Consider the following 57,671-nt stretch of genomic DNA (forward strand, 5'->3'; position numbering starts at 1 on the left):
TGAGGACGGCAGTAATAGACATAAAAAAATCCGGCTCCATAAGGGGAAACCGGATTGTCCTATGTTCAGAAGATCGGTCAACCGATCCTTAACTGATCAGCATTGCGGCAATAGCCGGGCTTTTTTGTGCTTTGATAGCGCAGGATGCGCTCCATTTTGATTGCCGCTAACGGTACATCGGCATTGCGGAGCCTAAAACTTTACATTTATTTACATCAGATTCCGGTACCTTGACTAAGAACTTTACAAAACCATCGATTACAATCTTTTTCTTTCACATCTTAGTTTAGGTACTTGCAACGCAGCTATGTGGTTTCAAATTGCTAAACAGGCATGTTTGATTGTTGGGTTGATTTGTTTAATTGGCTGCTCATCATCGACTCCCTCAACTGAACAACTGATTGCGCAATCATCATTGCTTGCTCCGACACAATGGCAAGAATTGGATGACATGAGCCAGTCTCCGATTGATTTTGATTCACGTTGGGGGATCAGGTTGCCAGAACAGAGTGCAGAGTTTTTACAACAGGCGCTGCGAGATAATCAATCGATCAATATTGCTATTGCAAGGCTGCGCCAAGCCAATGCCGATGTGCAAACGCGGCGGGCGGCATTGTTGCCTGACTTTGATATTCGCGCCAGTCACTCACATCGACAGATTGACGACGACGGCAACAAAAAAACTCGCGATACGTCGAGTCTTGCAGTGACCGCAAGTTGGGAACTGGATTTGTGGCAACGGCTCGATGATTTAAGCAACTCAGCCGAGTTAAATGCCAAGATCAGCGAGCTTGATTGGCGGGCTCTGCAGCTATCGATACAAGGCCAAGTACTGTCGGCTTGGCTAGATGTCATTGAAACTACCCAACGACAAGCGCTTATCGAGCGCAATATCGTTGTACAGCAACGGCGTTTGGCGCTGTCTGAGCGTCGCCTTGATCTAGGCTTAGTGACCTCGGTCGATGTTCGCAACGGTCGTAATACCTTGGCTGGTTTACGGGCCAATTTATCGAGCTCAAGAATTGCTTTAAAGGCAGACAAACGTCGATTGCAGCTGCTGCTGGCCCAATACCCAAGTGGCATCATCACGTTGAACACCGAGTTGCCAGAATTACTGCCACTTCCCGTGCTCAACACGCCACAATCGATTTTACTCAACCGGCCCGATATCCAGGCTGCATTGTTAGGGGTGCAGGCTGCTGGCTATGAAGTTGATGCGGCTGAGAAGGCCAAGTTACCGAGAATTACATTCAATGGTAGCTATGGCACCAATCAGCAAGACTTTGCCGACTTGTTCGACTTGGACCGCTGGCTGGGCTCGGTTACTGGTGCTTTGGTTCAACCAATTTTCTACCGCGGCGAGTTAGAGGCCCAAGTAGAGAGGAAAAAGGCCGCAGCTGACATTGCCAAGTTGGGATTGGAACAAAGTTTACTCAAGGCATGGCTGGAAGTTGAAAACAACCTCACCGAGGAACAATTGCTGGCGGAGCGACAGGCGCATTTGGCCGAAGCTTTGGTTCAGGCAAAGGCCGCGGAGGTGAAGACTGAGCAAGACTATGAGCTTGGCTTGGCAACCAGTTTTGAATTGCTAGCGACCCAACGCAGTAGCATCAACAATGAAAATGCGTTGATCGTTGCCAACATTGCCCGTCTGAAAAACCGTATCTCGCTGATGCTGGCCATTGGCATCGTCAATCAACAAGAGCAGCTATCGCAAGCTGATGAGCAACTATTAACAGCCCCCGCATCTTCCCAGCAGGGAAGTGCGGCGAGCACAGAGGAACATGTTGGTGCTTAAATTTATAAAACAATCAGTAGTTGCCAAACGCGCTGTTTCAGTCGCTGTTCTTGGCCTGATCATTTATGGAATTTTAGTTGTTCTCGATGCCAACAAGCCGGTTCCAGAAGAACGCAAAACCAAACCCAAACGGACGCAGGTGTTTGTTCAAAAAGTCGCAGTTGGTGAGCAAGTGATGCAGGTGATTGCCCAAGGTGTCGCCACTCCGAAGAGCTCTGTGCAATTAAAAGCCAGAGTGGAAGGGCAAATAGTCGCCGTGCACCCCAACTTCGTCAATGGTGGTCAAGTTCGTCAGGGCGACGTGCTGGTGCAATTGGAAACCGAGGACTATGAGCTGAGTGTCATTCAAGCCAAAGCCAAAGTTGCCCAAGCCGCAGAGAAATTCACCAAGTCCAGTGCGCAAGCTCACAGTGCTCAGCGCGAATTGATGGAACTAGGGCGCCACGACGCCTCTGAACTAGCTCGAGGAATCCCGCAACTTAACTATGCCAAGGCTGAACTTGAGTCAGCAAAAGCGGCCCTGGCTCAAGCCGAACTAGCGCTGAGTCGAACCCAAATTATTGCGCCATTTAACGGCATCATAGAGTCTGAATCAGTCAGCGTTGGGCAGCTGGTAAATCGCAATAGCAGCTTGGGTAAAATGTTTGCCAACGATCTGATGGAAGTCGCATTGTCATTGAGCCTAGCGAACATGCAGTTGTTGGGAATGCCGCTGAACTATGGCAGCAGTTATGCACAGTCGCGCTATCCGGTTGAGCTATACAGCCAAATGGGTCCTCAACAAGCAACTTGGCAGGGCAAGATTGTCCGCAGTTCAGGCCTGATCGACAGTCAAACACGCACGGTTCAGATTGTTGTCGAAGTGCCAGACCCCTATGGCTTGCAGAACCCGGGAAGTGACCAACCTCCGTTGCTTGCCGGACTGTTTGTCAATGCTCAAATTGCTGGCCGTTCGGTGCCGGACTTAGCGGTCATTCCACGAAAGGCTCTGCGAAACAAAAACAAAATCTGGCTTGTTGATGATGACAACCGCTTGACTGTTACCGACGTGACCATCGTTAGCAAAGATCAGGGCCGGGCATGGGTGAGCGGGTTAACGGCCGGCAGCCGGGTGATTACCTCAAGTTTACCTATTGCCACGGTTGGTATGAGTTTGCGGCCCACCAACGAAAAATCTGTATCGCCAATCGATAGTCAGTTGGCCAATGAGCAGGGGCAGATTGTTCCGAAGAAACGCCAACAAAAATCAAAAGATGATGGTGGTGTTGGCACTGCCAAACTAGAAAGAAGCCTGCGCAAGGGCAAGTTAGCTGGGGATATCTAACAATGACCGGAGTATTGCGTTGGTGGGTTAAAAATCCGATAGCGGCAAACTTATCCATGGTGGCTCTGGTTGTCGCAGGCTTGCTGAGTTATTTCTTTGCGGTAGAAAAAGAACCATTTCCAATGGTCAAACAGCCGATTATGGATATTCGGATGTCTTGGCCTGGCGCCGGTCCTAAAGACATCGAAGAGCAGATACTGATTCGTTTCGAACAGGCGTTAAAAAGCGTCGAGGACGTCAAAAGCATTACCTCAATTGCTCGGGAAGGCTATGCCTCGGTGAAGGTTGAAGGCAAGGAGAGTGTCGATAAACGCCAGTTTGCAGATAGCGTCCGTGAGAAAATCAATGCCGTCAATTCATTGCCCGGAGACGCCGATCGGCCGAGGGTTAGTGAGCGAGTCAATCGCCGAGAAATGATTCGCATCGCGTTGCATGGTGATGCCGACCGACAAACACTCAATCATCTTGCTGTTCAGATCCGCAATGAAATTTCGGCGTTACCATTGATTTCAACTGTTCGACTTGAGGGGGCGAATAGAGAGGAGGTTTCCATCGAAATCTCTGAGCAAAAAATGCGCCTCTATAACTTGAGCTTCGATAAAGTTGCTACCGCAATCCGTAATAGCTCTCTCAACTCATCGTCTGGAATGATTCGCGATGATGCCGGTAGTTTGCAATTAACCATTCGTAGCAGGGCAGAGCAGCAGCAACAGTTTGAAGACATCGTTTTGCGCCGCTCTGCAAATGGCGCGACCTTATACCTCGGCGATGTTGCTGATGTGAAGTACGATGTCCAGGAAGCGCGCTACCGTTCAGTGTTCGATGGCGAGCAAGCGGTATTAGTCGAAGTCATGAATGCCGACTACATGAATATCGTCAAAATGAGTGACAGCGTGAAGGCCTATCTTGAGTCCAAGCGCCAACAATTGCCGCCATCACTAAAACTCACCCTGTGGGAAAACTGGAATGATTCCTATCAGTCACGTTTATCTACCATTCTCAATAGTGCAACGTCAGGCTTAATACTGGTCTTTATTTTACTGATGTTGTTCTTGCAACGGACCGTTGCGCTATGGGTTAGCGCTGGCATCGGTGTGGCCTTTGCTGCGTCGTTTGCTCTATTGCCGTCGGTTGATGTGTCGCTAAACATGCTCTCGTTGTTCGCTTTTCTAATGGTCATCGGCATCGTTGTTGATGATGCGATAGTCATCGGAGAAAGCATTCACCTTGCCAATGAATCCGGTTTAGAGGGGGATGAAGCGGCGATCAAAGGAGTCAGTGACGTTGCCAAACCTGTGTTGTTTGGGGTGCTAACCACCATGGTTGTGTTTGCTCCAATGGCCTTTCTTCCGGGCAGTACCGCAGAATACACTCGTTCGATCTCTCTGGTTGTGGTGTTAGCTCTGGCATTTTCTTTGTTCGAAGCGCTGCTGATTTTGCCATCCCACTTACGACATTTGAAAAACAAGCCACAACAGCAGTCTCGCTCTTGGTTTAGTCGCCTGCAACTGCGCATTGCCAACGGTATGCAGTACTTGGCTAACTTTGTCTACGGCCGCTTTATTGTTTGGTTGCTCAAACACAAATACGGCGTCATCACAGTGTTTGTCGGTATGTTGCTGATCAGTATCAACCTGCTTAACAACAACTATGTCCAACAGTCTTTCATGCCGCAAATTAGCGGTGACAAGATCAAGTTGATGGTGACTTTACCGGACAACTCAAGCTATGAACGCACAGAGCAGGTACTGCAGCAAATTAATCAAGGCAGTGAACAGCTCATCGAATCAGTAGAGTTGAGCGGCGGCCAGCTGGTTGAACATGTATACAACCAAGTTTGGGGCACTCGGGTGATGAGTGAACTCAAGTTGGTTGATGCTGAGCTGAGAGCGATGACTATTGAACAGGCCTCTGACAAGCTTCAGGAATTAATCGGCGATATTCCTGATGCCGAAGAAATCGAGTTTCGCTCCAGCATGAACACTAGCTCACCAAAAATCAGCTTTCGGATTCGCTCCAACGATACCGACGCGTTAAAGCTAGCACTCAATGACTTGAAGAATCACCTGAGCAAGTATCAGGGCATCAACTTGATTCGAGATTCAATGGATAAAGGTAGCACCGAGATGGTGTTTGCTTTGAAACCAGGCGCGGAGCAATTGGGTATCTCGCTACGTGATGTGTCTAAGCAAGTCAAACAAGCTTATTTTGGCCAGGAGGTCGATCGATTGGCGACTTGGACAGGCGATGTTCGCGTCAAAGTTCGCTACTCAAAGCAGGAACGTGATTCGATTGATACTTTGCAGCATATGAGGATTCGGACTAAAGATGGTCGTGAAATCCCTCTAATGAGTGTTGTAGATGTCACTGAGCGGCCTGGAGTGCAGCGTATCTACCGGCGCGATGGCGAAAAAGTTGCGTCGTTGCGTGCCGAATATGGCGGAACCGATCAATACAGCGTTAATCGCGATATTCGTGACAACTTTATTCCACAGTGGCAAAAGCGTCACCCAGAAGTGAAGTTTGGCTCAGGAGACAGAGGCCAAGAGCGAGACGACTTCATTACCACGGTGATGCGACTCGAAGGGTTAGCTTTGCTAGTGTCCTACATGTTAATGGCGATTGCATTTCGCTCTTACATGCAGCCCTTATTGATTTTATCAGCGGTGCCGTTCGCCTTTATGGGCGCCATTGCCGGCCATTTGCTTCATGGTACGGTTTACTCCATGTTTTCTATGCTAGGCATCCTTGCCGCAGCCGGCGTTGTGATCAACGACAATTTGGTTTTGGTAGATGCCATTAATCGCCTCAGAGAGAAAGGCCATAATGCCGTCGAGGCGGTGATAGCGGCGGGTAAGTTGCGTTTTCGACCAATCGTACTGACGTCGATGACAACCTTTATTGGTTTGTTACCGATGATGTGGGCCAATAGCGTTCAAGCCAAGTTTTTGGTGCCCATGGTGGTATCCTTGGCCTACGGGGTGCTGCTCGCAACTATTATTACCTTAATCTTCGTGCCTTGCTTATATGTCGCTAGCATAGAAGTGCGCGATTTATGGCGCCAGTTTCAGGCAAGCGATTACTATCCCTTGGGTAACAAAAGCAATGATCTGTAACGCCAACAATTGCTTGCTAGGGAAGGTCTAAGTTGCATGAAGAGCGCTGGATTGGTCGGAGTTTGAGCAAATTCGCGAAACATTTCAGCATTATTAAAATTAGTGTTGACACTAAAAGGCTGGCTGCTTAGAATGCGCCTCGCTCTTGAGGGCTAGGGGTCATATCCTCTCTCAAGTCAGCATTTTGGGGCTATAGCTCAGCTGGGAGAGCGCTTGCATGGCATGCAAGAGGTCGGCAGTTCGATCCTGCCTAGCTCCACCAAATTTCGTTTGTATTGGATTCGTTCGATACAGGCCATCAACGAGGAATTAGGCGCCTCTCTCGCTACGAGAAACAGTTGATGTAAAACGACACAGTTTTGTGTGTCCCGTTCGTCTAGAGGCCTAGGACTCCGCCCTTTCACGGCGGCAACAGGGGTTCGAATCCCCTACGGGATACCACTTTTTCCAGTAGGAAAGCTCTTCGTATCTGAGCTAAATCGATGCGTTTAGGCCAGCGTTTGCTCTGGCAGACGTAAAAAGGTCGCACTATTGTGTGTCCCGTTCGTCTAGAGGCCTAGGACTCCGCCCTTTCACGGCGGCAACAGGGGTTCGAATCCCCTACGGGATACCATTTCCTTTTAGGAAAGTTCTTCGTATCTGAACTAAATCGATACGTTTAGGCCAGCGTTTGCTCTGGCAGACGTAAAAAGGTCGCACTATTGTGTGTCCCGTTCGTCTAGAGGCCTAGGACTCCGCCCTTTCACGGCGGCAACAGGGGTTCGAATCCCCTACGGGATACCATTTCTTTCCGGGGCTATAGCTCAGCTGGGAGAGCGCTTGCATGGCATGCAAGAGGTCCGCGGTTCGATCCCGCGTAGCTCCACCAAACTCTTTCAGCATTCTCTCTTTATCTATTTGAAACATCCGTGCGGACTGGTTCCGTGAGCGGATTATCAATTATTTCCATATTCTCTTTCTTAGCTCTTTGAATTCACTAACTCACAACACTTAACTAACTTTTAACGGGTCGTTAGCACGCGGTCAAATACTGGCTGATTGGTGTTTGGTGCTTCTTTCATTGATAAAGGCTGCGCCGGTCGCAGAGCCTAGGTTGAGAGTATGGCTTACCAAAATTTTACGACTTTTAAGGTTGAAATCGATGCCGGGATAGCTTGGGTTACATTCGATTACCCTCCGGTTAATGTTCAAGGGCAAGAGATGTTAGCTGATCTGAATAGTTTGGCTTTTCGGCTTGAGCGTGATCGCAGCATTAAGGTTGTCGTTTTTCAGTCGGCTCACCCAGAAATCTGGGTATGTCACTATGACACCGATTTACTCAAAGAAATGAGTCGCGATGCTATTTCGCGAGATGAGGCTAAGGTACTCGACCTACAAGCGGTTTGTGAGCGAGTTAGTAAATTGCCACAAGCTACCATCGCCAAGCTGGAAGGTTTTGCTCGTCGCATCGCCCAGTGGCCAGCCGACTCTATCAATGCCTGTAAGCAGGCGGTTTACGAATCGATTGACTTGCTAATTGAACAAGCACTTAAAGCGGAGGCCTACTGGCTGTATCAGGCCACTAGCAAAACATCAGCGGTTACCCGCTTTCAATGGGCCAACGATCAAGGTGCTCAATTTGATATCGACAATCAACGAAACTGGGAGCAATTAGTTGTCAATGTTCAAGACGTCAACGATTGATACCATCGCAGGTTTGAAGGCCGTTAAACTATTTAGATTGCTATAAGGCAACAAAAAACCAGAACTGTCGTTCTGGTTTTTTTATCGCATCATGGTGCTAGGCTTGGGGAACGGTTACCGCCAGTTTTTGAGCAATGTCGTGCACTTCAACATAACCTTCTTGCTTGCTACGAATATAGTTGGCAGTCCGGTCTGCGCCAGCTTCAGCGGCAAAGCTGCCAATATCTTCACCATTACAAACAACATTGTTGGCTACTAATTGCATATCAATGCGATAACTAGCCACGGTGGTTTTGAAAGTGTGGACTCGATTACTTTGGCTGCTCAGGCAAATATCTACCAGGGCGTTTTCCACATAAGGGTCCATCGCTGCAGTTGATGTTGCAACAGATGCCATACCCATAGTCGCTGCTGCGACTGTCAAACATACCTTGTTCATTGTGTGTCTCCAGCTTATTGGTTGGTTGCTGAAAGCCTTAGTAAAGCTTAAACAAAGGGTTCTGGGTGTTGCCACATGTAACATAAAACCATGTCATTTTTGGGTATATTGCATGCAACTTTGTTAAATGCCTCTATACTCAGCAAGCTAGGACCACATTGGTGTTATTGATAAGCATTCTCGCATTTACAATTGGTTACTTGGTTAAAGAATTGGTTACATTTTGACCGGATTAAATCCGGTTATTCTTGCCTTTCATCATTGAAATCGTCTTGACTTCCTTCGCCTGACTTCCTGATTTGAACATCACTACACGCGCAAGCACTTGCTCTTCTGTCGTTATTGCTCGCCTGGCGAGCAACAAAAACGGCTGTTGCAGAGATGTTAACTACACCACGGTTTTTAAATTTAATGTTTGTTGTTAACAATAAACTTTGCACGGAGTCTCGGATTTGGTACTTGTTAGTGTGGTTTTATTTCCTTCGAAGTACCAAGGCTAGAGAGATATCGAGTGACTATATGCGACATTTTCGATCGTTAAGAATACAAACAAGAATTATCCTATTGATTTTATTGCCACTACTGGCAATCGCAGGGCTGTCGTTACAGTCAGTGTTCGAATCAAGGGAGCAGATTAGTAAATTACAGCAGCTGAATACAGCGTTGGATTACGCTGACGTGGCGTATCCATTTATAACGGCATCTTTACAAGAATCCTATTACACCCGGATTTATCTTGATAGCCGTGGTAATGATATCAATATGGCTAAACAGCAAATGTTGTCAAAGCGCCGGCAAACAGAGCAGCACCAGCGCGCGTTTTTGCAGTTTATCAATAACCATCTTGAAACGCTGCGCAGTTACCAAGCGCTGATGAATGATATTGAGATCTTTCTACCACTGGTCGATAGGATGCAATATGTCAGACAAGCGGCCGATCAAAAACTACATAAAAGCAGCGCATACAAGGATAAGGTGGGTGGTGATATTCACACCATGTACTTTTTCAATGAAATGGTCCGCAAAGTAGCCGACTCAATGAATCAAGTTGCAGTGATTGCCACTCAGCAGGAGCAGGTTTCGCGAATAGCAAATGCGTACACTAATTTGATTGCAATGAATGTTGAAGCCACATTCCACAACAGCATGATTGGGCTTGCCAGAGATAATGCCATGGACATCTATATCTTTGGTGAAATCATGAGTGGCTATCAAAAATACAACAAGGCATACGTGCGATTTTTTAACTTTGCGACCGCTAAGTCGGCAGGTGTTCTGACGGCCATGATGAATAGTGCGAATCAAAAGCGTTGGGATGATGTCGCACTGAAAGCACGTTCAAATGTTTACCAAACCCAAAATAAGCCGTTGATTATTGATGCAGACGTTGATTTAGAGCGACTTAGCCAAACTCAATTTGACGCCTTTGATGACGCCATTAGCCAAGTCGTCTCTGAGTTGATTGAAACTAAAGACCGGCTTATCGATGATGCAGAGTCGACTGCTATTCAAGCGATACTATTGGGGCTTGGCATCTTGGTATTGGTGATCTTCCTCTCTACCGTGATTGCAAAAAGCATTACCCAACCGCTCTCTGGTTTGGTGAAGGTGTTTCGCCAAGTCGCGCAAGACAAGAACATGACGGTGGCGCTAGATACCAGTGGTAAAGATGAGTTGAGCGAACTGAGTCAGGTGTTTGCCGATTTATTGGGACGTTTGCGGCAAGCGTTGATGAATGTCCAAGAGGAAGCCAACAGCATTCATGACACCAGTGACTCAATGGCAGTGCTGATGGATGAATCCGTTGGTCTTTCAGAGCACCAGTTCAAAGCCACAGAGAGTATCTCAGTGGCAATTAATGAAATGTCGAGCACCATTACCGAGGTTGCCACCATGGCATCGCATTCATCTGAAGCGGTTGAGCGTGCTCATCAGTCATCGGTGACCAGCTTTGAGAATGCCCAAGCTAGCAGAGAAATCATGGATAGCTTGACGGTCGAACTTGGCAACACTCAAGAAGTGATGATGCGGTTGGTGAAAGAAACGGAAGCGATCACCGATGTTGCTACCATGATTCAAGGGATTGCGGAGCAGACCAATTTACTCGCCTTGAATGCTGCCATTGAAGCTGCGCGAGCAGGAGAGCAAGGGCGTGGTTTTGCCGTGGTGGCAGATGAAGTCAGAAGTCTCGCTTATCGGACTCAGGAGTCGACCGAAACCATTCGTAGCCAGATCGAAAAGTTGCAGGCCGAATCAAAGTCAGTGACTGCCAATATGAGCGCGCTGCAGGAGGAGAATACTCGAGCAGTTACCATTGTCGAATCCAATTCGACGGCGTTAGAGTCAATGAAAGCTGAACTCGACCAAATTATGGCGCAGTCGATTCAGATTGCGACCGCAACAGAGGAGCAAACTTCCGTCGCTGAAGAGATCAATGAGAGGGTAACCTCGCTATCGGATGATAGTCGCGGTATTCAGGGCAAAACTGAAGGAACAACTCGGTCAACTCAGCGCCTGCAGCAAACAGCTTCAATGCTGCACCAGCACATTTCAGAATTCCAATTGCAATAATCAAAAAGGCTCACTGCGATGGCGCAGTGAGCCTTAATATTTGATTCAGCCTACAATCGCGCGGCGTAATTAATTCATTACCAACAGCTCGCCATGCTCAAGGCGTTGATTGAGGTACTGAGCAATATTGTGCGAGTTATGCTCAGCGGCAAATTCGGCGATTGGCATGCCGTTACAAACTACTTTATTGGCCACATCTTCGACATCCAAGCGATACTCTTGAATGGTATCTCGAAGTGATGCTACCCGATTACTAATTGCCGACTGACAGACATCTTGTAATGCCTTCTCGACATATGGGTCCATCGCGGCTTGCGCTTGTGATGCAATAAGAACGGTTGTTGTGAGTGCTGTAGCAGCGAGCTTCTTCATCATGACAATTCTCTCCATAGCTTTTGTTTGTTAGCGGCCGCATTGATTTGACAGATCAGGTAAATGGCCGAGGGATTGTTTTAACCCTTGGCGCAGAGTCTAGAGCCGAGAATGTGAGATTGGATGTCGACTAAATGAGCGAATATGTCATTGAAATATGTGTATGTTGTATGCAATCACCGAAATGCATAGCTAACCCTTGCCAGAGCTGGGTTTAAAGTAATTACTCAAGTCTGGCAAATGTGTTTTGTAATGCCTCTCATTTATAACTAGTTACATTTGAGCGCCATTTTTATCGTTGATCGACTTGATATGACGTCGTAACAAAGGTTCTATGATGTCAGCAATAAGCGGTTGAGCCTTGGCATTTGGGTGTAGTCCGTCGGCTTGCATCAAGTCGTCTTTGATTGCAATTGTCTGAAGAAAAAACGGCAATAATTCAATTTGTTGTTGCTTAGCTACGTCGCTGAACATAGCAGTGAAAGCTTGACTATAGCGTGGGCCATAGTTGGGCGGGATCATGATTTCAGCCAAGATAACCTCACCACCTTGCTCCTCAATGAGGTCGATCATGCGGTTGAGGTTGGTTTTACTGTCGGTTAAACGGTAGCCACGAAGGCCGTCATTCGCACCAAGTTGAAGAAACACTAGGGCTGGTTGGTGTGCTTTGAGCGTTGTTGGTAGCCGAGCCAGGCCGCCCTGGGTTGTTTCGCCGCTGACACTGGCATTGACCACTTGCCACGGTTCACCCTGCCAACGTTCGGCGATCAGAGCAGGCCAAGATTGCTCGGGCTCTAAGCCATAGCCAGCACTTAAACTGTCACCGTAAATGAGCACAGTGGCGGCAAATGACGTTGAAGAAAAAAATAACAAACTTACGAGAAGACTTTTCCACATGACGTACCAAACTCCGGAATTCGTATTGCATGCTGAAGGGATCAGCAAACAAGTTGCTACTGAGGCGCATAATCTCACCATACTTCAACCCACAGAATTGAAAGTCAAGTCAGGGACTACTGCCAGTGTGGTGGGAGCGTCAGGCTCTGGTAAGTCGACGTTACTGAGTTTGCTGGCGGGATTGGATCGGCCTTCGAGTGGTCAAATGACCTTGTTGGGGCAGCGTATTGACAACCTTGACGAAGATGGTCGAGCGGCTGTCCGAGCCGGTCAAGTTGGTTTTGTGTTTCAATCGTTTATGTTATTGCCTGCGTTGACTGCCGTGGAAAATGTGATGTTACCGGCAGAACTCAATGGGATGGCCGATGCCCGAGACAGGGCAATGGCGTGGCTTGATAAAGTAGGGTTGGCTAGCCGAGCTAGCCATAAACCATCGGAGTTATCTGGTGGTGAGCAACAACGGGTGGCAATTGCTCGCGCGTTTGTCACTGATCCTAAGCTGGTGTTTGCCGATGAGCCTACCGGTAACCTCGATAGTCAAACCGGTCTTGCAGTCAATGAACTGCTGTTTAAGACCCATGCCGAGCAGCAAACAACCTTAATACTAGTCACCCATGACAATGGCTTGGCGCAACAGTGTCAATTCCAGTACCGCATGCAAGCAGGGGTATTGACGGAGACCACGCCATGAATGCATTGAAAGCAATCTGGCAGCATTGGCGGCAAACAGAAACCTGGTTGTTGTTTGTCTCGGTAGCTCTGGCGATCTTTGCTTGCTATAGCCTCACTTCTGTTGGCGTGTTGATGCAGCAGTCGTTGATCAAGACCAGTGCTGAGCTCATGGGCGCTGACCGGATCCTCAGCGGTACGCGCCCGTCCAAGCCTGAGTGGTTAGCACACGCAGAGCAGCAAAACTTGCGTATCAGTGAACAGTGGTTGTTCAACTCCATGGTGTTTGCTGGCCAATCCATGGATGCGCCGATGCAGTTGGTGTCAACCAAAGCGGTTGATGATAACTACCCTGCCAAAGGCGAGCTTCGAGTGCAAACAGCTAACGGTATCACTGCCGAACTACCTGAGTCTGGAGTGGTTTATGCCGATCAACGTTTGCGCGAACTACTGGCCGTTGAGTTAGGCGATCAAATTGAGCTAGGGCAGGCGACGTTTACCCTTCAGGGCTGGATTATTCGTGAGCCAGACAGTGGCTTGAGCGTATTTGGTAATTTGCCTTCGTTGTTGATGCGGTTAGCTGATGTTGACGCTACTGGTATTGTGCAACCGGGGAGCCGTTTGGCGTATCGCTATCTGCTCACTGGTGATGATGAGCCGCTGTCGGCTTTCGATCAGTGGTTAAAGCCACAGTTACCAGAAATCTATCGCTATCGTGGTGTTAGTGATGATGATTTTGCTTTTTCCCGAGCGCTGAAGCGCTCAGACACCTTTCTTCGTTTGGCTGGATTGCTGACTGTGTTGTTGACATTGGCGGCCATGGCCGTCATTTGTCAGCGCTTCACTGAGCGCCAACGGCGGGAAGTGGCCTTGCTCAAAGCCTTCGGCCAAGCTCGTCAGGATTTGATCCTGCGTTATAGCCTGCTGATGTTAAGCGTTTTCGTCAGTGCCATTATTGTTGGTATTGGCGCTTCGCACAGTTTGCTGCTCATACTTGCCGAACAAATTGCCGAGATAATGCCCAATCTCAGCGTCCAGTTGGTTGGATCAGCGGCGCTGTTGAGCATCATCGCCGCTTGTGGTGGTTGCGTGCTGTTTTGTTGGCTGCCATTCAAGCAACTGCTGGCAACCCCTTCAAGTGCTTTGATCCAAGGGCATGGCGCGGTCACCATTCAACCCAGTTGGGGTTGGCGCTTGTTACAGTTGGCGGCAGTTTTCGGCCTGCTAATGAGTTTTGCCAAAAGCTGGTTGCTGGCGCTACTGCTATTGCTTGCTGGTGCGTTGAGTATCGTCTTGGTGGCACTTGCCAGCCTTGGCCTTATCGCAGGTTTGAGCCGTTTATCTCAAGGTCAAAAACTGAGTTGGCGATTAGCGGTACGAAATGTTCAACGACGAATGACAGAAAATCGCTTGTTACTTGCCGGGTTTACCTTAGCGAGCTTGATGGTGATGAGCATTTACTACGTCCGCGGCGATTTGATTGACCAATGGCGTAGCCAAATGCCAGAGGGAGCAGCGAATCGTTTTGCGCTCAATATTCAGCAGCATCAGGTTGATGGCTTTGACAGCTGGTTGCAGCAACAAAACATAGGGACGAGCTATATGTACCCTGTAGTGCGAGGCCGCCTTGATGCCATCAATGCCGAGCCGATTCGCCAATTAGTCAGTAAAGATGACGAAATAGCCCGTCGCAGCATTCGTCGTGAGCTGAGTTTAACCATGCGTTCGCAATTGCCCGAAGGGAATGAGATAGAGCAGGGCGAATTCTTAACCGGTAGCGGTCAGGTATCAGTTGAAAGCCAACTTGCCGAGCGACTGAATATCAAATTGGGTGATGTGCTTACTTTTGATATTGCCGGTGTGCCAGCCTCTGCCACTGTGACTAGTTTACGGAAAGTCGATTGGAACAGTATGCGGCCGAATTTCTACATGATTTTGTCTGATGATGTATTGGCTCCTTTTGCTGCCAGCTACCTTGCCAGCTTTCATCTGACCGAGTCACAAAAAACGTTGGCCGCTGATTTGATTAGGGCATTTCCCAATGTCACCTTGATTGATGTGGACGAGGCGATTGCCCGGGTTGAATCAATTTTGAAGCAATCGACAATGGCGATGACTGTGGTGTTGGTGCTGGTCACTGCCGCTGCTGGTTTGCTGCTAATCGCTCAAGTACGAGCTGGTATGGATGCCCGCCAACAAGAGCTGATCACGATGCAAACGCTCGGGGCTGGGCGCGCGGTACTAATTCGCAGTACCTTGTTTGAATTTTTGGTGCTTGGTTTTATTGCCGGTGGGGTGGCCGTGATCGCCAGCGAAATGCTATTGGCTGGTGTATTTGTACTGCTGTTTAAGCTATCCGCCCAACCTCACTTTAGCCTCTGGCTGTTGGGGCCTGGATTTGCCGCCGGGATCATCACTAGCATTGGTTGGCTTCAGTGTCGACGAATGTTGCGCGAAGGAGCACTGACCCGTTTGCGTCAGCAAATCAGTGGTGGTTAGACCGCTTAGCGGTGTTGGCATTCGTTGCCGCAGCTGAACCAGCTGCGGCTTCTTCAAATTTGATCACATTATTCTGCTTTCAGTTGCTCTAAACTCTCGCTCAAACACTCAAGAAAGCGCTTACATGAAAAGATTACTTGTTACTTTGGCTTTAGCCACTTCCATGATTGTTAGCGGTTGCGGTGCCGCTAATGATGCTCACCAAAACCAAAGCTCCGACAATGGCAAAGTCATTCAACCAGAGCAGGTGTTTAACCCAACCATTGATGGAAAATGGATTGGCTTAGGCATCTCGTATGGTTCCTATCGCGATGGCGAGAGCCCTCACAAAGCAAGTGTCAGTAGTGAAGCGGACATTCTCGAAGATTTGACTATTTTGACCCAAAAGGGCAGCAAGTCTTGGCATTTGATCCGGATGTATGGTGCCGATCCGGCAAGTGAGCAAGTACTACGGGTCATTCGAAAACACCAGTTGCCTGTCCGAGTAATGCAAGGCGCCTGGTTATCGGGCCATCAAACCGCGCAGGAAAATGAACAGCAAATCAGCGAAGTTATTCGGCTTGCTAATGAATACCCTGATGTTGTTGTGGCAGTGAATGCTGGCAATGAAATCTTCGTCGATTGGTCATGGCACAAGTTTGGTCAGCAAGACTATGACATGTATATCGGTTGGATTGACCGAATCAAACAAGCGGTTGATGTGCCGGTGACACTGGCAGATGATTACAATTTTTGGAACAAGCCTTGGAGTCAAGCCATTGCCGCAGAGTTAGACTTTATCGTACTCCACGCATATGCGATGTGGAATTCGCAAACCTTGGAAAACGCCGTCAACTGGACCGCGACTATCTACGATGATATTCAGGCCAGATACCCAAATAAGCAAATCGTGTTAGGTGAATCGGGTTGGGCGACCAGCTCCATTTCGACCAATGGCGATGAGCGTCTTATCATTGGTGAGGCCAGTGAACAAGCACAAGCTGTTTTTCTCAAAGAATACAATGCGTGGCTAGAACAACGCCACATCGCTTCATTCTTGTTCGAGGCCTTCGATGAAAAGTGGAAGGGTGGAGAAGATAAGCCCGATGGCATTGCCGAAAAAAATTGGGGTATTTTCCGCTCCGACCGCACTCCGAAACAGGCTGTGGCTTCTTACTTCCCAGACTTAGTCGCGCAGTAAGTTAGTTAGCGCCCCTTGAAGCTCTGGATATTGAAATTCAAAACCAGCTTCGAGTAATCGGGTTGGTTTCACCTGCTGACCGGTCAACAGCAAGTTGGCCATTTCGCCAAACGCTAGCTTGAGGACAAAAGCTGGTGTAGTGAAAACGTGGGGTCGTTTTAAGGTTGCCGCCAGTTGCCTGCTGAACACTCTGTTGGTCACCGGACTTGGCGCCGTGGCATTATAGATGCCACTGGCCTTTGGATTGTTTAACAAAAACAATAGCAGCGCCACCATATCGTCAATATGAATCCAACTCATGAATTGTTGCCCAGTTCCCATTGGCCCTCCGAGCCCCAAACGGTAGGGTGGCAGCATTTTCTTCATAGCGCCAAAGCCGGGGGATAAGACGATACCGGTTCGGACGATACAAACTCGGGTTTGCTGAGCAACACGCGCCGCGCGTTTTTCCCATTCGGCACACACTCGATGAGCGAAGTCATCAGCTAGTAACTGTTGGTCTGGTTGGGTTGCCTCATCAACCACTCGTTGTTGCTGATCACCATAATAACCAATGGCTGAGCCACTGATGAACACAGGTGGCGAGGCGCAAGCTTGTATAGCATCAGCAATTTTCTCAGTTAAAGTCCACCGGCTGTCACATATTCTACGCTTCTGCTGCTGGCTCCAGCGTTTGTCTGCAATGGGCTCGCCAGCGAGGTTGATGACCGCGTCGTATTGCTCAAATTCATCAACACTAGGCAATGAACCAATGGCGACGACACGTTCTTGCCACAATTGTTTGGCAACCTCTGGGCGTCGCGTAAGCACAGTGACATGGCAGTCTTGAGGTAATTGGGCAATCAAATGTTGGCCGATAAAGCCGGTACCGCCTGTCACGAGAATACGCATGATTTGATGCCCTCACTGATGGCTAGTTATTTGGGTTTAGTGTAACTCAAGCTCATTGAGACCGAGTCGGCAAACCGCAACGCATGTGGTTTGTCGATTTCAACTGACGCGCTTTCCACCCAAGGATGCTCGGTCGCAATCGCTAGTACATCTGCGGTCAACTTTTCCAATAGCGAGAATCGGTTTGACTCAATCAACGCAATTATTTTTTTGGTGATGGTGCGATAGTTGAGTGCATCGTCCATGTTGTCCGACTCGGTCGCGTTATCAGCGGGGTAATTGATGATGACGTTGACGACTACGTCTTGCTTGTTTTCGATTTCTTCTTGCTTAATACCGATATAGGTGCGAAGTCTAAGGTTTTTAACCCGAATAGTGGCGATGGCGCCCTGCATAATGATTCCTTATTGTTTAATGCATTAATGAGTTGCCTTAAGCGGTGCTATTGGTCCAGCTTGTTGATCGTTTTGCGCAACTCATATCCTTCATCCGTTACGATTTTTTCCAGCACTTGGATCCGTTGTTGCAAACTAGCAATCGTGGTTTGCTCGAGTTGAGCGAGTTTAGCCTCAAGCTCTTTTGCCTTAGGAGCATCTTTAAATTTCATTTGTTTTTCGATTAGACGCAAAATTCCGCCGCCAAAAACAACGGTGACAACGATTAAAAACGCAAGGGTAGTACCAGACATCATTTCTTCCTTGAGCAATTGGTGGTGGTTATAAGCTATCAAATGACGATGGTGGATGCACAGTTTGTTTGTTGCTGTTGGGTCGAGTTTCATCCATAGGTATACTGAACGACAACACATCATCACCCATCTCTTCAATTCGTTAAGTCAGGATGTCTTATGTCTCCATTAACCGCCTTGAAATTGGCTTGGCGTCATGCCACTAAATTGCTGATTGCGATGGCAACTCTTACGTTAGTTGCCTGCTCAGAGCCAGAAACCTTGACCAATTTATCCGTTGAGTTTCCTCAGTCTGAACTCATGGTGATTGATGTCGTGTCGTCGAAACAGAAATATCAATTTGAATTGCCGGTTACTGAGTTGAGTGACCGTGATGCGCTGGCCAAGTCCCTTGCCGACTTGCCTCGTGAACTGCGTTTAGAAGTGATTGAAATGCTCGAAAGCATTGAACCGCCGGCACCAGAGCCTATTTCACCAAGCTTAAGTCGCAGTGTTGAAGCTTTGGATCATCTCCTTAAATCGTTAGGGGACGACTTGTCTGACCTACAGCAAGAGCTGCAGCAACACGGGGATGAATACCAACGCGAGCTTGAACAAAACATGGGGGAACTTTCTGAGGGCGCAGCTGAAATGGCGGCAGAAGCTGAACAACAAGCCAAAGGGTTCTTGGACAAAATGCAACAGCAGTATGTTGAGCACATTGCCCGCTTGATTGAATCTGGAGAGCTATCTGAAGAAGAGATTACTCGTCTCGAACAAGCGATCATTGCTCATCACAAGAAAGCGAAACAGTAAGATAGCGATTGATATTGATGAATAACCCGTTTTCTCAACGCCCAGTCTTGAAGCGATTCAATGCTTTTGTTCAAGCTCTGTTTGCGCTAATGCTGTTGGTGGCTTCGACTGCTTACGCCGACACTGTCCTTGACCCGGAAGTAACCACTGCAGTTACTCAACATCAGGCGGTTTATGCTGATCAAGCCATGGTGGTGACGGCAAATCCTCATGCCTCTGAAGCCGCTCTTGCAATGCTAACCGCGGGCGGCTCTGCTGTAGATGCAGCGATTGCCGCGCAGTTTGTGCTGACGTTAGTCGAACCGCAATCAAGTGGTATTGGCGGCGGCGCATTTATGCTGTTATACGATCAAGAACAACAGCAGCTACTTACCTTTGATGGCCGAGAAACGGCGCCAGCAGCGGCCAAGGCCGATCGGTTTTTGAATGATGAAGGGAAACCGAAGCGCTGGATTGATGCCTTGGTTGGGGGGCAGTCAGTTGGCGTCCCTGGTGTTGTTGCCATGATGGCGCAAGCCCATGAGCGTGACGGCAAACTGCCGTGGGCTAAGCTCATTGAGCCTGCTATCAAGCTGGCCGAAAACGGCTTTGAAGTATCGCCACGGTTGGCCGGTTTGTTGGCCAAACGTTACAATCCTGGGTTGGTTAAGCTGGAGCCCGCAGCCAGTTATTTTTACCCCGATGGGGAGCCTCTTCAAGCCGGCCAGTTACTGAAAAATCCTCAGTTAGCGGCAACGATGCGAATCATTGCCAAGCACGGCAGCGAGGCGTTCTACCAAGGCAAACTGGCCGAACAGTTAGTTTCAGCCGTGCAACAGGCGGCAATTAACCCGGGCGACCTGACGATAACTGATTTGGCCGGCTATCAACCCAAACGTCGAGCGCCTTTGTGTGCCGGTTATCATCAGTATCAGGTTTGTTCGATGGCACCGCCGAGCTCCGGCGGTATTGCCGTGGCTCAACTAATGAAGTTGCTTGAAGCGCGCGACATGAGCGACTTGGCTACTGGCAGTGTTGGCGCGGTGCATCAGTTTGCTCAAGCGTCAAGGCTGGCATTCGCCGATCGTAACCGCTACATCGGCGATCCCGATTTTGTCAAAGTGCCGGTCAACGAACTATTGGCCGACAGTTACATCGCTGAACGCCGTCAGCTGATTAAGGCCAATAAAGATATGGGCAAAGCCCAAGCTGGTCATGTCATGAGTGCGCCTCGGGCTGCAGGCGTGTCTCCGGAACTACCCAGCACCTCGCACTTGAGCATTGTTGATGGTGAAGGCAACGCGGTGTCAATGACCACAAGTATCGAAATGGCATTTGGCTCTGGCTTGATGGTTAATGGTTTCTTGCTCAACAACCAATTAACCGATTTTTCGTTCTCGCCATCGCGTGATGGCACATTAGTGCCAAATGCCGTTGCCGCAGGCAAACGACCTCGCAGTTCAATGGCGCCTGTGATGGTATTCGACCAAGCCGGCGAACTGGAACTGGTGGTTGGTTCTCCCGGAGGCAGCCGAATTATCAACTATGTTGCGCAAACCTTGATTGCCGTGCTCGATGGCAAACTCGACATTCAGCAGGCGATTAATATGGCCAAGGTGACTCACCGCAATGATTACTTGGCATTGGAAAAGGGCGGCTGGCCGCAACAAACGGTAGAGCAGTTAGAATCAATGGGCTATGAGTTGCAACAACGTGATTTGAATTCTGGCTTACACGGTATTCAGAAAGTAAAACAAGGTTGGCTTGGCGGCGCTGATCCGCGCCGCGAAGGAGTCGCTTTGGGACTGTCGAAGTGACCGAGCTACCGGCGGCCAATGCTAGCCGTTGGTAGCAAACGGATCGGCATCTATTTTGTGAACCACCCAAGTGTTGGCAAATTGCTGTGATAAATGGACAACGCGAACGTCCATGATGGTGCTGCGTCCGACTTTTGAGGTGAAGTGAAGCTCAACCCAAACATCTTGGTCGAGGCGGCGAAAAAAGTCGGCACTACTGTTTTTCACTTCGATTTCGGGATTAACCATTTCCATGCCGACGACATGGCGCTTAATCGCTTCCATATTGCGATAATGCTCAAGTAGTTCTGCCAATTTTGGTCCAGACAAGCGCTTTGCTTTTTCCAAGTCTTCTTCAACATAAATGGCACTGAAAAACGCTACCGCGACATCTTCCGGATCTTGCTGCGGTTTGTTGTCTTGACAGCCAATTAGGGTCAAAACGGCCAACATTAAAGTGACGATTCGAAGCCACATGGAATTATTCTCATTAGGGTTAGATGGCAAAACCATACCCACCAGTTTGGAGTATTTCAATAGTAGTTTATTTGTCAGCTGACAAATGGCTGGCAACACAAATACTGGCGTTGGCTTGGCATCATCCCTAGCTCTGTTTTGCATCCGTAATTGTCGTTGCAGGTGATAATAAGTACTACCCTTATACAGTATTTATACAGTACTCTTGCAACTGCGCTAAATAGAATGAGGCATCATGGAAACGTCTGAGTTAGTTTTCGTCGATTTGGAAACCACAGGTGGAGTGGCACAACGAGATCGGATCACAGAAATTGCCGTGATCCGAACATCCCAAGGGCAGGAAGTGAGTCGTTGGTCATCGCTGGTCAATCCGCAACAGCCGTTGACGCCCTTTATTCAGCGCTTAACTGGACTGACTGATGAAATGCTTGCCAACGCCCCAACGTTCGACGAAATTGCCGATGAAGTCGAGCGGCAACTCGCCGATGCCGTGTTTGTTGCTCACAATGCGCGATTTGATTATGGTTTTCTGAAGAATGAGTTCCGTCGCATTGAGCGCTCATGGCACGCTCGTAACTTGTGTACCGTTAAGTTATCTCGGGCCATGTATCCTGAGCATCGAAAGCATGGATTAGATCAGTTGATTACTCGTCATGACCTGTCCTGTTCAGCACGTCACCGAGCAATGGGTGATGCTGCTGCCACCCTGATGTTTTATCAACACTTACTGAACGAGTTTGGCACTGAACGGGTCACTGAGCAGATTGCGAAGCTCATCCTGCGACCAACGATTCCTCCGAACCTGCCGAGCGATGTGCTCGATAGCTTACCGACGAGTCCTGGTGTCTATCGATTTTGGGGTGAGCAAGGCGCGCTGTTGTACGTTGGTAAAAGCATCAATATTTATCAGCGAGTGACGAGTCATTTTCAAGATGACCACCGGCTGCACAAATCGCAACAGCTGTCGCTGCAAGTATTTGATATTGACTACAGCCAAACGGCTGGCGACTTGGGAGCGCAGTTATTAGAGCTGCAGCAAATAAAAACACTGAAGCCGATCCACAATCGCCGCAGCCGCGCTGCGAAGGAATTGAAGACCATTCGGCTCAAGCAAAATGAACACGGATACCTATGCGCATCGATTGAACATCATATTGATATGGCTGATTTGGCTGCCCACTATGGTTTGTTCAAAACTAAGAAAGAAGCAGAGAAAGCCCTCAATGGCTTGATTAAGAGTTATCAATTGTGTCCGTCATTATGTGGCTTAGAGCAGACTCAAGGTGCGTGTTTCAAAGCGCAGTTGGGGCAATGTAAAGGTGCCTGTGAGCAAAAAGAGCAAGCACTGGCATACAACACACGAGTTACCTTGGCGATGCAAGGGTTGAAACTCAAGAGCTGGCCTTGGGAAGGACCAATTGGTATTCGTGAGCACGATAGCTTTAGCGATATTCGTCAGTTTCATGTGATCTGGCAATGGTGTCACCTGATTACCTTAAATGATGAGCAGGAATTTTATGATTGGTTGCCAGAGCAGGCACCCGAGCCTTCGTTTGACCGTGATTGCTACCAGTTGCTGCAACGCTATTTGTTCGGCGGCAAATCTAAACCTGATGTGGTGGTGCTGCCTAATTGGTCGGTGACATAGCTGCTTACTTATTGGTGTGTTGAAGTCACCGTTAAATCCAAGCGTCTGATCAAGGCGTTTTGATTCTGTTTAGCTATATTGATGCTAAATCAACTATCTGGGTATCAGCAATTTGATGCTGTCGGTCAGCGCAAGTATCAGCCGATTTGAAAAGCTGGTGGTCTTTTTGGCCTTAGCCTCTATTGCTGCGCTTGCAATTTACCCATTGTTGCCGAACCAACGCTTTTCCATTGATCTTCATAATACCCAACGAATTGCTATCGAAGGTGATGGAGTCAGCGGTGGCTCTTCGGTTGCCAGCGTAATTGAGTCGTCGAATTCAAAACCGCTTAGTTGGCGTTGTGAACTCAAAAGCGGTTATCAGTTCCCCTATTGCTCCACCAAAATTCATTTGTTTGATGAAGCTTCCATGCAGGGGGTTGATCTGAGCAGTTATAAAGAGTTGTTATTGCGCTACAGCTATCGGCCACCAACAACATCAAGTCAAACCGAAACCATCCGACTTTACGTCAGAAACCACAACCCAGCCTATTCCAACCTAGACGATTTCAGCTCCATGAAGTACAACGAGCTGGAATTCCAACCGAGCACTTTGGGCGATGAAATCAATCTGCCGCTCGACGTCTTTAAAGTCTCTCATTGGTGGTTGTTGGAGCGTAATTTGCCGATTGAGTTATCGCGTATCGAGTTCAATCAAGTCATGGTAGTAGAGTTGGTCACCGGTACCTATGCGAGCTTCGGCGAGCACTTTTTTCAGCTCAAAGAGTTGACCTTCACTAAACCACTGGTGTCGGCGTCAAACTACTATTTGGCAATCGTTATCGTGTGGGTCGCCTTGTCGCTATCATTTGTGTTTTGGAAAGCACTGACGCTCAAGCGCGACAATCGCAAGTATCATCATTTGGCAATTCAGGATCCGCTGACAGAGTTGCTCAATCGTCATGGTATTCAAGAAAAACTGAAACAGCATCAACGGGCCGCTGCTAGTGTTTTGTTGTTCGACCTCGACCATTTCAAGAAAGTTAATGATGTTTATGGTCATGGCGTCGGTGATGAAGTACTGAAGGCGTTTGCCAACTTACTCCGTCTAACCTGCCGTCAAAACGATATTGCTGCCCGTTGGGGAGGGGAAGAATTCGTAGTGATTTGCTTTGATACCGACGCGCAACAAGCAAAAATCGTCGCCGCTAAAGTACGCCAGGCAATGACAGGTTTAGTCTGGCCACAGCAGTTAAATGTAACCACTAGTATCGGTGTCGCCGAAGCTGGTGCAGATGACTCTTTTGAAGTTGCTCTCAACTGGGCTGATATTGCTCTTTATCAAGCAAAGGAACAAGGGAGGGACCAAGTCATCGTCTACCAGCACGCGACTAATCAATAAAAAACGAGTAGTACAAGTCGGCTGAACGCTCAATACCGGAGACTGTTTCTAGCCACAATTGATTCAGCAAGTAAAACCGCACAGTCACCTCGTTAATGGGCTCAAACACGCCCATGCCGTACTTTAAGTACAGTCGCTCGCCAACGTAGCCACTGATAGTGACTTGTGTTTCATCACCTTCGCCTTCGGTATCTAGCGATACTTGCTGGATTCCGGTGACTTGCTCCATTGAGTTGGTCAATCCCATTGATGATGCGGCAGTGACACCCAGTGCAGTGGCGGCCGCCATCGTGCTATTACTGTCATCTGAGTCGAGACCGCGACCGCGAACAATGTACGACAGCACTTCCTGCTGTTGCATGGCCGGATCCGAATAGAACTCAATAATCGGTTGTTCTACCGTGCCGGTAGCATGAATACCAGCGATGACATCAGCCGACTTAATTTCACGAGCCGCTCTAATATTCAAAGCGGCCAGCTCTGGCGGGCCATTAAAGTGGACCGCTGAATCCGGTTGCACTTCCAAACGTTGGCCATAAGCGCGGTAGCGGCCAGTGGTCAATTCAATTGGGCCATAAAGTTGGACCGGTACGTTAGGCTGTTTAATGACTTCAAGTTGGCCGCCAATACGGCCAATGAAGCCGAGTGCATTGACGCGAATATCATCGCCCAAGGTCACTGCTATCTTGGCATTGAGATTGGCATCAGCGCGGCTTTGTTGATCGATTTGATCAATGAATACTTGGTCATCACTGACCGCTATCCCGCTGTCGGGCAAGCGCCGAAAGATGATTTCAGCTTTGGGGATGTCAATAGTCCCGGTTAATGATGGCGTTGCATCGCGGTAGTCAAAACGAAGGTCAGGACTGACCACCAAGCTCGACTCTGGCGGCAGTAACACATCCAATTTATGACCATCGAATCGCGATGCCAGGGTAAATTCGTCGCGCCAATCAGCCGTAGCCGTCAATGTCGCTGAATTTTTACCAAGGTGGAAGTGACTGGTTAGATCAGCACGTTGTTGGCTAAAAGTGAGTGATAGATTGAGCTGATCGATTGGTGTTGGGTTGGACAGCAGCACAATTTCGCCGTCGTTTAAGTTAAATTCACCATTGATTAGAGGGCTCCCTAACGTACCAGTCACCTCCGCTTGACCGTTAAGATAACCTTTGACTCGCTCGATATCTGGCAGTAGTGATTTGAAGTGACCCAATTCAAGAGCTGATACGGCTAACTGGCCGCCAATCGCTGCATCGTCATTCTGGACATTGCCATCGAACAACAGGTGAGCACCATGGTCCGTTTGCAGCTCCAGCTTCAGTATTGATTGCTGCTCATCGATTGCCCCAGATATCGTTAGCTGACCAATATCGACTTGCTGCTGATCGCTATCGACGCGGCTGTGGAATGCCATGGTTAAGTCTTTAGAGTTGAGTTGGAACGTCGCATTAGCAGGCTGATTGGGCTGCCAATGCGCATCTAGCTCACCGATCAGGTGACCTGACACCTGGTAATCTTGATGAAGCAATTGCCGCGTTAAGTCATGGCCTGATATATCAACCGATAGCTCGGCATTGCCAGATTTGCCTAGGGTCGCAGGCTGACGCAGACAAACTTTGCTATCTCGGGCTTGCCAGCAGTGTTGACTGATATCCATTTGCTGACGCTCGACGCCGTAGTTTAGCTCAACGGCTTGATTGAGCTGCCAATGCCCTGCGGTGGTTGCAAAATCGGCTCGCTCTAGCACCCCTGTCCATGACTGTTCAGTGTCAAACCAATGACCTTGCAATTGAACCTGAGGGATGAAGTCGCCAGCGCCGCTCACGGTAAGTTGATGATTGCCGAGGTCCCCCGAACTGGTGAGCGAGAGTCGTTCGCTTTCGAGGTGGGCCAAATCGGTATCAAGCAACTCGAGTTCAAATTGATGTTGGTGGTTGGCCAGCGGGCTATAGCTGGCGTGAAAAGACCCAGAGTCTGCTTGGATCGACTGTTGGAAACCAAAACGCTGCAATTGACCAGCGATGGCGATGTGCGGATCATCATAACGGCCAGTGACTGTGATATCACTTTCAATCGTGCCGGATAGGCCATCGACCCAGCGATTCAACTCCTGCCCCGATAGATGGCCAGACATTTGCCATTGGTCGTTCACCCGACCAGCCATGGTTAGCGTTGAGCCAGCAATTTCGATGGCAATATCTTCAGCGTAACCTTGCAGCTGGTTGTTGAGGCTCAGCTGACCTTGCACCTTGACCGGCATGTCGAGATAGTCACCGCTGATGTTGATCGGAGTAAAATTCAACTGCCATTGCTGTTCGCTCCAGTTACCTGAGTGAACGATCTCGCCGGAGATAACAGGGACGTCAGGTAGTTGCCATTGAGGCAAATGAAGTTGCTGAAAATGAGCGTTGAGCTGCCATTTTAGCTGTTCTCCATAGTCCAGATGAGCATCACCAACTAGCTCACCCTGATGAAGTAAGTCATTGATCTGCAGTTCAGACAAGGTCAACCGTTGGTTGCTGTGATGACCTAATGCAGTCACTTTGGCTTTAATGGGCATCTGCTCGAGTTCAGTGTCCACTTGAGCTCGTATTTCAAATTCTTGCTGATGCCGGTTGCCTTGTGCATTGGCGCTTACGGTTTGATATTGCATCAATTCAGTCAAATCATCGGGCATGATCATTTGTTTGCCAGCGACGCTGAGATGAAATGGTATATCGGGGTTGGCCAGTGCGACATCGCCATTGACTTGCCAAAATAGTCGCTGTTGTTCGCTTGCCGCCAAAACAAGATTCTCTAAATCGCCGTCAATGGTTGCTTGCCATCGACTGTCTTTAAGGTTGGCAAAATTTGGGGCTTGTTGTGGCGCGACGGTGACATCCAGTTGCATCGGATATGGGTGGGAGAGTTGCGCATCGCCGTGGATTTCGACAAACCCATAGGGCAGGTGGTCGAAACCGAGGCGGTCAATTTGTACATCAACGAATTGCCAATTGGCATCAATAAACACATTAGCAAACGATTCTTTGAGCCAATCTTCGTAGGCGAAGGTAAACCGCTCTGCGGCGGCATTATTAACCAGCAATGTCAGTGGTAATCGAGTATCACTGAGTTGGCTCAGAGGCCAAGGCGTCGCTGGTGTTTGCTCGCTAGCCGGGGTCTCAGCAGAGCTCACAGAGTCGGCATCAACGTGGACCAAGCCATCTTTAAAATGAGCGCGTCGTACATCGATCATATCGTCTTGCAAGTAGACTTGAGCGGATCCTTGCGTCCATTGGATGACGATGTCGTCAATCAACAACTCACCTTTTGCTACTGAGGCATTTCGAACATCAATGGTGAATGGCAATTCGAGGGTGTAGGGTTGCTGTTCTGTAGCATCAAGGACGGGGTCCAAATCTTGCTCAGTTTGATCATCTGCTGATGACACTAGCTCAAGGAAAAAATCTGTTGCTTTAGCATCTCGAATACAGAGGCTATTGGTGAGCGTGCACCACGGATTCCAGTGAACTTCAATGTCATTGCCACGGATTGTTAGCTCATCAAGTTCGAACGAAAAATGGTTTACCGCTAGACGACTGTTGAGTCTTCCGGATTTGTAATCGAGCTCTAAGCCCGGAACCAAGCCGCTCACGCTGTGGACTAGAATACGGCTGCCAAACTCAGTTGAGACCAAGATAGCTGCGACCAATAGCAGCGCTATCGGTAGGTAAATGAGCCATCGAAACAGATGACGAACCGTCATAACTCTGCTCCGATATTAATATGTAACCGCCACTGAGGGTTGGTTTTGCTAATGCTTCTGGCGACATCTAACTTCACTGGTCCCACAATCGACATCCAATGGATGCCGCCACCAACGGAGTAAGCCCAATCAACCGTGTCTTCTAAATCGTCAAAGGCATTACCGCCATCAGTAAATGCCGCAACTCGCCAGTTGTCATTCAAATAGTACTGGTACTCCAAGCTAGCAGTTGCCAAATAACGGCCACCAACGGTGAGCTTCTTTTGGTTCCCTTCTTCATCGGTGTAATCGATCTTGGGGCCCAAGGATTGATAGCCAAAGCCGCGAATACTCTCATCACCACCGGCGTAAAAGCGCAGCGATGGTGGCACATCGCTAAGGTCTTTATCTTCAAAATAGCTAGCGCCGAGGGTCGTGCGAGCAACCACCCGGTGGTTTTCAGCAAATCGATCTAGCCATTTTAGCTGTGCAACAAAGCGGGCAATATTGGCATCTGAACGCATTTTGTCAGAGGCAACTTCAAGTAAGTAGTATTGCCGCAAACCAGCTTCTGGATCGACTGGATTACCTTGGCGCCTGGTTTTCGCCCATGTTACCCCTGGCATAATGAATTGGCTTTTTTGGCTGTCTTCAAGAATATCCCAGCGCTCATCCAAGTGGCGCACGTAGTATTGACGAATCCAACCATCATGGATGGTTTTACGACCGATTCGAGCATGCCGAAGCTCACTCTCAATGTCGGCATATTCGTTACTCTCAAGACCTAAACCAAGTTGCAGAATATCGGTGTTCGGGTTGCTTAGCGGGATGTCATAAAGAAAGCGGACATATGGATTGACGTCAGAGTACTCAATTTTTGTTTCTTGCGAGTGGCCTAAGGTATTGACCTGAGGCGTCCGCCAAGTAATCGATGCCCGTTGTTTGGTATCTGTGGCGTAGCCCACACCAACGTTAAAGCTATGATTGCGCGCTGGTGTTAAATCGACTCTCACTGGTACCTGGCCGTCCTGACGCTGATCGATCAATGGCAGGACTTTGACGGCACTAAAGTAGCCGCTTTGCACCAGAGCACGGCTTAACCCTGTGACTTGATTAATATTGTATGGATCGCCCGACTCGAAATTGAGCATCGATTGCAGCAACTCAGGTTCAAGATCTGAGCCTTCAAATTGAATATCACCAAACTGATATCGACGGCCGCTCTCGAAATGCAAAACGGCATTGGCGAGGTGTCGTTTGCGGTCTATCTCTAATCGTGCGGTGACCATAGTGGCGTCAAAAAAGCCAAGTTGTAGGGCTTGCCCCATCAATTGGCTTTTGGTGCTGTCATAGTGGCTATGAATCACCCGCTGGCCTTGAATTAACCCCTCGAGTAAAGCAATACCCTGAAACTCTTCGAGTTGCATGGCGTCGCCAACAATCTGAATATCGACTTGCTGCCACTTGGTCGCAGGCCCCGGCTCGACTGCAATCGACAGTTTCCAAGGATCATTTTGTTTGTCCAGCGCTAACTCGATATTGGGAGAGTAAAAGCCAAGTGCAGCAAGTGCCGTTTCGGTGGCTGACTCGGAGTTAAAGACAAAGCTTGCTCGATGTTGTTCAGTATCAGGGAGTTGGCCTAAGTGAGCCTTAATGTTGTCACGCTGCTCTTTGGTTGGCGCTTCAATAGATAGGGACAAGTTGGCCGCCTGAATAGGCATAGAGACCAACAAACTCGCCAACACAAAAAGTAAACGTCGAAACTGCACGATGATTCCGAATGCACTAGATTGCACCCATTATAGGGGGTGTTGATCGCTTGCATAGGGTCTAAAGTGAATATTTGATGGCGATTCAGGCAATGTGCCTAGTTATGGCGCCCAAGTTATTCGTTACGCTGTTTGATGCAAGGCAACGATAAAAGTCAAACGGCCATTAATATATTCGACTTTAAACTCGGTCTTGATAAAGGCAACCAACATGCTGTTCATTTCAGATATCCATGGTTCGATTACCGCGCTCAATAAAGCACTTGCATACAAGATAAAGCTCGGTGCGAAACATTTGGTGTTGCTGGGTGATGTGCTCAACCACGGCCCGAGAAATCCAATTCCTGAGGGCTACGATCCTGCTGCTGTGGCTGCAAGGCTTAATCAATACGCCGATTGCATTGTTGCCGTCCGCGGTAATTGCGACAGCGAAGTCGATCAGATGTTGTGTGACTTTCCACTATTGGCTGAATACAACTGGTTGATTGTGGCAGGTAAGCGCTTGTGCTTAAGCCATGGTCATCAGCTCAATCCACAGCAGTTGCCGCCATTGGCCAAAGGCGAAGGCTTTGTTTTCGGTCACACTCATTTACCGGTTGCTGAATATCAAGATGATGTTCTTCTCTTTAATCCGGGTTCAATCACTATCCCCAAAGGTGGACATCCTGCGAGCTTAGGTCATTATGATGGTCAGTGTTTTCGAGTACTCAAGTTGGACTCAGGCGAACCACTCATGTCGTGCCAATGGCCTACCTAGCACTGTGCAATAAGTGACCAGACATTGGTTCAGTTTCGGTTAAGTTAAATGCCATAAGATGTAATCACTGTTTTCACAGGGCCATCAAATTTGCAGGTTTGATTCGCTTAGAAACGCAGTAATCCCTCCCCTTCGAATAGTAGAATTGGACTTATTTTTAGTCAGCCCGGCAATAGCCGGGCTTTTTGTTTTTGTCTTTTTTTTTCAATTTGTTAATTGTTTGTTTGAGCAATTTCTTATTCAGTTTCGGTTCAGCCTTGATTGATAGCTTAGCGGCGCGTTAACAAAACTCCTCGAAAGGAAATACTATGAACAAGAAAACTCTATTGGCTTTAGTTCCAGCTTCATTTCTGACTGCTCCTGTCATTGCCAATGAATCAACCAACGACTGGTTTGTCGGTGGCGCTATTAATAAGCAAATGTCAAAAAGTGAGCAAACACCTGGAGCGGTACCTGCCGATACATCATCGTTTGATCAAAAGGATCGAGATTGGGGTTATGAAGTAAAAGCCGGTCGTTATTTTGGTGACAATGACCAACATCGAATGACGATGACTTACACCGAAGCTGATGGCGGTAGTCAAACAGGTGACTACAAACAGAAGAACATCCTCGCTTCTTACGATTACATGTACAGCCTTACCGATGACAATAAGTGGCGAGCCTTCGGCGGTGTCTCCGCTGGTATGGCCAATACTCGTTACACCGGAGCAGGCAGCTCAAATGACTTTGTTTACGGTGCTCAAGCAGGTTTGAATTACCGCATTAACCAAAGTTGGGAGACTGAAATTGGCTACCGTTACTTGAGACAAGACTATTCCGGTACTAACGCCAATACCGGCGAAAACTTTGAGTTAGACCGTACCGAGCAGGTCTTTATGGGCGTTAATTATCGCTTCTAAGCTCGATGAGCTGATTTTTTCCATTTTTATGTCTGAGCTAGGTCGATAGATGCCAATCATATCGGCTTAGCCGCCTCGCATGGATGCGAGCAAGCCCTCATTTCTCAATTCGTTCTCATGAAATCACTAGTGCTGTAGGTCATCGTTCCGGCACTATTGGTTGCCAGTAATATCATCTTATTCTTTTATCTAAGTCACCGAATTGCTGTAAAAAAGTTCAGTTTCTGTTCAGTCTGAATCACTAATATGGATCGGGCTACATTAGCCAACAGCTCATTGCAATTAGTGATTGCCGAGCCTCGAATAACAGGCCCAAGACGTCAGCTGCCGGAGGTTGCCTTTTAAGCTAACCTTGTCAATGATGCCATCGTGCTCATTGAACTGCTTCAGTCGCCGCTGTATTAATAAAGGTTTATAGAACATGCTTATACTGGTAGTAGAAGACGACCCGATTTTAAATCACCACCTTACTGTTCAGCTGCAAGATGCTGGCAATCAAGTGTATGCAGTCACGACGGTTAAGGATGCACTGTTCTTCGCTGAGCAGTATCCGATCGAATTAGCGATTGTTGACTTGGGTTTACCCGATGGTGATGGTATCCAGTTGATCAAGAAGTTTCGCGCTCAAGAACGACCGTTCCCTGTACTTATTCTAACCGCCCGAGCTAACTGGCAAGACAAAGTTGATGGCTTAAACGCTGGTGCTGATGACTACTTGGTCAAGCCATTTGAAGTACAAGAGTTACTCGCCCGACTCAATGCCTTGGTTCGTCGAAGTGCCGGATATGTAAAAGCAGAAGTAAATTGTGCTGGCTTTACGTTAAACTTGTTAACCAAAGAAGTGTCGGTCAACGGTAATGTGCTAGAGCTGACTGCATTCGAGTATCAAATTTTGGAGTATTTTGTTCGTCACCCAGAGCAAGTGGTATCTAAGCAGCGCTTGATTGATACCCTATATCGCGATGGTGATGGCGATTCGAATACCATTGAAGTGTTGATTAGCCGATTGCGGAAAAAGTTAGCCAATGTTTTACCTGAGGTCCCTATCAGTACCATACGTGGTCAAGGATATCGGTTAATAAATACATGAAAACAAATGGATCTTTGTGGCTTCGGAACTTTTTAGTTTCGATGCTCATTATCACTGCGGTGACATTGGCCTTGGCTAATGTGTATTACAACGATAAGCAACAGAGCTTAGAGTTGGAATACGGCAGTGATTTGCTCGAACGTTTGCCTATGGTGATTGAAACCATGGTGACGCAGGGCGTTTCTTTTGAAAACACAGTGTCAGAAACCATGCCGCTGCAAGGTTACATGGGCGCACTGTGTGATGATTATGGCGAAGTGATCTGGAAATCGGTGCAAGCAAAAGCATTCGAATTGAAAGAGCTTTGCCAACAAGTGCAGGGCAAAGGTAGCAGCGCCCTGACGATCCCGGTGCGGGTTGATGACAACAAATTGTTCTTCGCGCATGTTTTATCCGGCACCTTCAATGGCATTCGCGGTGATTTTGTTGCCCTTCGTGACGGTCAGGCCTACGAGCAATGGCGTGCTGAATCGGTTGAGAAAGCCCTCATTACGGTAATTTTGTTTTTGGTTACTGCTGGTGTTGCCCTGTATATGACGTTCCGCTGGGCGATGCGGCCACTGAAAACCCTAGAAACCGAGTTGCAGCATGTGTCAGAGCAAAAACAAGTCGCTCTGAATGAACCATACCCTTACGAGTTAAAACCAGTGGTGACTGCGCTCAATAGTGTTATGGGCGAGAATATTCATCGCTCTCAACGCTATCGTCATAGTTTGAATGACCTCGCGCATAGCCTAAAAACACGTTTGGCTGCAATGAATGTGGTGTGTCAAGAAAACTCCATTGCGCCGCACGTGCAAGCCGAATTACTCAGCAATTTGAGCCAAATGAACGCCATGGTTCAATACCAACTGAAACGTGGTTTGACCGGCCAACAAGCATTGAACAAACAATCGACGCCACTGCTTGAAATTGTCGATAACCTGCATCAGCTACTCGACAAAATATACGCCGATAAGAAAATCGAACTCGACAAGCGCATCTCCAAAGACGACGAAATCCCCATGGGGCGTGACGATCTGATGGAAGTAATGGGTAACTTACTGGAAAACGGTTTCCGCTATGCCATTTCAAAACTCCGCATCAGCCAACTGCCGCTGGCCAATGGCGGAGTGCAACTGCGTATTGAAGATGATGGCCCAGGTGTTACCGAATCGCGTCGCGAGCAAGTGTTCCAGCGCGGCGTCCGGCTGGATGAAAAACCGACCGGTCAAGGCATTGGCTTGGCGGTCTGTGCCGATATTGTTGAGAGCTACCGTGGCGAAATTCGAATCGAAGACTCTGATCTTGAAGGCGCCTGCTTCGTCATTGAATTGCCGCCAGTAGAAGACTGGTGGGACCAATAAAGTAACAAACACCAATCCAATAATTGTACTGGCAGTAGTTGGCTTTTGCCGATGAAGCCAGTACAGTTGTCGGCCCCAAGGCCGTCTGGCCGCAAAACACCACAAAGGAAAGGATCAATGAGCAATCAAGTTCGCGTAGCGATTGCAGGCTGTCAGGGCCGAATGGGTAAAACCCTGTTGGAAGTTGGCCACGAAAAAGAGTTTGTTGCCATTGGCGGTGCTTTTGAACGTCCAGATAGCAGCTTGATCGGCGTTGACGCCGGTGAACTTGCAGGTCTTGGTGCCATTGGTGTGCCAGTAACGGCTGGACTGCAAGGCTTGGAAGATAGTGTTGATGTCGTGATTGACTTTACCGTCCCTGAAGCCACTTTGGCGAATCTGGCTTGGTGTCGTGAACATGGCAAAAAATTGGTCATCGGTACCACTGGTTTTACCCCAGAACAGCAGCAACAAATTGATACCATGGCACAAGACACTGCGGTGATGATGGCGCCAAACATGAGCGTCGCTGTCAATCTCATGTTCAAGCTGCTTGAACAAGCCGCTGCGGTGATGTCGGACCACGATATTGAAATCGTTGAGGCCCACCATCGTTTTAAGAAAGATGCCCCTTCTGGTACCGCATTGAAAATGGGCCAAGTGATTGCTGATACCTTGGGTCGTGATTTAAATGAATGTGCTGTCTATGGCCGTGAGGGCATCACCGGCGAACGCGATCGCAACACCATTGGTTTTGCCACGGTACGTGCTGGCGACATTATTGGCGAGCACACCGCGATGTTTGCTGATATTGGTGAACGTCTTGAAATTACGCACAAGTCGTCAAGTCGCGCAACCTATGCAAATGGTGCCATGCGGGCCGCTAGCTGGTTGATGAACAAAGATACTGGCTTGTACGATATGTTCGATGTATTAGGCCTGAATTAACCATTATTAGTTAACTTTATTTTAAATTTCGGCCCTAATGGGCCGTTTTTTATTTGAAAGCTTCGTTTATTGAAGTTTTTTAAAATTGCCGTGGACGGCAAACAGTTTTTGCTCTAGAATGCGTTCAATTTGCCAGCACAAAGGCAAAGAGGGATAGATAGAAGTGTCAAAAGGCGTTCTGCCTCTTCTATCTACGACACGAACAGCTGACCACAAGTGTGGAGGTTATCTTGGCTAAAGCTGCCCTCTTGGTACTCGAAGACGGTACTATTTTCCGCGGCACATCTATTGGTGCAGACGGCATGGCAACCGGTGAAGTTGTCTTTAATACTTCAATGACCGGTTATCAGGAAATTTTGACTGATCCATCATACGCTCGCCAAATCGTCACCTTAACTTATCCTCACATCGGTAACACAGGTACCAACTCGGAAGATGAAGAATCATCTGAAGTTTGGGCCAAAGGCTTGGTGATCCGAGATTTGCCAATCATCGCCAGCAATTTCCGAAGTGAACAAACCCTGAGTGAATACCTAACGGCCCGTAATGTTGTGGGTATTTGTGACATCGATACACGTAAGTTAACCCGTATTCTGCGTGAGAAAGGTGCTCAAGCTGGTTGTATTGTGGCAGCGGATAGCTTCGATGAAGCAGCAGCGTTAGCTGAGGCCAAAGGTTTCCCAGGCCTAAAAGGCATGGATTTGGCGAAAGAAGTGACCACCGACAAAACGTATTCGTGGACTGATAGCACTTGGCAATTAGGTGAAGGTCACGGCAAGCTAGAAAATGAAGCTTTTCACGTCGTAGCCTACGATTTCGGTGCTAAAAGCAATATTTTACGCATGTTGGTAGAGCGCGGTTGTCGACTCACCGTTGTTCCTGCGCAAACCTCAGCCGAAGAAGTATTAGCTCTGAATCCAGACGGCATCTTCTTATCGAATGGTCCGGGTGACCCTGAGCCATGTGATTATGCCATTGCAGCCATTAAGACCTTCCTAGAAACCGACATTCCTGTATTTGGTATCTGTTTAGGCCATCAATTGTTGGCGCTGGCAAGCGGTGCGAAGACGGTGAAGATGAAGTTCGGTCACCATGGTGCCAACCACCCAGTGAAAGATCTTGAGCGCAATGTGGTCATGATCACCTCGCAAAACCATGGTTTTGCAGTGGACGAAGAAACGTTGCCAAGCAACCTTAAAGCCACTCACGTGTCTTTGTTTGACGGTTCATTGCAAGGTATTCATCGCACCGATAAGCCTGCATTCAGCTTTCAGGGCCACCCTGAAGCGAGTCCAGGACCGCACGATGCGGCGCCATTATTTGACCACTTTATTGAACTCATGCAGGCCCGCGCCTAAAACCGAGCGAGACGACGAGACATGCCAAAACGTACGGATATTAAAAGTATTCTGATTTTGGGCGCTGGCCCAATTGTGATTGGTCAAGCATGTGAGTTTGACTACTCGGGTGCTCAAGCCTGTAAAGCGCTTCGTGAAGAAGGCTATCGAGTTATTTTGGTTAACTCGAATCCGGCAACCATTATGACTGACCCTGAAATGGCCGATGCCACTTACATCGAGCCAATCCAGTGGGAAGTTGTTGCCAAGATTATTGAAAAAGAAAAACCAGATGCAGTGCTGCCAACTATGGGCGGCCAGACAGCATTGAACTGTGCTTTGGATCTGGATCGTCACGGCGTACTTGAGAAGTACGGTGTGACCATGATTGGCGCAACGGCTGATGCCATTGATAAAGCAGAAGACCGTGATCGCTTTGACAAAGCAATGAAATCAATCGGTCTGGAAACGCCACGTGCTGAAACAGCCCACAGCATGGAAGAAGCCCACGACGTGCTATCACGCATTGGCTTCCCATGTATTATTCGCCCATCGTTCACCATGGGCGGCACCGGTGGTGGTATCGCATATAACGTTGAAGAGTTTGAAGAAATCTGTACTCGCGGTTTGGACTTAAGCCCAACCAACGAGTTGTTGATTGACGAATCGTTAATCGGCTGGAAAGAGTACGAGATGGAAGTTGTCCGCGACAAAGCCGACAACTGTATCATCGTCTGCTCAATTGAAAACTTCGACCCAATGGGCATTCACACTGGTGACTCAATCACCGTTGCACCTGCTCAGACGCTGACTGACAAAGAATATCAAATCATGCGGAATGCCTCGATGGCTGTTCTGCGTGAAATCGGCGTTGAAACTGGCGGTTCAAACGTACAGTTTGGTGTCAATCCTGATGATGGCCGTATGGTGATCATTGAGATGAACCCGCGTGTGAGCCGTTCATCTGCACTGGCGTCAAAAGCAACTGGTTTCCCGATTGCAAAAATCGCAGCCAAGTTGGCGGTCGGTTACACCTTGGATGAGTTGGCTAACGATATTACTGGTGGTGCCACACCTGCATCGTTTGAGCCTGCTATCGATTACGTAGTGACTAAGATTCCTCGCTTTAACTTCGAGAAATTTGCCGGTGCCAATGACCGCCTGACCACTCAGATGAAGTCAGTTGGTGAGGTAATGGCTATTGGTCGTAACCAACAAGAATCACTGCAAAAAGCATTGCGTGGTTTGGAAGTAGGCGCCACTGGCTTTGACCCAATCGTTGCTTTGGACGACCCGAAAGCCAAAACGACCCTGACTTACGAATTAAAAGAAGCCGGCGCTGAGCGTATCTGGTACATCGCCGATGCTTTCCGTCATGGCTTTACTGTTGATGACGTATTCAACCTGACTAAGGTTGATCGCTGGTACTTGGTACAAATCAATGAACTGGTTGAGCTGGAAGGGCGCGTTGCTGAAGCTGGCCTGTCTGGCCTAGATGCCGATTTGTTGCGTCTGCTGAAGCGTAAAGGTTTCGCTGATGCTCGTTTGGCTGCATTGCTGGGTGTGTCTGAGACAGAAGTTCGCAAATTGCGCCAGAAAGAAGGCATCTCGCCGGTTTACAAGCGCGTTGATACCTGTGCCGCAGAATTCTCGACTAGCACTGCTTACATGTACTCAAGCTACGATGAAGAGTGTGAAGCGCAGCCGTCTGATAAAGACAAGATCATGGTATTGGGCGGTGGTCCAAACCGTATCGGTCAAGGCATTGAGTTTGACTACTGTTGTGTTCATGCGGCACTGGCTATGCGCGAAGACGGTTACGAAACCATCATGGTTAACTGTAACCCTGAGACAGTTTCTACTGACTACGATACCTCTGATCGCTTGTACTTCGAACCAGTCACGCTGGAAGACGTACTAGAGATTGTTCGTGTCGAGCAGCCAAAAGGTGTGATTGTTCAATACGGTGGTCAAACACCACTGAAATTGGCTCGCGCTCTTGAAGCCGCTGGCGTACCAATCATTGGTACTAGTCCGGATGCCATCGATCGTGCCGAAGACCGTGAGCGCTTCCAACAAGCGGTTGAGCGTTTAGGCCTGAAGCAGCCAGAAAACGCCACAGTAACTAATTTGGAAGATGCGGTTCGCGAAGCCGAGCGCATCACTTATCCATTGGTTGTTCGCCCGTCGTACGTGCTGGGTGGCCGCGCCATGGAAATTGTTTCTGATGAGCAAGATTTGCGTCGTTACTTCAACGAAGCCGTGTCGGTATCGAATGAATCGCCAGTTCTGCTGGACCGCTTCTTAGACGATGCCATCGAAGTTGATATCGATGCCATTTGCGACAGCAAGCAAGTGGTAATTGGCGGTATCATGGAGCACATTGAGCAAGCCGGTGTTCACTCGGGTGACTCAGCCTGTTCATTGCCTCCTTACACCCTGAGCGCTGAAATCCAAGCAGTGTTGCGTGAGCAAGTCGCTAAGCTGGCGTTTGAACTTGGCGTTGTTGGCTTGATGAATACTCAGTTCGCCATCAAAGACAACGAAGTTTACCTAATTGAGGTAAACCCACGTGCAGCTCGTACCGTGCCGTTTGTTTCTAAAGCAACTGGTGTTGCCTTGGCGAAGGTTGCTGCCCGCGTAATGGCTGGTACATCGCTTGCGGAGCAGGGCTTCCAAGAAGAAATTATTCCGCCGTACTACTCGGTAAAAGAAGTGGTGCTGCCGTTTAACAAGTTCTTGGGTGTTGACCCAATCTTGGGTCCAGAAATGCGCTCTACCGGTGAGGTAATGGGCGTTGGTGAAACCTTCGCTGAAGCCTACGCAAAAGCGCAGCTTGGATCGATCAAAGACGTGCCGAAACAAGGCCGTGCATTGTTGTCGGTTCGCCCTGGTGATAAGAAGCGTGTGGTTGAGCTTGCTAAACAGTTAGTTGAGCTGGGCTATGAGCTAGATGCGACCCACGGTACTGCAGTCGTGCTCGGTGAGGCTGGTATCAACTGTCGCTTGGTGAACAAGGTGCACGAAGGTCGCCCGCACATTCTTGACCGCATTAAGAATGGTGAGTATTCCTACATCGTCAACACCACCCAAGGGCGTCAGGCGATTGAGGATTCGAAAGTGTTGCGTCGCGGCGCGCTGCAACACAAGGTCAACTACACCACCACGTTGAACGGTGCGTTTGCAACTTGTATGGCACACAGTGCCGATCCAAGCGCTATTGTTCGCTCTGTCCAAGAGCTGCATGAGCAGATCTGAGCAGTTGCAGATGATTTGATTGGCGATTCAGTATAGAATCGCTCAATCGGCTGAAAAAAGCCGCCTCATTGAGGCGGTTTTTTTGTCTCTATTTTATGAATCAAGATGCGGCTGGGATTGGCCGTAGAGTGTGGTATTTGAAGATATGAAAATTCCAATGACTGTGCAGGGCGCTGATAGTTTGCGTGAAGAGCTGGACTACCTAAAAGGCACCCGTCGCCCCCAAATTATTGAAGCGATCGCCGAAGCTCGTGAACACGGTGATTTGAAAGAAAATGCTGAATATCACGCTGCTCGTGAGCAACAAGGTTTTTGTGAAGGCCGCATTCAGGAAATTGAAGCGAAATTGTCCAATGCGCAAATCATTGATGTTAGCAAGATGGAAGCAAGCGGCAAGGTCATTTTTGGCGCCACTGTGGTGTTGCTAAATATTGATACTGACGGCGAAGTTACCTATCGCATCGTTGGTGATGATGAAGCTGACTTGAAAAAGAATCTAATTTCAATCAATAGCCCTATTGCTCGTGGTTTGATCGGTAAATCTGAAGGCGATGAAGTGACGGTCAAAACACCGGGCGGCGATGTTGAGTTCGAAATTCTTGAAGTGAACTACGTTTAAAGGCGCAGATTCATCTTTGCTTACAAATGAAAAACCCGGCAATCGCCGGGTTTTTTGTATGCTGACACCAAGGTAAGCTAGTCGTTGCGTTAGCCCTTGGGTAACGAGAACTTTGACTCGTCTTGGTCTTGCAGAAAGAACACCGCAACTTTGCCGATGATTTGTACTAGTGTGGCGCTAGATTCGCGGCAGATAGCATCGCAAATTAGCTGTCGCTCAGCTTTGTCTTCACCCAGAACCTTAACCTTGATGAGTTCGTGGTGATTGAGAGCCAGCTCGATTTCAGCCATGACGCCTTCGGTCAGGCCATTGTTGCCGAGCATGACCACAGGCTTGAGCGAGTGAGCCTCGGACTTAAGGTATTGTTTTTGTTTGTTGCTAAGTTGCATGAATCTGCTTTCTTCGCTGTTAGGGACTTGAATTCTGCTAAGTTTACCCCCATCTGCCTGACTTAGCCTACAACAAACTAAAAATAGTCATGTCGAACAAAAAACGCAGCGCCAGTAGCAAGCGTTGGTTGAAAGAACATTTTGACGATAAGTATGTCAAAGAAGCGCAAAAGCTGGGATTACGCTCGCGGGCTGTGTTCAAGCTGGATGAGATTCAGCAACGAGACAAAGTCATTCGACGTGGCGACACCGTAGTTGACTTGGGCGCTGCTCCAGGCGGTTGGTCACAGTTTAGCGTCGAGCAAATCGGTGAAAGCGGACGCGTCATTGCCTGTGACATTCTCGACATGGATCCGATCGCCGGGGTGGAATTCCTCAAGGGTGATTTTCGAGAAGAAGCGGTGCTGGCGGCTTTGCTAAACCGAGTCGGTGACGACATGGTCGATGTGGTGCTATCAGATATGGCGCCGAATATGTCTGGCAACCCCAGTGTTGATCAGCCGCGACGCATGTATTTAGTTGAGCTAGCGTTGGATATGTGTCACCAAGTATTGGCCGCCAACGGCAATTTTATCGTTAAAGTTTTCCAAGGCGAAGGCTTTGACGAATTCCTAATGGAAGTTCGCCGGTCATTTAAATCGGTGAAAATTCGTAAACCTGATTCGTCCCGGTCACGTTCAAGAGAAGTGTTCATGGTGGCGACGGGATATAAACTGCGGTAATCTCTAGTCCAAAGGCCTAAATGATAGCCGTAATAAACAAGTAGCTGAGAGAGGAAGACTCCTTTGAGTGATATGGTGAAAAATTTAATTCTCTGGTTAGTCATCGCCGTGGTGCTGATGTCCGTGTTCCAGAGTTTTTCGCCCAGCGAATCCACATCGGGACAGTTGGATTACACTGCATTTGTGCAGGATGTTCGACGCGGTGACATTCGTGAAGTGACGATTGACGGTCAAACCATTACTGGTAGCAAGCGCAACGGTGAGGCGTTCGAAACGGTTATGCCGTTTTATGACGATGACTTGCTAAACGACCTGATCAAACAAGATGTGCGGGCATTCGGTAAGAAACCGGAAGAGCCAAGCTTCATCTCTCAGATCTTTATCTCTTGGTTCCCAATGCTACTGCTCATCGGTGTGTGGATTTTCTTCATGCGCCAAATGCAAGGCGGCGGTGGCAAAGGCGCGATGTCGTTCGGTAAGAGCAAAGCGCGCCTAATGAGCGAAGACCAAATCAAAACCACGTTCGCCGATGTAGCGGGTGTTGATGAAGCCAAAGAAGAAGTGTCAGAGCTGGTCGATTACCTAAAAGACCCCTCTAAGTTCCAACGTCTTGGCGGTAAAATTCCAAAAGGCATTTTGATGGTGGGTCAACCGGGTACTGGTAAAACCTTGTTAGCTCGCGCCATTGCTGGTGAAGCCAAGGTACCTTTCTTTACTATTTCTGGTTCTGACTTCGTTGAAATGTTTGTCGGTGTTGGTGCATCGCGTGTTCGTGACATGTTCGAGCAAGCCAAAAAAGCCGCGCCTTGTATTGTTTTCATCGATGAAATCGACGCAGTAGGCCGCCAACGTGGCGCTGGATTGGGGGGCGGCCACGATGAACGTGAGCAAACCCTCAACCAAATGCTGGTTGAAATGGACGGTTTTGAGGGCAACGAGGGCATTATTGTCATCGCTGCGACGAACCGGCCAGACGTGTTGGACCCAGCGTTATTGCGTCCAGGCCGATTCGACCGTCAAGTTGTGGTTGGTTTGCCTGATGTTCGTGGTCGCGAGCAGATCCTCAAGGTCCATATGCGCAAAGTGCCGATTGCTGATGATGTAGAAGCATCAGTTATTGCTCGAGGTACGCCAGGGTTCTCTGGTGCGGACTTGTCCAACTTGGTGAACGAAGCTGCGCTGTTCGCTGCTCGCGGTAATCGCCGCAAAGTTAGTATGGAAGAGTTTGAGAAAGCCAAAGACAAGATCATGATGGGCGCCGAGCGCAAGTCGATGGTCATGACCGAGGATGAAAAGGCGATGACGGCCTACCACGAAGCCGGCCACGCCATTGTCGGTCGCTTGGTACCTGAGCATGACCCAGTCTACAAAGTATCGATCATTCCTCGTGGTCGGGCGTTGGGTGTGACCATGTACTTGCCGGAGCAAGATCGCGTCAGCCACTCCAAACAACATTTGGAAAGCATGGTGTCGAGTTTATTCGGCGGCCGAATCGCCGAGGCGATTATTTACGGCAACGATAAAGTCACCACTGGTGCATCAAACGACATTGAGCGTGCGACTGATATTGCTCGTAAGATGGTGACCCAATGGGGTCTTTCGGAAAAGATGGGGCCAATGCTGTATGCAGAGGAAGAAGGTGAAGTGTTCTTGGGACGCACTGCGGCCAAGGTCAAGCACATGTCAGATGAGACTGCTCGTGCCATCGATGAGGAAATCAAGTTGCTGATTGATCGTAACTATCAGCGCTCTGAGCAAATTCTCAACGACAACCTCGATATCTTGCATGCGATGAAAGATGCGTTGATGAAGTATGAAACCATTGATGCCAAGCAGATTGATGATTTGATGGCTCGCCGCGACGTTCGTCCGCCTGCGGATTGGAGCAACAACGACTCGGCAGGCTCAGATTCGAGTGGTAATTCTGACACCAAATTGGATGTCAACGAATCGCAAGAGCCAAAAGCGGATGGCGCAGAAGACGCCGAAGCGAAATAATCATATACTGACGTTATTCGAAAAAGCCCCGCTCGCGGGGCTTTTTATTAGCTTTGAGAATTGCCACTGAATGACCATTGATTTATTCCAGCCTCAAGTCATGGGGATCCTTAACGTCACGCCCGACTCATTCTCCGATGGTGGCTCGTTTAACTCCTTAGACGCCGCGCTAAGTCAAACCGAGCAAATGGTAGCCGATGGTGCCAGCATTCTTGATATCGGCGGCGAATCGACTCGCCCCGGTGCCGACGCGGTAGCTGAGGCCGAGGAGTTAGACCGGGTGATTCCGGTAATTGAAGCGATTCGAAGCCGCTTCGATATCGCGATATCCATTGATACCATCAAAGCGCGAGTGATGACCGAAGCGGTTAATGCTGGTGCCAACATGATTAACGATGTGCGGGCATTGCAAGAGCCTGGTGCCTTACAAGCTGCGGTCGCCGCGCGAGTACCTGTGTGTCTGATGCATATGCAAGGCAGCCCGCGAACCATGCAACAGCAGCCGCAGTATCACCAGGTCGAGACAGACGTCGCCGAATTTCTGCAACAGCGCGCTGATGTCTGCATAGCCGCAGGGATCCCAAAGCAGTCGATTGTGCTCGACCCCGGCTTTGGTTTTGGCAAAACTTTAACCCACAACCTCAGGTTACTGGCTCATGTCGATGATTTGACGACCTTGGGCTATCCTGTGCTGATCGGCTTATCACGAAAATCCATGTTCGGTAAGTTGTTGAACCGTGACGTAAATGAAAGATTGGCAGCGAGTTTGGCTGGCATGATGATTAGTTTGAACCAAGGGGCACACATTTTCCGTGTCCATGATGTAAAAGAAGCAGCTGATAGCCTGCGATTATGGCAGGCCGTCAAGGAGCAAAAAGCATGAGCGAACGTAAGTATTTTGGCACCGACGGTATTCGAGGTCGGGTCGGCGAGGGCGCCATTACCCCTGATTTCGTATTGAAGTTGGGTTGGGCAGCAGGTCGAGTGTTGTCGAAGCAAGGCACCAAAAATGTCCTGATTGGTAAGGACACTCGCATTTCTAATTACATGCTCGAAGCAGCACTGGAAGCAGGCCTGGCCGCTGCGGGATTAAAAGCCAATCTGATGGGGCCAATGCCGACTCCTGCTGTCGCCTACTTGACGAGAACCTTTCGTGCAGAGGCAGGCATTGTCTTAAGCGCCTCTCATAACCCGTATTACGATAATGGTATTAAATTCTTCTCTGCTCAGGGCACCAAGCTCGACGATGATTTGGAGTTAGCAATTGAAGCGGAACTCAATAAGCCATTGACCTGTGTTGACAATGCATCTTTGGGTAAAGCCGTGCGTATTGAAGATGCGGCTGGGCGATACATCGAGTTTTGTAAGAGCACCGTACCGCACTATATGAATTTGCAGGGAATGAAAGTTGTTGTTGATTGCGCCAACGGCGCAACGTATGACATTGCCCCGGCAGTTTTCCGAGAACTCGGAGCAGAAGTTATTGCGATTGGTGTCAAACCAAACGGTACCAATATTAACGACAAATGTGGCGCGACGGATACCCAGCTATTAGCCGAAACCGTATTGGCAGAAGAAGCCGATGTTGGTATTGCTCTTGATGGTGATGGTGATCGCTGCATTATGGTCGATCACACCGGTCAAGTGCTCGATGGCGACCAGTTGCTGTTCATCATCGCTCGCGATGCGATGCGCCAAGGTCGCCTTAAGGGGGGGGTCGTTGGCACCCAGATGACCAACCTGGGGATGGAGTTAGCATTGGGGATCTTAGGTATTCCATTTGCCCGTTCTAAAGTTGGTGATCGCTATGTCATGGAAATGCTGCAAGAGAAGGGTTGGTTTTTCGGTGGAGAAGGCTCGGGTCACATCATTTGTTTAGATCGTACCTCGACGGGCGATGGCATTGTTGCTGCGTTGCAAGTGCTCACCGCATCCGTTCACTCAGAGCTGTCACTGCATGAATTGGCCCGTGGAATGGAGAAATTTCCGCAAGTATTGATCAACATCCGCTTCCAAGAGGGCAGCGATCCGTTATCTGACGAAGGTGTTCAGCAAGCTGTGGCAGAGGTTGAAGAAAAATTGGGCCGCACAGGCCGAGTGTTATTGCGTAAATCGGGTACTGAGCCGCTCGTTCGGGTAATGGTCGAAGGCGACAACCAAGAATTGGTTCAAAGCAGCGCCGAAGCCATTGCTGAACAGGTGAAACTGGCTAGCGAATAACCGGTTAACCTGCTGTCGATAGAAAACAAGAAAATCAACTTGTAACTTGGCAGCAGGTTCGCTAATATCTCGCCCGCCCTGATGATGGTGGGCATAAATACGAGACAAATCAGCGCAAATAGCGCTTGAGAGTGACGAATGTACGAACTAATTATCATTGTTTATCTGCTGGTTGCTTTAGCAATTATTGGCTTGGTGCTGATTCAGCAAGGTAAAGGCGCAGACATGGGTGCCTCGTTTGGCGCGGGTGCTTCTGCAAGCCTGTTTGGTTCTGGCGGCTCTGGTAACTTCCTGACTCGTACCACCGGTGTTTTGGCAACTATCTTTTTCGTTCTTAGCCTGATTATTGGTAACTTGACCAATAATCGTGTTAAGCAAAGTCAGGAATGGGAAAACCTGACTGATGCGGCCCCTGTTGTGATTGAACAAGACGTGCCAGCATCTGCGCCGGAATCTGATATTCCGCAATAAATTCTTTGCCGAGGTGGTGGAATTGGTAGACACGCTATCTTGAGGGGGTAGTGTCCTATGGACGTGCGGGTTCAAGTCCCGCTCTCGGCACCAATTAAGCACGGATTGTTCGCTTGAATCTCATCGTTCAACTCAGTACAATTCGTTCCCGAATGACGCGGGGTGGAGCAGCTTGGTAGCTCGTCGGGCTCATAACCCGAAGGTCGTTGGTTCAAATCCAGCCCCCGCAACCAAATTTGAGCTTTGAAACATTTGGATGAAGAGCCAGTTATGAGCCAAGGCTCAGCTCTTCATAAGCTCCGCGGAAAAGGTCGTAAGTCCAACTCGGCCCCCGCAACCAAATTTGAGCTTTGAAATATTTGGATGAAGAGTCAGTTATGAGCCAAGGCTCAGCTCTTCATAAGCTCCGCGGAAAGGTCGTTGGTTCAAATCCAGCCCCCGCAACCAAATTTGAGTTTGAAATATTTGGATGAAGAGTAATTTGAGCCAAGTGCTTCTCTCTTCATTAGCTCAGCGAAAACCATGTTTTCGCAACACCTCCAGTCAAGAACAACATTCTTGAAGGAAAGGGTAAAGCAGCTTAAGCCCCGGGTGACTTGGGGCTTTTTGCTATGTGGGTCTCGGTGATCTGTTGTACTCCGGGACTTGTTGACTGGGGCCTTGTGCCCTTTTTTTGTTTCCGGGAGATATATGGCTACACTGGAATCTCGACTCACAGACATGCTGACACCAGCAGTTGAAGCCTTAGGCTATGAGCTGTGGGGGTTGGAGTTTGTTCGAGCGGGCAAACATTCGACATTACGTTTGTTCATCGACAGCCCAAACGGCATTACCGTTGATGATTGTGCCGAAGCAAGTCGGCAGGCTAGTGCGGTGTTGGATGTCGAAGATCCAATCAGCTCTGAATACAACCTGGAGGTGTCTTCTCCGGGGCTAGAGCGGCCATTATATAAAATCCAGCATTATGAAATGTACGTTGGTCATGAGATTTCAGTGAAAACTCGTATGCCTCAATTCGGCCAACGTAAATTCCAAGGGATCCTGAAAGCAGTCGATAACGGCATGGCCGTTGTTGAAACTGCTAAACACGAAGTTGAGCTGATGATCGACAATATCGATAAAGCTCATCTGGTTGCCAAGTTTTAGTCGGCGTAGTTAGGAAGAGGTCTAATAAATGAACAACAAAGAAATTCTGCAAGTCGTCGATGCAGTTTCTAATGAGAAAGCAGTGCCGCGAGAGAAGATTTTTCAGGCGCTTGAATCAGCCCTAGCTACTGCGACAAAGAAGAAAAATGAAACCGATATTGAAGTGCGCATCGATATCGATCGTAAAACCGGTGATTTTGAAACATTTCGTCGCTGGTTAGTGATTGCCGACGATCAGCCGTCTGAATTTCCAACTAAAGAGTACTCGTTAGAAGTTGCTCGTATGTTGTGGGAAGACGAAGAGCTGCAGGAAGGCGATTACGTCGAAGAACAAATTGAATCAATTGTTTTTGACCGTATCACTACTCAAACGGCGAAGCAGGTTATCGTTCAGAAAGTCCGCGAAGCGGAGCGTCAGCAGGTTGTTGAGCAATTTGCCGACCAAGAAGGTGACTTGATTACCGGTGTGGTCAAGAAAGTCAATCGTGACAGCGTCATTTTGGACTTAGGCAATAATGCCGAAGCCATCATGTATCGTGAAGACATGCTGCCACGCGAATCTTTCCGCCCAGGCGACCGTGTGCGCGGTTTGCTTTACGCTGTGCGTCCAGAAGCGCGTGGTGCTCAGCTATTCGTCTCTCGTACCAAACCTGAGATGTTGATTGAGCTGTTCCGCGTTGAAGTGCCGGAAATCGGCGAAGAAATGATTGAAATTCTCGGTGCTGCCCGCGATCCAGGTAGCCGCGCGAAAATCGCAGTGAAGACCAACGACCGTCGTATTGACCCAGTTGGTGCTTGTGTCGGTATGCGTGGTTCTCGGGTGCAAGCGGTATCCGGAGAATTGGGCGGCGAGCGCATTGACATCGTGTTGTGGGATGACAATGTCGCCCAGTACGTTATCAATGCCATGGCACCAGCCGATGTTGCGGCCATCATCGTTGATGAGGACGCCAACTCGATTGATATTGCCGTTGAAGCGTCGAATTTAGCTCAGGCTATCGGCCGCAATGGTCAAAACGTTCGCCTTGCCAGTCAGTTGACTGAGTGGGAATTGAACGTGATGACCCAAGACGACATGAATGCCAAACACCAAGCTGAATCGCAAAAGTTCATTGATGCCTTGATGACTGACTTAGATATCGATGAAGAATTTGCCGGCGTATTGGTTGATGAGGGCTTTAACACCCTCGAAGAAATTGCCTTCGTTCCTGTTAATGAACTGCTTGATATTGATGGTTTCGACGAAGACCTCGTCGAAGAATTGCGTGAACGCGCAAAAGCAGCCATTACCACCAAAGCGTTAGCCAATGAAGAATCGTTGGAAAATGCCGAGCCTGCTGAAGATCTTCTGGCCCTTGAAGGACTGGATCGTCAGCTTGCATTCCGCTTGGCCGCGAAAGGTGTTGTGACTCTGGAAGACCTAGCCGAGCAAGGCGTAGACGACATTTCAGAAATTGAAGGTTTAAATGAGACTTCTGCCGGTGAACTGATCATGGCTGCTCGCCAGATTTGTTGGTTCAGTGACGAAGCCTAAAGAAAGAATTTAACGGGAGAACAGCGAAGCATGGCAGAAGTAAGCATTAATAAGCTCGCGACCGATGTGGGTACCAATGTAGAACGTTTGATTGCTCAGTTTAAAGAAGCTGGCATCAGCAAGAAAGCCGACGACATGGTAACAGAAGACGAAAAGCAAACCTTGTTGGCTCACCTGAACAAGCAACATGGTGGCGAAGGTGATGCAGAGCCGAAGCGAATGACGCTCCGTCGCACCAAGAAAAGCACTTTGCAAGTGACGAGCTCAGAGGGCCGCAATAAGCAGGTTCAAGTTGAAGTTCGTAAAAAGCGCACCTATGTGAAACGCGACCCAGCTGCTGAACAAGCACGTTTAGAAGCTGAGCAGCAAGCGCAACGCGAAGCAGAAGAGAAAGCTCGTTTGGAAGCTGAAGCGAAAGCGGCGGCAGAAGCCAAAGCTAAAGCAGAAGCACAAGCTAAAGCAGAAGCGGAAGCGAAAGCTAAGGCTGAAGAAGAAGAGCGTCGCAAAGAAGCCGCTCGTCAAGCTGCGTTAGCAAACGAAACGCCAGAAGCGAAAGCGCAACGCGAAGAAGAAGAACGCGTTCGCGAAGAAGCGCGCAAAGAAGCTGAAGAAATTAAAGCCAAGCAAGAAGCTGAAGCGGCACGTAAAGCCGAAGAAGAAGCTGCGCGCCAAGCCGAAGAGGCTCGCAAACTAGCGGAAGAAAATGCCGCTCGTTGGGCTGAGCAAGAGGCTAAACAGAAAGAAGCAGAAAATGCCGATGTGCATTTAACTAGCTCTCGTTATGCCCAGGAAGCCGAAGACGAGCAAGATCGCTCTGAAGAAACTCGCCGTCGCCGTCCTAAGAAGCGTAAAGGCGCTGAAAACGACAATGCTGGTGGTCGTCGCGGTCGTCGTGGTGGCCGGAATAAAGGCGGTTCAGCGCTTCAGCAGGGCTTTAATAAACCTGCTCAGCCAGTCGAGCGCGATGTTCGCATTGGTGAAACCATTACCGTCGGTGAACTTGCTCAGAAAATGGCAGTGAAAGGCGGTGAAGTGATCAAGGCAATGATGAAAATGGGCGTTATGGCGACCATTAACCAAGTCATTGACCAAGAAACGGCACAATTGGTTGCTGAAGAAATGGGTCACAAAGTCGTTCTGGTGAAAGAAAACCAGCTCGAAGTTAACGTTTTGGCAGAAGCGGAAGCACAAGGTGATAAGACCTCTCGTGCCCCAGTCGTAACCATTATGGGCCACGTTGACCACGGTAAAACATCGTTACTTGATTACATCCGTAAAGCGAAAGTAGCCGACGGCGAAGCCGGTGGTATTACTCAGCACATTGGTGCATACCACGTAGAAACTGACAACGGTATGGTCACTTTCTTGGACACCCCAGGTCACGCAGCGTTTACTGCAATGCGTGCACGTGGTGCTAAGTCTACCGATATCGTGGTGTTGGTTGTTGCGGCTGATGATGGTGTGATGCCACAGACCATCGAAGCGATTCAGCACGCCCGCGCAGCAGAAGTACCGCTGGTTGTTGCTGTTAACAAGATTGATAAAGAAGAAGCGGATCCGGATCGCGTCAAGAACGAATTGGCGCAGCATGATGTCATCCCCGAAGATTGGGGCGGCGATGTTCAGTTTGTCCACGTTTCTGCAAAAGCTGGTACCGGCGTTGATGATTTGCTCGAAGGCATTTTGTTGGTTGCAGAAGTACTGGAACTTGAAGCCGTACCGACCGGCATGGCCAGCGGTATTGTGATTGAATCGCGCCTTGATAAAGGTCGCGGCCCGGTTGCATCTGTTCTGGTTCAACAAGGTCAGCTGAATAAGGGCGATATCGTTCTTTGTGGTTTGGAATACGGTCGTGTTCGCGCCATGCGCGACGAGAATGGTCGTGAAATTGAATCAGCGGGTCCATCGATTCCTGTTGAGATTCTTGGCTTGTCCGGTGTGCCGTCAGCTGGTGATGAAGCCACTGTCGTTAAGGATGAGCGTAAAGCCCGTGAAGTTGCTTTGTATCGTCAAGGTAAGTTCCGTGACGTGAAACTGGCGCGTCAGCAGAAGGCTAAGCTGGAGAACATGTTCGCTAACATGACCGAAGGTGATGTCTCTGAGCTGAATATTGTTCTTAAGGCCGATGTTCAAGGTTCTCTAGAAGCAATCACTGATGCTTTGTTGAAGCTTTCTACCGATGAAGTGAAAGTTAAAATCATTGGTACCGGTGTTGGTGGTATTACCGAAACCGACGCTAGCTTGGCTGCGGCATCCAATGCGATTGTGCTTGGCTTTAACGTTCGTGCCGATGCAACTGCACGTCGTTTGCTTGAAGCAGAAAGTGTTGATTTGCGCTACTACAGCGTGATTTACGATTTGATCGATGAAGTTAAGCAAGCCATGTCTGGCATGTTGGCTCCAGAGTTCAAACAAGAAATTATTGGTTTGGCTGAAGTTCGTGATGTCTTCAAGTCGCCTAAACTTGGCGCAATCGCCGGTTGTATGGTGACAGAAGGTACTGTGAAGCGTTCTGCACCGATTCGTGTCCTACGTGAAAACGTGGTGATTTATGAAGGTGAACTGGAATCTTTGCGTCGCTTTAAAGACGACGTTCAAGATGTTCGCAACGGTATGGAATGTGGTATCGGCGTGAAGAACTACAACGATGTTCGCGTTGGTGACCAAATCGAAGTTTACGAAACGGTAGAAGTGGCGCGTACGCTTTAATCGCCCTTCACAATCGTTTCTAAACAAGTATTACAGTGGGGGCTCAGGCCCCCGCTTTTGTCTTGAGAGGTTTTATTTATGGCAAAGGCTTTTAAACGCACCGATCGCGTTTCACAGCAGGTAAAAAAATCCATTGCGATGATTTTGCAACGTGAAATCAAAGATCCTCGAATTGGTATGGTGACTGTTTCTGATGTGGAAGTGTCTCGCGATCTTGCCTACGCCAAAGTCTATGTGACCTTCTTATTTGATGATGACGAAGCCATCAAAACAGGTATGAAGGCGCTGAAAGAAGCCGCTGGCTATATTCGTAGCTTGCTCGGCTCAGAAGTGAAAATGCGACTGACGCCGGAATTGCAGTTCATCTATGACAACTCGCTCGTCGAAGGCATGCGTTTGTCCAACGTGGTGTCATCGGCAGTCAAAGAAGATGCCCGCAAACGCGGTGACAAAATTGATGGTGATGAGCCTGCTGGGGACAGCAACGAGTAATGGCCAAGCGCAGAAAGGGGCGCCCGGTTGATGGCGTTATTTTGGTCGATAAACCAACAGGTATGAGTAGTAACGGTGTCATGATCAAAGTCCGCGGCATGTTTGCAGCGCAAAAAGCTGGCCACACCGGCGCACTGGATCCGCTGGCGACTGGCATGTTGCCTATTTGCTTGGGTGAAGCGACCAAATTCAGCCAGTTTTTACTGGATGCGGATAAAAAGTACCGCGTTGTTGCGAGGTTAGGGCAACGCACTACAACCTCTGACGCTGATGGTGATTTGGTTTCGGAGAAGCCAGTGGCGGTTACCGAAGCACAAGTTGAGCAGGCTCTCGTGCAGTTTCGCGGCGATATTCAACAAGTGCCAACGATGTTTTCTGCTCTCAAGCACGAAGGCAAGCCGCTATATCACTACGCCCGACAGGGGATTCATATTGATCGTCCCGCACGACCGATTCATGTCTTTTCGTTTGAAATCGTGGCATTGGATGATGTCTGGCTCACCATGGACGTGCATTGTTCGAAAGGCACTTACGTTAGGACCCTAGTTGATGATTTAGGCGAAGTGCTTGGCTGTGGAGCACACGTTGCTGAGCTGCGTCGGACTCATGTTGCTCATTATCCAACTGAGCAAATGATGACGTTGGAACAATTGCAGGCGTTGCGTGATAAAGCCGATTCAGCGGAGTTGCCTGCCGGTGAGTTTTTAGACCAACACTTGCTGCCAATGGATTCGCCTGTCGTTGCTTTGCCTGAAGTTGAACTCGATCACCAAAGCTGCGATTTCGTCCGCCAAGGCCGTACCGTGCAAGTTGGCTTTGGCGCACCACAGGGGCAAGTACGAATTAAGTCAGAGTGTGGCGAATTTCTCGGCGTTGGTGATGTGTCCGATGAAGGTCAGCTGGCGCCGAAGCGTTTAGTGGTGCCTGTTAGCGCTCGCCAGCAATAACTTTGTTTATCTGGGCGGGTATTGCTTGCTGTTTGCCAACTTAGTCGGTAATATACGCGCCCTCTGCCAGCTGCTGAATTAGTGATCGGCGCTGGTTTTATACATTTTAGGAGACTGATATGTCACTAACTACTGAAAAGAAAGCAGCGATTGTTGCTGAATTCGCTCAAGGCGAAGGCGATACTGGTTCACCAGAAGTACAAGTTGCATTGTTGACTGCTCAAATCAACCACTTGCAAGGTCACTTCAAAACTCACATCCACGATCACCACAGCCGTCGTGGTTTGCTGCGCATGGTAAGCCAGCGTCGTAAACTGCTTGACTACCTGAAGCGCAAAAACCAAGAGCGCTATCAGAGCCTGATCGAAAAATTGGGTCTGCGTCGCTAAGCAAAGATTCAACAAAAAGGGGCTACTTTAGCCCCTTTTTTAATGCCTCATATCTACTTTTTTTACCTTCCGTAAACTTCTCCCTACACTTGCCTCACAGCACTTACCAAATAATTGCCCGAAAGCTAGGCAATCGGGAGGATTCCAGTATACTTATGCGGCGAAAATTGAAAGTAAAAATCTGAAAAGACAAACAGGAATATAAATCGTGAAGCCGATTGTAAAAACGTTCCAGTATGGTCAACACACTGTGACCCTGGAAACCGGCGTGATTGCACGTCAAGCCACCGCTGCCGTTCTGGCAACCATGGATGACACATCTGTACTGGTCTCTGTTGTTGGTAAAAAAGAAGCCAACCCAGGACAAGACTTTTTCCCTCTGACAGTTAACTACCAAGAAAAAGCCTATGCTGCTGGTAAAATCCCAGGCGGCTTTTTCAAGCGTGAAGGTCGTCCTTCTGAAGGCGAAACCCTGATCGCACGTTTAGTTGACCGCCCGATCCGTCCATTATTCCCAGAAGGGTTTTTGAACGAAGTTCAGGTCGTTGCCACTGTCGTATCTCTAAATCCAGAAGTTCCAGCTGATATCGTGACGATGCTGGGTACCTCGGCCGCATTGTCGATCTCTGGCATTCCATTCAATGGCCCAATTGGTGCCGCTCGTGTTGGCTATGTTGATAACAGCTTTGTATTGAATCCGCTGTTGTCTGAGCTGCCAAACTCGAAGCTAGACTTGGTTGTTGCCGGTACTGAATCTGCTGTTTTGATGGTTGAATCAGAAGCAGAAGTTCTGCCAGAAGAAGTAATGTTAGAAGCTGTGGTTTATGGCCATGAGCAACTGCAAACAGCCATCCAAGCAATCAATGAGCTAAAAGCTGAAGTTGCTACCCCTGAATGGGATTGGGTTGCTCCAGAGAAGAACGTAAGCCTGTACGACCAAGTTAAAGCTGCTTCTGAAGCGCAGTTTGTTGAAGCGTACCAAATTACTGAAAAAGCTGAGCGTTACACCAAAGTTGGTGAAATCAAGAAAGCTGTTACTGCACAATTGACCGAAGCTGACGAAGAGTTGGATGCCGGCGAAATCGGTGACATCTTGTACTCAGTTGAGAAAAACGTTGTTCGTCAACGCATCATCGCTGGTGAGCCACGCATCGATGGCCGTGACCCAGAAATGGTTCGTGCTTTGAATGTTGCAACTGGCGTATTGTCACGTACCCACGGCTCTTCACTGTTTACTCGTGGTGAAACTCAGGCTTTGGTTACTTGTACCTTGGGTACCAAGCGTGATGCACAAATTTTGGATGAGTTGTCTGGCGAGCGCACTGACAAGTTCTTATTCCACTATAACTTCCCTCCATACTGTGTTGGTGAGACTGGCTTTATCGGTTCACCAAAGCGTCGCGAAATCGGCCACGGTCGTCTAGCAAAACGCGGCGTTGCTGCGGTGATGCCAGATGAGGACGAATTCCCATACACAGTTCGTATCGTGTCTGAAATTACAGAGTCAAACGGTTCGAGCTCAATGGCGTCTGTATGTGGTTCTTCATTGGCGCTTATGGATGCAGGTGTACCGGTGAAAGCGTCGGTTGCCGGTATTGCCATGGGCTTGGTGAAAGAAGGCGAAAACTTTGTTGTCTTGTCTGACATTCTGGGTGATGAAGATCACTTGGGCGACATGGACTTTAAAGTAGCTGGTACCAGCGAAGGTGTTACTGCCCTGCAGATGGACATCAAGATCGAAGGTATTACCAAAGAGATCATGCAAATCGCTCTGCGCCAAGCGCGTGGTGCTCGCTTGCACATCTTGGGTGTGATGGATGAGGCTATTGGCACTCACCGTGAAGAAGTATCGGATTTTGCGCCGCGTATTCACACCATCAAGATCAACCCTGAGAAGATTAAAGATGTGATTGGTAAGGGTGGTGCAACCATTCGTGCTATCACTGAAGAAACGGGTTGTAGTATCGACATTCAAGACGATGGCACAATCAATGTTGCTGCGGTTGATGGCTTAGCTGCTAAAGCTGCGCTGAAGCGCATTGAAGAAATTACTGCCGAAATCGAAGTGGGCACCATTTATAACGGTCGCGTAACTCGTATCGTAGACTTCGGTGCTTTCGTTGAGATCTTGCCTGGTAAAGAAGGTTTGGTACACATTTCTCAAATCGCTGAGAAGCGCATTGAGAAAGTGACTGACTACCTCGAAAATGGTCAGCAAGTCGATGTCAAAGTTCTTGAAATCGACCGTCAAGGCCGTGTTCGTCTGAGCATTAAAGAAGCGAAGCCAGCTGAGCCAAAACAAGCGGCGGCAGAGCCAGCGGAAGAGACTGCAGAGCAACCTGCAGCTGAATAATCCAATTTAAGGCCAAGATTTCTTGGCCTCTGGTTTGCAATTCCGCAATAATAGGCCAATCTCTCGATTGGCCTTTTTTAATTCAGGCAGAAAATATGTCTTATTTGAAGTGGTTACTGTTAGCAACTGTGGCAGTAATGAGCGGTTGTGCCAATACAGCTAAACAGCCGACCCAAGCCCATGAAATGTTGTTAGCCGTGCCTCGTCAGCCTAGCATCGAACAACAGGCAGCCATCGCCAAGTTAACTGAAATCATTAGCTTATCGGACGTTGATGATGAACGACTGGCTCACTTGTTTTACGACCGAGGTGTCCGGTATGACTCGCTGGGCTTAAAAGCGCTGGCTCATCTCGATTTTAGCCGAGCCTTGCGGATGAAAGCAGACTTTGCCGATGCTTATAATTTCGTGGGCATTCATTACACTCAAGGTGAGCAGTTTGTTGAAGCTTTTGAAGCTTTTGGCTCAGCGATTGAGCTCAACCCAGAACACAAGTATGCGTTGCTAAATCGCGGTATCGCTCGTTACTATGCTGGCCGAAGTGCCTTAGCTGCAGAAGATTTTGCCGAGTTCTACAGCCGCCAGGAATCCGATCCTTATCGTGTTTTGTGGCTTTACATGGCTGAGTATGAAGTGGATCCGGTTAATGCCACAGAGAACCTCATTCGTCACCGAGCTCAGTTATCGGATGATGATTGGGCGACTAACTTAGTTGATCTGTTTTTGTTGCGCATATCGGTCAATGACTTTATGCGGACGTTGCCTGTCGGTATCGGTAGTGAAGAAGCATATGCTGAACGTTTGTGTGAGGCCTATTTTTACTTGGGTAAGCTAGCGGCACAAACCGATGAAGCGATTTACGCTGGTAACTTCTTTCGCTTGGCTTTAGCGACCAACGTCTATGATTTTGTTGAGCATCGTTATGCAATGCTTGAGCTAAAACGTCTCTCTCAAGAAAAGATGCAAAAGCCTGCCGCCGGCTGACGGCAGGAAACCTCACTAACTTACAAGCTAAGGTAGGCCCTGTTTTTTTCCACCAGGGCTTCGCCTATCCCGACCACCAAAGTTAACTCTTCAATCGAATCGAAAGGTCCATGTTGTTGACGGTAGTCAACAATGGCTTGGGCTTTTACAAGACCAATACCATTGAGCCTGTCGGCAATTGTTTCAGCATTGGCAGCATTAATATTGACTGCAGGCAGCTGCTGCTGATGGCTGGAGGACTGTTCGATATTGTTTGATAGTGCAGGAGAGCTCAGCCATAAGGCTACGCTCGCAACGGCGAGTGCAATTAGTTTTTTCATCATGCTTATCCTTAAGCGTTTTCATTAAAGTTTCATCCATGTGTCGTCAAAGCGACACGATCTTAACTTAGACCTAAAACTCTGGTCCGGCAAATTTATCCACATATCACAGATAATCGACCAATGTCGGGGCTTAACCTTGCCATAAAATCAGTGTAACCTAGCTCCAGCAGTTATGACGTACGGTATGACGTCTGGAGATCTCGCTATCGATTTGACAGTTTTCAAATTGATGGACGGACTATGAAAGACCGCAAGTAAGGAAAGGATATCAAGATGCAAATCAGGAAAGCTGTAATCCCTGTCGCCGGCCTCGGCACCCGAATGCTCCCAGCTACCAAAGCAATCCCAAAAGAAATGTTACCTGTTGTCGACCGTCCACTGATCCAATATGTGGTCGAAGAGTGCATCAAGGCTGGCATCAAGGAAATTGTGCTGGTTACTCACTCTAGTAAAAATTCCATTGAGAACCACTTTGATACCAGTTTTGAATTAGAAGCAACGCTTGAAAAGCGGGTTAAACGTCAGTTACTCGATGAAGTGCAGAAGATTTGCCCTCCGGATGTCACCATTATGCACGTTCGTCAGGGCACCGCATTGGGTCTTGGTCACGCTATTTTGTGTGCCAAACCGCTAGTCGGTGAAACGCCATTTGCTGTGGTTTTACCAGATGTGCTGATCGACAAGTACGATGCTGATCCAAAGAAAGACAACCTTGCTGAGATGGCTCGCTTGTTTGAAGAAACCGGCGCCAGCCAAATTATGGTAGAGGCTGTACCCCATGACAGTATTGGCAGCTACGGCGTAGTCGATTTGGGCGGTTATGACTTAAAGCCGGGTGAATCAGTTAAGATGATCGGCACGGTTGAAAAGCCTGAGCCTGATGAAGCGCCATCTAACCTTGCTGTGGTAGGTCGTTATGTCTTGAGTGCCGAATGTTGGGATTTGCTTGAGTACACTCCTCCGGGGGCGGGCGGCGAAATTCAATTGACCGATGCCATTGCGTCTTTAATGAAAGTCGAACAGGTCAATGCCTATTACATGAAGGGGCGCAGTCACGATTGCG

Annotated in this window: 46 protein-coding genes and 7 tRNA genes (1 of these 53 running past the window's edge); 41 read left to right on the forward strand and 12 right to left on the reverse strand. The window is 48.7% G+C overall.

Annotated features, from left to right (window positions below):
• The first annotated feature begins 307 nt into the window (after positions 1–307).
• From CBE68_RS14065 to CBE68_RS14105, 9 genes are all read left to right on the forward strand, one after another.
• A complete protein-coding gene (locus CBE68_RS14065; RefSeq protein WP_087506742.1) occupies positions 308–1,798 on the forward strand; it encodes an efflux transporter outer membrane subunit in 1,491 nt (496 codons plus the stop codon).
• Positions 1,791–3,122: an efflux RND transporter periplasmic adaptor subunit gene (locus tag CBE68_RS14070; protein ID WP_158100615.1), complete on the forward strand. Its 1,332-nt coding sequence runs from the start codon at positions 1,791–1,793 to the stop codon at positions 3,120–3,122. Before CBE68_RS14065 ends, CBE68_RS14070 begins: the two co-directional genes overlap by 8 nt.
• Before the next feature lie 2 nt (positions 3,123–3,124).
• Positions 3,125–6,238 carry an efflux RND transporter permease subunit gene (locus tag CBE68_RS14075; protein WP_087506744.1) on the forward strand — a complete coding sequence of 1,038 codons (3,114 nt, stop codon included), beginning with the start codon at positions 3,125–3,127 and terminating at the stop codon, positions 6,236–6,238.
• Positions 6,239–6,424: 186 nt separating this feature from the next.
• A tRNA-Ala gene (locus CBE68_RS14080) sits at positions 6,425–6,500 on the forward strand.
• Between the two features lie 103 nt (positions 6,501–6,603).
• Positions 6,604–6,679: transfer RNA gene (locus tag CBE68_RS14085), tRNA-Glu, on the forward strand.
• 96 nt (positions 6,680–6,775) lie between these two features.
• Positions 6,776–6,851: transfer RNA gene (locus CBE68_RS14090), tRNA-Glu, on the forward strand.
• A gap of 94 nt (positions 6,852–6,945) precedes the next feature.
• Positions 6,946–7,021: transfer RNA gene (locus CBE68_RS14095), tRNA-Glu, on the forward strand.
• A 9-nt stretch (positions 7,022–7,030) separates the two neighbouring features.
• Positions 7,031–7,106: transfer RNA gene (locus tag CBE68_RS14100), tRNA-Ala, on the forward strand.
• A gap of 233 nt (positions 7,107–7,339) precedes the next feature.
• Complete coding sequence (locus tag CBE68_RS14105; protein ID WP_087506745.1) at positions 7,340–7,921, forward strand: enoyl-CoA hydratase/isomerase family protein; 582 nt, start codon at positions 7,340–7,342, stop codon at positions 7,919–7,921.
• Between the two features lie 97 nt (positions 7,922–8,018).
• Here the strand turns inward: CBE68_RS14105 and CBE68_RS14110 are convergent, their stop codons facing one another.
• The gene (locus CBE68_RS14110) at positions 8,019–8,360 is read right to left on the reverse strand and encodes a DUF3718 domain-containing protein (protein WP_158100616.1); all 342 of its coding nucleotides are present in this window, start codon (positions 8,358–8,360) and stop codon (positions 8,019–8,021) included.
• Between the two features lie 242 nt (positions 8,361–8,602).
• Positions 8,603–8,800 carry a hypothetical protein gene (locus tag CBE68_RS18760; protein WP_158100617.1) on the reverse strand — a complete coding sequence of 66 codons (198 nt, stop codon included), beginning with the start codon at positions 8,798–8,800 and terminating at the stop codon, positions 8,603–8,605.
• A 124-nt stretch (positions 8,801–8,924) separates the two neighbouring features.
• Between CBE68_RS18760 and CBE68_RS14115 the strand changes: the two genes are divergently transcribed.
• Positions 8,925–10,931, forward strand: a complete 2,007-nt coding sequence (locus CBE68_RS14115) for a methyl-accepting chemotaxis protein (protein WP_158100618.1) — start codon at positions 8,925–8,927, stop codon at positions 10,929–10,931.
• A gap of 69 nt (positions 10,932–11,000) precedes the next feature.
• On the opposite strand, the gene CBE68_RS14120 is transcribed toward CBE68_RS14115, so the two are convergent.
• The gene (locus CBE68_RS14120; protein ID WP_158100619.1) at positions 11,001–11,306 is read right to left on the reverse strand and encodes a DUF3718 domain-containing protein; all 306 of its coding nucleotides are present in this window, start codon (positions 11,304–11,306) and stop codon (positions 11,001–11,003) included.
• Between the two features lie 270 nt (positions 11,307–11,576).
• Positions 11,577–12,200: an arylesterase gene (locus CBE68_RS14125; RefSeq protein ID WP_087506749.1), complete on the reverse strand. Its 624-nt coding sequence runs from the start codon at positions 12,198–12,200 to the stop codon at positions 11,577–11,579.
• Here CBE68_RS14125 and CBE68_RS14130 point away from each other — a divergent pair.
• The 3 genes from CBE68_RS14130 to CBE68_RS14140 all read left to right on the forward strand — a co-directional run bounded on the left by CBE68_RS14130 (position 12,199) and on the right by CBE68_RS14140 (position 16,548).
• Positions 12,199–12,891: an ABC transporter ATP-binding protein gene (locus CBE68_RS14130; RefSeq protein WP_087506750.1), complete on the forward strand. Its 693-nt coding sequence runs from the start codon at positions 12,199–12,201 to the stop codon at positions 12,889–12,891. The genes CBE68_RS14125 and CBE68_RS14130 overlap by 2 nt on opposite strands.
• Positions 12,888–15,368 carry an ABC transporter permease gene (locus CBE68_RS14135; RefSeq protein WP_087506751.1) on the forward strand — a complete coding sequence of 827 codons (2,481 nt, stop codon included), beginning with the start codon at positions 12,888–12,890 and terminating at the stop codon, positions 15,366–15,368. The genes CBE68_RS14130 and CBE68_RS14135 overlap by 4 nt, the downstream gene beginning before the upstream one ends.
• Positions 15,369–15,492: 124 nt before the next feature.
• Complete coding sequence (locus CBE68_RS14140; protein ID WP_229744764.1) at positions 15,493–16,548, forward strand: glycosyl hydrolase family 17 protein; 1,056 nt, start codon at positions 15,493–15,495, stop codon at positions 16,546–16,548.
• Here the strand turns inward: CBE68_RS14140 and CBE68_RS14145 are convergent.
• Genes CBE68_RS14145 through CBE68_RS14155 form a run of 3 tightly spaced genes read right to left on the reverse strand, consistent with a single transcriptional unit; the run spans position 16,534 to position 18,220 of the window.
• Positions 16,534–17,439, reverse strand: a complete 906-nt coding sequence (locus CBE68_RS14145; protein WP_087506752.1) for a TIGR01777 family oxidoreductase — start codon at positions 17,437–17,439, stop codon at positions 16,534–16,536. The two genes, CBE68_RS14140 and CBE68_RS14145, sit on opposite strands and share 15 nt — an antisense overlap.
• A gap of 26 nt (positions 17,440–17,465) precedes the next feature.
• On the reverse strand, positions 17,466–17,834 hold the full coding sequence (gene folX, locus CBE68_RS14150; RefSeq protein ID WP_087506753.1) for a dihydroneopterin triphosphate 2'-epimerase: 369 nt from the start codon (positions 17,832–17,834) through the stop codon (positions 17,466–17,468).
• Positions 17,835–17,881: 47 nt separating this feature from the next.
• Positions 17,882–18,220, reverse strand: a complete 339-nt coding sequence (locus tag CBE68_RS14155) for a hypothetical protein (protein ID WP_087506754.1) — start codon at positions 18,218–18,220, stop codon at positions 17,882–17,884.
• 66 nt (positions 18,221–18,286) lie between these two features.
• On the opposite strand from CBE68_RS14155, the gene CBE68_RS14160 reads away from it, so the two are divergent.
• Positions 18,287–18,922, forward strand: a complete 636-nt coding sequence (locus CBE68_RS14160) for a hypothetical protein (RefSeq protein WP_087506755.1) — start codon at positions 18,287–18,289, stop codon at positions 18,920–18,922.
• 17 nt (positions 18,923–18,939) lie between these two features.
• Positions 18,940–20,718 carry a gamma-glutamyltransferase gene (gene ggt / locus CBE68_RS14165; protein WP_229744765.1) on the forward strand — a complete coding sequence of 593 codons (1,779 nt, stop codon included), beginning with the start codon at positions 18,940–18,942 and terminating at the stop codon, positions 20,716–20,718.
• A 21-nt stretch (positions 20,719–20,739) separates the two neighbouring features.
• On the opposite strand, the gene CBE68_RS14170 is transcribed toward ggt, so the two are convergent.
• Positions 20,740–21,318, reverse strand: coding sequence for a hypothetical protein (locus CBE68_RS14170; RefSeq protein WP_087506756.1), 579 nt, complete (start codon positions 21,316–21,318; stop codon positions 20,740–20,742).
• Between the two features lie 91 nt (positions 21,319–21,409).
• Between CBE68_RS14170 and CBE68_RS14175 the strand changes: the two genes are divergently transcribed.
• Both CBE68_RS14175 and CBE68_RS14180 read left to right on the forward strand, forming a co-directional pair.
• Entirely contained in the window at positions 21,410–22,822 is a 1,413-nt protein-coding gene (locus CBE68_RS14175; RefSeq protein ID WP_087506757.1) for an exonuclease domain-containing protein, read from the forward strand.
• 115 nt (positions 22,823–22,937) lie between these two features.
• Entirely contained in the window at positions 22,938–24,203 is a 1,266-nt protein-coding gene (locus CBE68_RS14180) for a GGDEF domain-containing protein (RefSeq protein WP_087506758.1), read from the forward strand.
• On the opposite strand, the gene CBE68_RS14185 is transcribed toward CBE68_RS14180, so the two are convergent.
• Together CBE68_RS14185 and CBE68_RS14190 are read right to left on the reverse strand one after the other, a co-directional pair.
• Positions 24,193–27,948, reverse strand: coding sequence for a translocation/assembly module TamB domain-containing protein (locus CBE68_RS14185; protein ID WP_087506759.1), 3,756 nt, complete (start codon positions 27,946–27,948; stop codon positions 24,193–24,195). The two genes, CBE68_RS14180 and CBE68_RS14185, sit on opposite strands and share 11 nt — an antisense overlap.
• The gene (locus CBE68_RS14190) at positions 27,945–29,696 is read right to left on the reverse strand and encodes an autotransporter assembly complex protein TamA (protein WP_143824576.1); all 1,752 of its coding nucleotides are present in this window, start codon (positions 29,694–29,696) and stop codon (positions 27,945–27,947) included. Before CBE68_RS14190 ends, CBE68_RS14185 begins: the two co-directional genes overlap by 4 nt.
• Positions 29,697–29,907: 211 nt before the next feature.
• Between CBE68_RS14190 and yfcE the strand changes: the two genes are divergently transcribed.
• The 8 genes from yfcE (at position 29,908) to greA (ending at position 39,932) form a co-directional block, all read left to right on the forward strand.
• Entirely contained in the window at positions 29,908–30,453 is a 546-nt protein-coding gene (yfcE, locus tag CBE68_RS14195; protein WP_087506761.1) for a phosphodiesterase, read from the forward strand.
• 308 nt (positions 30,454–30,761) lie between these two features.
• Complete coding sequence (locus CBE68_RS14200; RefSeq protein ID WP_087506762.1) at positions 30,762–31,355, forward strand: outer membrane beta-barrel protein; 594 nt, start codon at positions 30,762–30,764, stop codon at positions 31,353–31,355.
• A gap of 421 nt (positions 31,356–31,776) precedes the next feature.
• Positions 31,777–32,445, forward strand: coding sequence for a response regulator (locus tag CBE68_RS14205; protein WP_087506763.1), 669 nt, complete (start codon positions 31,777–31,779; stop codon positions 32,443–32,445).
• 41 nt (positions 32,446–32,486) lie between these two features.
• The gene (locus CBE68_RS14210) at positions 32,487–33,791 is read left to right on the forward strand and encodes an ATP-binding protein (protein WP_188708278.1); all 1,305 of its coding nucleotides are present in this window, start codon (positions 32,487–32,489) and stop codon (positions 33,789–33,791) included.
• Between the two features lie 117 nt (positions 33,792–33,908).
• The gene (dapB, locus tag CBE68_RS14215; protein ID WP_087506812.1) at positions 33,909–34,718 is read left to right on the forward strand and encodes a 4-hydroxy-tetrahydrodipicolinate reductase; all 810 of its coding nucleotides are present in this window, start codon (positions 33,909–33,911) and stop codon (positions 34,716–34,718) included.
• Between the two features lie 230 nt (positions 34,719–34,948).
• A complete protein-coding gene (gene carA / locus CBE68_RS14220) occupies positions 34,949–36,076 on the forward strand; it encodes a glutamine-hydrolyzing carbamoyl-phosphate synthase small subunit (protein WP_087506813.1) in 1,128 nt (375 codons plus the stop codon).
• A gap of 21 nt (positions 36,077–36,097) precedes the next feature.
• Positions 36,098–39,313 carry a carbamoyl-phosphate synthase large subunit gene (gene carB / locus CBE68_RS14225; protein WP_087506765.1) on the forward strand — a complete coding sequence of 1,072 codons (3,216 nt, stop codon included), beginning with the start codon at positions 36,098–36,100 and terminating at the stop codon, positions 39,311–39,313.
• A 145-nt stretch (positions 39,314–39,458) separates the two neighbouring features.
• Complete coding sequence (gene greA / locus CBE68_RS14230) at positions 39,459–39,932, forward strand: transcription elongation factor GreA (RefSeq protein WP_087506814.1); 474 nt, start codon at positions 39,459–39,461, stop codon at positions 39,930–39,932.
• A gap of 89 nt (positions 39,933–40,021) precedes the next feature.
• On the opposite strand, the gene yhbY is transcribed toward greA, so the two are convergent.
• A complete protein-coding gene (gene yhbY, locus CBE68_RS14235) occupies positions 40,022–40,321 on the reverse strand; it encodes a ribosome assembly RNA-binding protein YhbY (protein ID WP_087506766.1) in 300 nt (99 codons plus the stop codon).
• Positions 40,322–40,410: 89 nt separating this feature from the next.
• Between yhbY and rlmE the strand changes: the two genes are divergently transcribed.
• From rlmE to nlpI, 15 genes are all read left to right on the forward strand, one after another.
• Positions 40,411–41,043: a 23S rRNA (uridine(2552)-2'-O)-methyltransferase RlmE gene (gene rlmE, locus CBE68_RS14240; protein WP_087506767.1), complete on the forward strand. Its 633-nt coding sequence runs from the start codon at positions 40,411–40,413 to the stop codon at positions 41,041–41,043.
• Positions 41,044–41,106: 63 nt separating this feature from the next.
• A complete protein-coding gene (gene ftsH / locus CBE68_RS14245) occupies positions 41,107–43,041 on the forward strand; it encodes an ATP-dependent zinc metalloprotease FtsH (protein ID WP_087506768.1) in 1,935 nt (644 codons plus the stop codon).
• A 70-nt stretch (positions 43,042–43,111) separates the two neighbouring features.
• Positions 43,112–43,924 carry a dihydropteroate synthase gene (gene folP / locus CBE68_RS14250; protein WP_087506769.1) on the forward strand — a complete coding sequence of 271 codons (813 nt, stop codon included), beginning with the start codon at positions 43,112–43,114 and terminating at the stop codon, positions 43,922–43,924.
• Entirely contained in the window at positions 43,921–45,261 is a 1,341-nt protein-coding gene (gene glmM / locus CBE68_RS14255; protein ID WP_087506770.1) for a phosphoglucosamine mutase, read from the forward strand. The genes folP and glmM overlap by 4 nt, the downstream gene beginning before the upstream one ends.
• A 138-nt stretch (positions 45,262–45,399) precedes the next feature.
• Entirely contained in the window at positions 45,400–45,732 is a 333-nt protein-coding gene (secG, locus tag CBE68_RS14260) for a preprotein translocase subunit SecG (RefSeq protein WP_087506771.1), read from the forward strand.
• 7 nt (positions 45,733–45,739) lie between these two features.
• A tRNA-Leu gene (locus CBE68_RS14265) sits at positions 45,740–45,825 on the forward strand.
• Between the two features lie 63 nt (positions 45,826–45,888).
• A tRNA-Met gene (locus CBE68_RS14270) sits at positions 45,889–45,965 on the forward strand.
• Between the two features lie 457 nt (positions 45,966–46,422).
• The gene (gene rimP, locus CBE68_RS14275) at positions 46,423–46,878 is read left to right on the forward strand and encodes a ribosome maturation factor RimP (RefSeq protein ID WP_087506772.1); all 456 of its coding nucleotides are present in this window, start codon (positions 46,423–46,425) and stop codon (positions 46,876–46,878) included.
• Positions 46,879–46,906: 28 nt separating this feature from the next.
• Positions 46,907–48,412 carry a transcription termination factor NusA gene (nusA, locus tag CBE68_RS14280; RefSeq protein ID WP_087506773.1) on the forward strand — a complete coding sequence of 502 codons (1,506 nt, stop codon included), beginning with the start codon at positions 46,907–46,909 and terminating at the stop codon, positions 48,410–48,412.
• 30 nt (positions 48,413–48,442) lie between these two features.
• A complete protein-coding gene (infB, locus tag CBE68_RS14285) occupies positions 48,443–51,121 on the forward strand; it encodes a translation initiation factor IF-2 (RefSeq protein WP_087506774.1) in 2,679 nt (892 codons plus the stop codon).
• Positions 51,122–51,199: 78 nt separating this feature from the next.
• The gene (gene rbfA, locus CBE68_RS14290) at positions 51,200–51,613 is read left to right on the forward strand and encodes a 30S ribosome-binding factor RbfA (RefSeq protein ID WP_087506775.1); all 414 of its coding nucleotides are present in this window, start codon (positions 51,200–51,202) and stop codon (positions 51,611–51,613) included.
• Complete coding sequence (gene truB, locus CBE68_RS14295; RefSeq protein ID WP_087506776.1) at positions 51,613–52,560, forward strand: tRNA pseudouridine(55) synthase TruB; 948 nt, start codon at positions 51,613–51,615, stop codon at positions 52,558–52,560. The genes rbfA and truB overlap by 1 nt, the downstream gene beginning before the upstream one ends.
• A 119-nt stretch (positions 52,561–52,679) precedes the next feature.
• Positions 52,680–52,949 carry a 30S ribosomal protein S15 gene (gene rpsO, locus CBE68_RS14300; RefSeq protein ID WP_087506777.1) on the forward strand — a complete coding sequence of 90 codons (270 nt, stop codon included), beginning with the start codon at positions 52,680–52,682 and terminating at the stop codon, positions 52,947–52,949.
• Positions 52,950–53,157: 208 nt separating this feature from the next.
• Positions 53,158–55,302 (forward strand): polyribonucleotide nucleotidyltransferase, encoded by a 2,145-nt coding sequence (pnp, locus tag CBE68_RS14305; RefSeq protein WP_087506778.1) that lies wholly within the window; start codon positions 53,158–53,160, stop codon positions 55,300–55,302.
• A gap of 95 nt (positions 55,303–55,397) precedes the next feature.
• On the forward strand, positions 55,398–56,285 hold the full coding sequence (gene nlpI, locus CBE68_RS14310; protein ID WP_087506779.1) for a lipoprotein NlpI: 888 nt from the start codon (positions 55,398–55,400) through the stop codon (positions 56,283–56,285).
• A gap of 20 nt (positions 56,286–56,305) precedes the next feature.
• Here the strand turns inward: nlpI and CBE68_RS19040 are convergent, their stop codons facing one another.
• Positions 56,306–56,608, reverse strand: a complete 303-nt coding sequence (locus CBE68_RS19040) for a ComEA family DNA-binding protein (RefSeq protein WP_371870511.1) — start codon at positions 56,606–56,608, stop codon at positions 56,306–56,308.
• A gap of 273 nt (positions 56,609–56,881) precedes the next feature.
• Between CBE68_RS19040 and galU the strand changes: the two genes are divergently transcribed.
• Positions 56,882–57,671, forward strand: the 5' portion of a protein-coding gene (galU, locus tag CBE68_RS14320; RefSeq protein WP_087506780.1) for a UTP--glucose-1-phosphate uridylyltransferase GalU. 107 nt of this gene lie beyond the right edge of the window; 790 of the gene's 897 nt are visible here — the first part of the coding sequence; the start codon lies at positions 56,882–56,884; its stop codon lies off the right edge, out of view.

This window comes from Neiella marina, from assembly GCF_002165625.1.
GTDB classification, from domain to species: domain Bacteria; phylum Pseudomonadota; class Gammaproteobacteria; order Enterobacterales; family Neiellaceae; genus Neiella; species Neiella marina.

Excerpts from the sequence above, each read along its gene's own strand:
- CBE68_RS14065 (WP_087506742.1), top strand. The coding sequence starts at position 308 with ATGTGGTTTCAAATTGCTAAACAGGCATGTTTGATTGTTGGGTTGATT.
- CBE68_RS14075 (WP_087506744.1), top strand. The coding sequence starts at position 3,125 with ATGACCGGAGTATTGCGTTGGTGGGTTAAAAATCCGATAGCGGCAAAC.
- CBE68_RS14105 (WP_087506745.1), top strand. The coding sequence starts at position 7,340 with ATGGCTTACCAAAATTTTACGACTTTTAAGGTTGAAATCGATGCCGGG.
- CBE68_RS14110 (WP_158100616.1), bottom strand. The coding sequence starts at position 8,360 with ATGAACAAGGTATGTTTGACAGTCGCAGCAGCGACTATGGGTATGGCA.
- CBE68_RS14120 (WP_158100619.1), bottom strand. The coding sequence starts at position 11,306 with ATGATGAAGAAGCTCGCTGCTACAGCACTCACAACAACCGTTCTTATT.
- CBE68_RS14130 (WP_087506750.1), top strand. The coding sequence starts at position 12,199 with ATGACGTACCAAACTCCGGAATTCGTATTGCATGCTGAAGGGATCAGC.
- CBE68_RS14125 (WP_087506749.1), bottom strand. The coding sequence starts at position 12,200 with ATGTGGAAAAGTCTTCTCGTAAGTTTGTTATTTTTTTCTTCAACGTCA.
- CBE68_RS14135 (WP_087506751.1), top strand. The coding sequence starts at position 12,888 with ATGAATGCATTGAAAGCAATCTGGCAGCATTGGCGGCAAACAGAAACC.
- CBE68_RS14140 (WP_229744764.1), top strand. The coding sequence starts at position 15,493 with ATGAAAAGATTACTTGTTACTTTGGCTTTAGCCACTTCCATGATTGTT.
- CBE68_RS14145 (WP_087506752.1), bottom strand. The coding sequence starts at position 17,439 with ATGCGTATTCTCGTGACAGGCGGTACCGGCTTTATCGGCCAACATTTG.
- folX (WP_087506753.1), bottom strand. The coding sequence starts at position 17,834 with ATGCAGGGCGCCATCGCCACTATTCGGGTTAAAAACCTTAGACTTCGC.
- CBE68_RS14155 (WP_087506754.1), bottom strand. The coding sequence starts at position 18,220 with ATGAAACTCGACCCAACAGCAACAAACAAACTGTGCATCCACCATCGT.
- CBE68_RS14160 (WP_087506755.1), top strand. The coding sequence starts at position 18,287 with ATGTCTCCATTAACCGCCTTGAAATTGGCTTGGCGTCATGCCACTAAA.
- ggt (WP_229744765.1), top strand. The coding sequence starts at position 18,940 with ATGAATAACCCGTTTTCTCAACGCCCAGTCTTGAAGCGATTCAATGCT.
- CBE68_RS14170 (WP_087506756.1), bottom strand. The coding sequence starts at position 21,318 with ATGCAAAACAGAGCTAGGGATGATGCCAAGCCAACGCCAGTATTTGTG.
- CBE68_RS14175 (WP_087506757.1), top strand. The coding sequence starts at position 21,410 with ATGGAAACGTCTGAGTTAGTTTTCGTCGATTTGGAAACCACAGGTGGA.
- CBE68_RS14180 (WP_087506758.1), top strand. The coding sequence starts at position 22,938 with ATGCTGTCGGTCAGCGCAAGTATCAGCCGATTTGAAAAGCTGGTGGTC.
- CBE68_RS14185 (WP_087506759.1), bottom strand. The coding sequence starts at position 27,948 with ATGACGGTTCGTCATCTGTTTCGATGGCTCATTTACCTACCGATAGCG.
- yfcE (WP_087506761.1), top strand. The coding sequence starts at position 29,908 with ATGCTGTTCATTTCAGATATCCATGGTTCGATTACCGCGCTCAATAAA.
- CBE68_RS14200 (WP_087506762.1), top strand. The coding sequence starts at position 30,762 with ATGAACAAGAAAACTCTATTGGCTTTAGTTCCAGCTTCATTTCTGACT.
- CBE68_RS14205 (WP_087506763.1), top strand. The coding sequence starts at position 31,777 with ATGCTTATACTGGTAGTAGAAGACGACCCGATTTTAAATCACCACCTT.
- CBE68_RS14210 (WP_188708278.1), top strand. The coding sequence starts at position 32,487 with ATGCTCATTATCACTGCGGTGACATTGGCCTTGGCTAATGTGTATTAC.
- dapB (WP_087506812.1), top strand. The coding sequence starts at position 33,909 with ATGAGCAATCAAGTTCGCGTAGCGATTGCAGGCTGTCAGGGCCGAATG.
- carB (WP_087506765.1), top strand. The coding sequence starts at position 36,098 with ATGCCAAAACGTACGGATATTAAAAGTATTCTGATTTTGGGCGCTGGC.
- greA (WP_087506814.1), top strand. The coding sequence starts at position 39,459 with ATGAAAATTCCAATGACTGTGCAGGGCGCTGATAGTTTGCGTGAAGAG.
- yhbY (WP_087506766.1), bottom strand. The coding sequence starts at position 40,321 with ATGCAACTTAGCAACAAACAAAAACAATACCTTAAGTCCGAGGCTCAC.
- rlmE (WP_087506767.1), top strand. The coding sequence starts at position 40,411 with ATGTCGAACAAAAAACGCAGCGCCAGTAGCAAGCGTTGGTTGAAAGAA.
- folP (WP_087506769.1), top strand. The coding sequence starts at position 43,112 with ATGACCATTGATTTATTCCAGCCTCAAGTCATGGGGATCCTTAACGTC.
- glmM (WP_087506770.1), top strand. The coding sequence starts at position 43,921 with ATGAGCGAACGTAAGTATTTTGGCACCGACGGTATTCGAGGTCGGGTC.
- secG (WP_087506771.1), top strand. The coding sequence starts at position 45,400 with ATGTACGAACTAATTATCATTGTTTATCTGCTGGTTGCTTTAGCAATT.
- rimP (WP_087506772.1), top strand. The coding sequence starts at position 46,423 with ATGGCTACACTGGAATCTCGACTCACAGACATGCTGACACCAGCAGTT.
- nusA (WP_087506773.1), top strand. The coding sequence starts at position 46,907 with ATGAACAACAAAGAAATTCTGCAAGTCGTCGATGCAGTTTCTAATGAG.
- infB (WP_087506774.1), top strand. The coding sequence starts at position 48,443 with ATGGCAGAAGTAAGCATTAATAAGCTCGCGACCGATGTGGGTACCAAT.
- rbfA (WP_087506775.1), top strand. The coding sequence starts at position 51,200 with ATGGCAAAGGCTTTTAAACGCACCGATCGCGTTTCACAGCAGGTAAAA.
- truB (WP_087506776.1), top strand. The coding sequence starts at position 51,613 with ATGGCCAAGCGCAGAAAGGGGCGCCCGGTTGATGGCGTTATTTTGGTC.
- rpsO (WP_087506777.1), top strand. The coding sequence starts at position 52,680 with ATGTCACTAACTACTGAAAAGAAAGCAGCGATTGTTGCTGAATTCGCT.
- nlpI (WP_087506779.1), top strand. The coding sequence starts at position 55,398 with ATGTCTTATTTGAAGTGGTTACTGTTAGCAACTGTGGCAGTAATGAGC.
- CBE68_RS19040 (WP_371870511.1), bottom strand. The coding sequence starts at position 56,608 with ATGATGAAAAAACTAATTGCACTCGCCGTTGCGAGCGTAGCCTTATGG.